53 protein-coding genes and 1 tRNA gene (1 of these 54 running past the window's edge) are annotated in these 55844 nt (G+C 74.5%); 26 read left to right on the forward strand and 28 right to left on the reverse strand.

The window, feature by feature from the left end; translation table 11 throughout:
- Positions 1-393: 393 nt before the first annotated feature.
- Positions 394-1851, forward strand: coding sequence for an NAD-dependent succinate-semialdehyde dehydrogenase (locus JT721_RS05235; RefSeq protein ID WP_205471875.1), 1458 nt, complete (start codon positions 394-396; stop codon positions 1849-1851).
- Positions 1852-1854: 3 nt separating this feature from the next.
- On the opposite strand, the gene JT721_RS05240 is transcribed toward JT721_RS05235, so the two are convergent.
- Positions 1855-3375: a flotillin family protein gene (locus tag JT721_RS05240; RefSeq protein ID WP_205471877.1), complete on the reverse strand. Its 1521-nt coding sequence runs from the start codon at positions 3373-3375 to the stop codon at positions 1855-1857.
- 20 nt (positions 3376-3395) lie between these two features.
- Positions 3396-3920, reverse strand: coding sequence for an NfeD family protein (locus JT721_RS05245; protein ID WP_205471879.1), 525 nt, complete (start codon positions 3918-3920; stop codon positions 3396-3398).
- Between the two features lie 261 nt (positions 3921-4181).
- Here JT721_RS05245 and JT721_RS05250 point away from each other — a divergent pair, with 261 nt between their 5' ends.
- Positions 4182-5162, forward strand: coding sequence for a zinc-binding dehydrogenase (locus JT721_RS05250; protein WP_205471881.1), 981 nt, complete (start codon positions 4182-4184; stop codon positions 5160-5162).
- A gap of 51 nt (positions 5163-5213) precedes the next feature.
- A complete protein-coding gene (locus JT721_RS05255; RefSeq protein ID WP_205471883.1) occupies positions 5214-6590 on the forward strand; it encodes an MFS transporter in 1377 nt (458 codons plus the stop codon).
- Positions 6591-6817: 227 nt separating this feature from the next.
- Here the strand turns inward: JT721_RS05255 and JT721_RS05260 are convergent, their stop codons facing one another.
- From JT721_RS05260 to JT721_RS05275, 4 genes are all read right to left on the reverse strand, one after another.
- Complete coding sequence (locus JT721_RS05260) at positions 6818-7594, reverse strand: MOSC domain-containing protein (RefSeq protein WP_205471885.1); 777 nt, start codon at positions 7592-7594, stop codon at positions 6818-6820.
- Positions 7591-8856, reverse strand: a complete 1266-nt coding sequence (locus JT721_RS05265) for a low temperature requirement protein A (RefSeq protein ID WP_240340201.1) — start codon at positions 8854-8856, stop codon at positions 7591-7593. Before JT721_RS05265 ends, JT721_RS05260 begins: the two co-directional genes overlap by 4 nt.
- A 41-nt stretch (positions 8857-8897) precedes the next feature.
- Positions 8898-9593: a VOC family protein gene (locus JT721_RS05270; protein ID WP_205471887.1), complete on the reverse strand. Its 696-nt coding sequence runs from the start codon at positions 9591-9593 to the stop codon at positions 8898-8900.
- A 478-nt stretch (positions 9594-10071) separates the two neighbouring features.
- Positions 10072-10641, reverse strand: coding sequence for a M15 family metallopeptidase (locus JT721_RS05275; protein ID WP_205471889.1), 570 nt, complete (start codon positions 10639-10641; stop codon positions 10072-10074).
- A 100-nt stretch (positions 10642-10741) separates the two neighbouring features.
- Here JT721_RS05275 and JT721_RS05280 point away from each other — a divergent pair, with 100 nt between their 5' ends.
- A complete protein-coding gene (locus JT721_RS05280) occupies positions 10742-11707 on the forward strand; it encodes a pseudouridine synthase (protein ID WP_307827897.1) in 966 nt (321 codons plus the stop codon).
- Here the strand turns inward: JT721_RS05280 and JT721_RS21280 are convergent.
- Positions 11663-12508, reverse strand: a complete 846-nt coding sequence (locus tag JT721_RS21280; RefSeq protein WP_205471891.1) for a LysR family transcriptional regulator — start codon at positions 12506-12508, stop codon at positions 11663-11665. The genes JT721_RS05280 and JT721_RS21280 overlap by 45 nt on opposite strands.
- A gap of 103 nt (positions 12509-12611) precedes the next feature.
- Between JT721_RS21280 and JT721_RS05290 the strand changes: the two genes are divergently transcribed.
- Positions 12612-13349, forward strand: a complete 738-nt coding sequence (locus JT721_RS05290; protein WP_205471893.1) for an SDR family NAD(P)-dependent oxidoreductase — start codon at positions 12612-12614, stop codon at positions 13347-13349.
- A 23-nt stretch (positions 13350-13372) separates the two neighbouring features.
- Here JT721_RS05290 and JT721_RS05295 read toward each other — a convergent pair whose 3' ends face one another.
- The 5 genes from JT721_RS05295 to JT721_RS05315 all read right to left on the reverse strand — a co-directional run bounded on the left by JT721_RS05295 (position 13373) and on the right by JT721_RS05315 (position 19016).
- Positions 13373-14314 carry a LuxR family transcriptional regulator gene (locus JT721_RS05295; RefSeq protein WP_205471895.1) on the reverse strand — a complete coding sequence of 314 codons (942 nt, stop codon included), beginning with the start codon at positions 14312-14314 and terminating at the stop codon, positions 13373-13375.
- A gap of 9 nt (positions 14315-14323) precedes the next feature.
- A complete protein-coding gene (locus JT721_RS05300) occupies positions 14324-14938 on the reverse strand; it encodes a TIGR03086 family metal-binding protein (RefSeq protein WP_205471896.1) in 615 nt (204 codons plus the stop codon).
- Complete coding sequence (locus tag JT721_RS05305) at positions 14938-15945, reverse strand: sigma-70 family RNA polymerase sigma factor (protein ID WP_205471898.1); 1008 nt, start codon at positions 15943-15945, stop codon at positions 14938-14940. The genes JT721_RS05300 and JT721_RS05305 overlap by 1 nt, the downstream gene beginning before the upstream one ends.
- A 945-nt stretch (positions 15946-16890) precedes the next feature.
- A complete protein-coding gene (locus JT721_RS05310; RefSeq protein WP_205471900.1) occupies positions 16891-18429 on the reverse strand; it encodes a glycerol-3-phosphate dehydrogenase/oxidase in 1539 nt (512 codons plus the stop codon).
- Entirely contained in the window at positions 18426-19016 is a 591-nt protein-coding gene (locus JT721_RS05315; RefSeq protein WP_205471902.1) for a TetR/AcrR family transcriptional regulator, read from the reverse strand. The genes JT721_RS05310 and JT721_RS05315 overlap by 4 nt, the downstream gene beginning before the upstream one ends.
- Positions 19017-19033: 17 nt before the next feature.
- On the opposite strand from JT721_RS05315, the gene JT721_RS05320 reads away from it, so the two are divergent.
- On the forward strand, positions 19034-20617 hold the full coding sequence (locus tag JT721_RS05320; RefSeq protein ID WP_240340203.1) for an FAD-binding oxidoreductase: 1584 nt from the start codon (positions 19034-19036) through the stop codon (positions 20615-20617).
- Entirely contained in the window at positions 20614-21522 is a 909-nt protein-coding gene (locus JT721_RS05325) for a diacylglycerol kinase family protein (protein ID WP_205471904.1), read from the forward strand. Before JT721_RS05320 ends, JT721_RS05325 begins: the two co-directional genes overlap by 4 nt.
- A 351-nt stretch (positions 21523-21873) precedes the next feature.
- Here the strand turns inward: JT721_RS05325 and JT721_RS05330 are convergent, their stop codons facing one another.
- The gene (locus tag JT721_RS05330; protein ID WP_240340204.1) at positions 21874-22662 is read right to left on the reverse strand and encodes a pirin family protein; all 789 of its coding nucleotides are present in this window, start codon (positions 22660-22662) and stop codon (positions 21874-21876) included.
- On the opposite strand from JT721_RS05330, the gene JT721_RS05335 reads away from it, so the two are divergent.
- On the forward strand, positions 22553-23911 hold the full coding sequence (locus JT721_RS05335; protein ID WP_205471908.1) for a GH1 family beta-glucosidase: 1359 nt from the start codon (positions 22553-22555) through the stop codon (positions 23909-23911). The two genes, JT721_RS05330 and JT721_RS05335, sit on opposite strands and share 110 nt — an antisense overlap.
- Positions 23912-23923: 12 nt before the next feature.
- Here JT721_RS05335 and JT721_RS05340 read toward each other — a convergent pair whose 3' ends face one another.
- Entirely contained in the window at positions 23924-24661 is a 738-nt protein-coding gene (locus tag JT721_RS05340; protein WP_205471910.1) for a sulfotransferase, read from the reverse strand.
- Positions 24662-24698: 37 nt separating this feature from the next.
- Between JT721_RS05340 and JT721_RS05345 the strand changes: the two genes are divergently transcribed.
- Genes JT721_RS05345 through JT721_RS05355 form a run of 3 tightly spaced genes read left to right on the forward strand, consistent with a single transcriptional unit; the run spans position 24699 to position 28337 of the window.
- Positions 24699-25775 (forward strand): sulfotransferase family protein, encoded by a 1077-nt coding sequence (locus JT721_RS05345; protein WP_205471913.1) that lies wholly within the window; start codon positions 24699-24701, stop codon positions 25773-25775.
- Positions 25772-26698: a hypothetical protein gene (locus JT721_RS05350; RefSeq protein ID WP_307827898.1), complete on the forward strand. Its 927-nt coding sequence runs from the start codon at positions 25772-25774 to the stop codon at positions 26696-26698. The genes JT721_RS05345 and JT721_RS05350 overlap by 4 nt, the downstream gene beginning before the upstream one ends.
- Before the next feature lies 1 nt (position 26699).
- The gene (locus JT721_RS05355) at positions 26700-28337 is read left to right on the forward strand and encodes a glycosyltransferase (RefSeq protein WP_205471915.1); all 1638 of its coding nucleotides are present in this window, start codon (positions 26700-26702) and stop codon (positions 28335-28337) included.
- Between the two features lie 33 nt (positions 28338-28370).
- Here JT721_RS05355 and JT721_RS05360 read toward each other — a convergent pair whose 3' ends face one another.
- Positions 28371-29519 (reverse strand): MalY/PatB family protein, encoded by a 1149-nt coding sequence (locus JT721_RS05360; protein WP_205471917.1) that lies wholly within the window; start codon positions 29517-29519, stop codon positions 28371-28373.
- A gap of 82 nt (positions 29520-29601) precedes the next feature.
- On the opposite strand from JT721_RS05360, the gene JT721_RS05365 reads away from it, so the two are divergent.
- Positions 29602-29847, forward strand: a complete 246-nt coding sequence (locus tag JT721_RS05365; RefSeq protein WP_205471919.1) for a hypothetical protein — start codon at positions 29602-29604, stop codon at positions 29845-29847.
- A gap of 154 nt (positions 29848-30001) precedes the next feature.
- Here JT721_RS05365 and JT721_RS05370 read toward each other — a convergent pair whose 3' ends face one another.
- Genes JT721_RS05370 through JT721_RS05395 form a run of 6 tightly spaced genes read right to left on the reverse strand, consistent with a single transcriptional unit; the run spans position 30002 to position 35729 of the window.
- Complete coding sequence (locus tag JT721_RS05370; protein WP_205471921.1) at positions 30002-30688, reverse strand: response regulator transcription factor; 687 nt, start codon at positions 30686-30688, stop codon at positions 30002-30004.
- Positions 30688-31974, reverse strand: coding sequence for a sensor histidine kinase (locus JT721_RS05375; RefSeq protein WP_205471922.1), 1287 nt, complete (start codon positions 31972-31974; stop codon positions 30688-30690). Before JT721_RS05375 ends, JT721_RS05370 begins: the two co-directional genes overlap by 1 nt.
- Complete coding sequence (locus tag JT721_RS05380) at positions 31971-33005, reverse strand: acyltransferase (protein ID WP_205471923.1); 1035 nt, start codon at positions 33003-33005, stop codon at positions 31971-31973. The genes JT721_RS05375 and JT721_RS05380 overlap by 4 nt, the downstream gene beginning before the upstream one ends.
- The gene (locus tag JT721_RS05385) at positions 33002-33982 is read right to left on the reverse strand and encodes a D-alanine--D-alanine ligase (RefSeq protein ID WP_307827899.1); all 981 of its coding nucleotides are present in this window, start codon (positions 33980-33982) and stop codon (positions 33002-33004) included. Before JT721_RS05385 ends, JT721_RS05380 begins: the two co-directional genes overlap by 4 nt.
- Positions 33979-35106 (reverse strand): alanine racemase, encoded by a 1128-nt coding sequence (gene alr / locus JT721_RS05390; protein ID WP_205471924.1) that lies wholly within the window; start codon positions 35104-35106, stop codon positions 33979-33981. Before alr ends, JT721_RS05385 begins: the two co-directional genes overlap by 4 nt.
- Positions 35103-35729 carry a M15 family metallopeptidase gene (locus tag JT721_RS05395; protein WP_205471925.1) on the reverse strand — a complete coding sequence of 209 codons (627 nt, stop codon included), beginning with the start codon at positions 35727-35729 and terminating at the stop codon, positions 35103-35105. The genes alr and JT721_RS05395 overlap by 4 nt, the downstream gene beginning before the upstream one ends.
- A gap of 268 nt (positions 35730-35997) precedes the next feature.
- Between JT721_RS05395 and JT721_RS05400 the strand changes: the two genes are divergently transcribed.
- From JT721_RS05400 to JT721_RS05425, 6 genes are read left to right on the forward strand one after another with little or no spacing between them, the layout of a single operon-like run.
- A complete protein-coding gene (locus JT721_RS05400) occupies positions 35998-38127 on the forward strand; it encodes a DNA polymerase III subunit gamma and tau (protein ID WP_205471926.1) in 2130 nt (709 codons plus the stop codon).
- Positions 38128-38167: 40 nt separating this feature from the next.
- A complete protein-coding gene (locus JT721_RS05405; protein WP_205471927.1) occupies positions 38168-38599 on the forward strand; it encodes a YbaB/EbfC family nucleoid-associated protein in 432 nt (143 codons plus the stop codon).
- Positions 38600-38612: 13 nt separating this feature from the next.
- Entirely contained in the window at positions 38613-39209 is a 597-nt protein-coding gene (recR, locus tag JT721_RS05410) for a recombination mediator RecR (RefSeq protein ID WP_205471928.1), read from the forward strand.
- Positions 39206-39787, forward strand: coding sequence for a DUF5063 domain-containing protein (locus JT721_RS05415; protein WP_205471929.1), 582 nt, complete (start codon positions 39206-39208; stop codon positions 39785-39787). Before recR ends, JT721_RS05415 begins: the two co-directional genes overlap by 4 nt.
- 5 nt (positions 39788-39792) lie before the next feature.
- Positions 39793-41127, forward strand: coding sequence for an aspartate kinase (locus JT721_RS05420; RefSeq protein ID WP_240340205.1), 1335 nt, complete (start codon positions 39793-39795; stop codon positions 41125-41127).
- The gene (locus JT721_RS05425) at positions 41124-42185 is read left to right on the forward strand and encodes an aspartate-semialdehyde dehydrogenase (protein ID WP_205471931.1); all 1062 of its coding nucleotides are present in this window, start codon (positions 41124-41126) and stop codon (positions 42183-42185) included. Before JT721_RS05420 ends, JT721_RS05425 begins: the two co-directional genes overlap by 4 nt.
- A 165-nt stretch (positions 42186-42350) precedes the next feature.
- On the opposite strand, the gene JT721_RS05430 is transcribed toward JT721_RS05425, so the two are convergent.
- The 3 genes from JT721_RS05430 to JT721_RS05440 form a co-directional block, all read right to left on the reverse strand.
- Positions 42351-43298 carry a hypothetical protein gene (locus JT721_RS05430; protein ID WP_205471932.1) on the reverse strand — a complete coding sequence of 316 codons (948 nt, stop codon included), beginning with the start codon at positions 43296-43298 and terminating at the stop codon, positions 42351-42353.
- A 91-nt stretch (positions 43299-43389) separates the two neighbouring features.
- Positions 43390-43466 (reverse strand) — tRNA-Pro (locus JT721_RS05435).
- Between the two features lie 125 nt (positions 43467-43591).
- Positions 43592-44515, reverse strand: coding sequence for a metallophosphoesterase (locus JT721_RS05440; RefSeq protein ID WP_205471933.1), 924 nt, complete (start codon positions 44513-44515; stop codon positions 43592-43594).
- 26 nt (positions 44516-44541) lie between these two features.
- Between JT721_RS05440 and JT721_RS05445 the strand changes: the two genes are divergently transcribed.
- A complete protein-coding gene (locus JT721_RS05445; RefSeq protein WP_205471934.1) occupies positions 44542-45000 on the forward strand; it encodes a GatB/YqeY domain-containing protein in 459 nt (152 codons plus the stop codon).
- Between the two features lie 126 nt (positions 45001-45126).
- Here the strand turns inward: JT721_RS05445 and JT721_RS05450 are convergent, their stop codons facing one another.
- Positions 45127-47346, reverse strand: a complete 2220-nt coding sequence (locus JT721_RS05450) for a transglycosylase domain-containing protein (RefSeq protein WP_205471935.1) — start codon at positions 47344-47346, stop codon at positions 45127-45129.
- Between the two features lie 193 nt (positions 47347-47539).
- Between JT721_RS05450 and JT721_RS05455 the strand changes: the two genes are divergently transcribed.
- Positions 47540-47824, forward strand: a complete 285-nt coding sequence (locus tag JT721_RS05455) for a WhiB family transcriptional regulator (protein WP_205471936.1) — start codon at positions 47540-47542, stop codon at positions 47822-47824.
- A 222-nt stretch (positions 47825-48046) separates the two neighbouring features.
- On the opposite strand, the gene JT721_RS05460 is transcribed toward JT721_RS05455, so the two are convergent.
- The 3 genes from JT721_RS05460 to JT721_RS05470 form a co-directional block, all read right to left on the reverse strand.
- Positions 48047-49222, reverse strand: a complete 1176-nt coding sequence (locus JT721_RS05460) for an ArsA family ATPase (RefSeq protein ID WP_205471937.1) — start codon at positions 49220-49222, stop codon at positions 48047-48049.
- Positions 49219-50223, reverse strand: coding sequence for an ArsA-related P-loop ATPase (locus JT721_RS05465; RefSeq protein ID WP_205471938.1), 1005 nt, complete (start codon positions 50221-50223; stop codon positions 49219-49221). Before JT721_RS05465 ends, JT721_RS05460 begins: the two co-directional genes overlap by 4 nt.
- A 115-nt stretch (positions 50224-50338) precedes the next feature.
- On the reverse strand, positions 50339-51100 hold the full coding sequence (locus JT721_RS05470) for an IclR family transcriptional regulator (protein ID WP_205471939.1): 762 nt from the start codon (positions 51098-51100) through the stop codon (positions 50339-50341).
- Between the two features lie 103 nt (positions 51101-51203).
- On the opposite strand from JT721_RS05470, the gene JT721_RS05475 reads away from it, so the two are divergent.
- The 6 genes in view from JT721_RS05475 to JT721_RS05500 are tightly spaced (at most 56 nt apart) and all read left to right on the forward strand, a layout consistent with a single transcriptional unit that may run on beyond the window.
- Positions 51204-51977, forward strand: coding sequence for a CoA transferase subunit A (locus JT721_RS05475; protein WP_205471940.1), 774 nt, complete (start codon positions 51204-51206; stop codon positions 51975-51977).
- A gap of 40 nt (positions 51978-52017) precedes the next feature.
- Complete coding sequence (locus JT721_RS05480) at positions 52018-52656, forward strand: CoA transferase subunit B (RefSeq protein ID WP_205471941.1); 639 nt, start codon at positions 52018-52020, stop codon at positions 52654-52656.
- A 21-nt stretch (positions 52657-52677) separates the two neighbouring features.
- A complete protein-coding gene (locus JT721_RS05485) occupies positions 52678-53427 on the forward strand; it encodes a class I SAM-dependent methyltransferase (RefSeq protein ID WP_205471942.1) in 750 nt (249 codons plus the stop codon).
- A 56-nt stretch (positions 53428-53483) separates the two neighbouring features.
- Positions 53484-54209: an SDR family oxidoreductase gene (locus JT721_RS05490; protein ID WP_307827900.1), complete on the forward strand. Its 726-nt coding sequence runs from the start codon at positions 53484-53486 to the stop codon at positions 54207-54209.
- On the forward strand, positions 54206-55066 hold the full coding sequence (gene sigJ / locus JT721_RS05495) for an RNA polymerase sigma factor SigJ (RefSeq protein ID WP_205471944.1): 861 nt from the start codon (positions 54206-54208) through the stop codon (positions 55064-55066). The genes JT721_RS05490 and sigJ overlap by 4 nt, the downstream gene beginning before the upstream one ends.
- A gap of 12 nt (positions 55067-55078) precedes the next feature.
- Positions 55079-55844: the 5' portion of a patatin-like phospholipase family protein gene (locus JT721_RS05500; RefSeq protein WP_205471945.1), read on the forward strand. The gene runs 80 nt beyond the window's last position; 766 of the gene's 846 nt are visible here — the first part of the coding sequence; the start codon lies at positions 55079-55081; its stop codon lies beyond the right edge, outside the window.

Here is a 55844-nt window from a genome sequence, read left to right on the forward strand (position 1 = left end):
CGCCGCCCACCCGCGCGACCCGGGCCGGCCACCCCCCGGTGGTCGAGCAGCGCCGCGCCCCCGCGAGGAGCGCCCGTCGAGACCCCGGACGGCCGAGGGTCCTGCGTCCTCACCGGAGGGCGTTCGTCGTACTGGGTCTCGACGACGCTCGCTGGCGCTCGCTGCTCGACCACCGCACGAGTACGGGGCCCGGCTCAGAACGAACCGGGCCCCGCAGCTCCCGTACGACGTCCCGGGCGAACCCGGGACGGACCGGAGCGGCCCGCTCGATGCATGGGGTCACCGAACGGGCCTAGTCGATTTCTGAGTGCTCCCTCCGAAGTCGACGACCAAATGCAAACACACTCCCGAGCCGTCTGTCACGTCATTGCGTGAAGTGACAGTCTTGACGACATGACTGGTCAAGACCTGCTCCCCGCCGACCACCTCCAGCTCTTCATCGGGGGCGCCTGGCGACCGGCCGAGGGGGGCGAGGAGCTGCAGGTCCACGACCCCGCCGACGGGTCGGTGCTGGCGACGGTGAGCGACGCCTCGGCGGGCGACGCGATGGACGCGCTGGAGGCCGCGGTGGCGGCGCAGGCCGCCTGGGCGGCGACGCCGCCGCGCGACCGTGGCGAGATCCTGCGGACGGCGTTCGAGCTGGTGCGCGAGCGCACCGACGAGCTCGCGCGGCTGATGAGCCTCGAGATGGGCAAGACCGTCGCGGAGGCCAGGGGGGAGGTGGCCTACGGCAACGAGTTCTTCCGCTGGTTCTCCGAGGAGGCGGTGCGCATCCACGGCCGCTGGATGCAGGCCCCGGCGGGCGGGTCGCGGCTGCTGACGATCAAGAAGCCGGTGGGGCCGTGCTTCTTCGTGACGCCGTGGAACTTCCCGCTGGCGATGGGCACCCGCAAGATCGGCCCCGCGGTCGCGGCCGGCTGCACGATGGTGGTCAAGCCCGCGCAGCAGACGCCGCTGACGATGCTGGCGCTCGCCGCGATCCTGGCCGAGGCGGGGCTGCCCGACGGCGTGCTGAACGTCGTGCCGTCCACCCGGCCCGGGGAGATCAGCGAGGCGCTGATGGCCGACGACCGGCTGCGCAAGGTGAGCTTCACCGGCTCCACCGGGGTCGGCCGCACCCTGGTGCGCCAGTCGGCCGACCAGCTGCAGCGGGTGAGCATGGAGCTGGGCGGCAACGCGCCGTTCCTGGTCTTCGAGGACGCCGACCTCGACGCCGCCGTCGACGGGGCGATGGTCGCCAAGATGCGCAACATGGGCGAGGCGTGCACCGCCGCCAACCGGTTCCTGGTGCACTCCTCGGTGGCCGAGAAGTTCGGCCGGCGGCTGGCCGAGCGGATGGGCGCGCTGCGCGTCGGCCGCGGCCAGGACGACGGCGTCGACGTCGGTCCGCTGATCGACGAGAAGGCGGTCGAGGGCGTCGCCCAGCTGGTCACCGACGCGGTGCACGACGGCGCCCGCGTGCTGGTCGGCGGCAGCCGTCCCGACGGCGACGGGTACTTCTACGAGCCGACCGTGCTCGTCGACGTGCCGCCGGAATCGGCGATCAACGTGGAGGAGATCTTCGGCCCGGTCGCGCCGATCACGACGTTCGAGACCGAGGACGAGGCGGTGCGGCAGGCCAACGACACCGAGTACGGCCTGTCGTCCTACGTCTACACCCGCGACCTGGCCCGCACGATCCGGGTCGCCGAGGCGCTCGACTTCGGCATGGTCGGCATCAACACCGGCCTGGTCTCCAACCCCGCGGCGCCGTTCGGCGGGGTCAAGCAGAGCGGGTTCGGGCGCGAGGGCGGTTTCGAGGGCATCGAGGAGTACCTCGAGACCACGTACGTCGCGCTGCCGGGCGGCTAGGCCTCAGGCGCCGGCGTCGCGCCGGGCGCCGTCCGAGGCCGACGCCTCGAGCCCCATGCCCTCGGCCGCCTTGCTGACCGAGCGGTGGATGAGCGCCTCCAGGTCGAGCCCGGTGGACGTCTTGAGCATGTTGAGGGTCTGCACCATGTTGTCGGTGACCTGCTTCGGCAGGGCGCCGGCGCCGTCGGTCGACACCACCGTGAGCTGGTCGATGGCCGCGATCGGCGAGGCCACCTCCTTCGCGATCTGGGGCAGCACCTCGATCAGCATCTGCAGCACCGCGGCGTCGTTGTAGTGGGCGAACGCCTCGGCCCGCTTGTCCATCGCCTCGGCCTCGGCCTGGCCGATCGCCAGGGTCGAGGCGGCCTGCGCCTCACCCTCGGAGCGGAGCGCGTCGGCCTCCGCCGTGCGGCGCGCCTTCTCGGCCTCACCGCGGCGGGCGCCCTCGATCGCCTCGGCCTCGGCCAGCGCGGTGCGCCGGGCCTTCTCGGCCTCACCGTTGAGCCGGGCCTCCTCGGCCTTGGCCTCGGCGGCGGCGATGGTGGCGACCTTGCGGGCCTCGGCGGCGGCGATCTCCGCCGACCGGTTGGCCTCGGCCTCCTGCTCCACCTTGTATCGGGCCGCGTCGGCCGGCTTGCGCACCTGGGTCTCGAGCTGGCGCTCGGTGAGCGCGGCCTGCCGGACGGCGACCTTCTCCTGCTCGGTGAGGATCGCCTGGTCGCGGTCGGCCTGCGCGAGCGGTCCGGCGGCGGCCGCCTGGGCCGCGGCGGCGTCGGTCTCCGCCTTAATCTCGGCCTGCTTCAGCGCCAGCGTGCGCTGGGCGACGGCGATCTCCTGCTCGGCCGCGATCTGCGCCTGCTCGGCGGCCTGCCGGGCGTTGGCCTCGGCGATCTTGGCCTGCTGGCTGAGGCGGGCGGCCTCGGGGCGGCCGAGGTCGGCGAGGTAGGTGCCGTCGTCGGTCACGTCCTGGATCTGGAAGGTGTCGAGGATCAGGCCCTGGCCGGTCAGCGAGTTCTCCGACTCGTCGGCCACCCGCTGGGCGAACGCCGCGCGGTCGCGGATGATCTGCTCGACGGTGAGCCCGCCGACGATCGAGCGGAGCGCACCGGCCAGCACCTCCTGGGTGAACGGCTCGATGTCGGCCTGCTGGGAGAGGAACCGCTGGGCGGCCAGCCGGATCTGGTCGGCGTTCCCGCCGACCTTGACGATGGCCACGCCCTCGACGTTCAGCTTGATGCCCTGGCCGGAGACCGCACCGCGGATCTGCACCGAGATCCGGCGCGAGGAGAGGTCCATGGTGGCGAGCTTCTGCACGAACGGGATGACGAACACGCCGCCGCCGAGCACGACCTTCTGCCCCGACAGGTCGGTGCTGAGCTGGCCGGTCTCGGGGTTGAGCACCGCCTTGCCCTTGCGGCCGGTGACAATGAAGGCCTGGTTGGGGCCGGCCACCTTGTAGCGGCTGGTGACCAGGAGCACCAGCAGGACCAGCAGGGCGGCGAGGCCGACGAGGGGGATCAACACGGTTGCTCCTTGGACGGGACTTACTCGGGGAGGAGTGCGGACGGCTGGCCGGGACGCCAGTCGGCCACCACGGAGACGGCGGTGGGGGAGAGGATGCCGGTGACCCGGACGGCGGTGCCGGGCTCGAGCACGATGTTGGCGCGGGCGTTGAGCTGCATGGTGTGGCCGCCGACGTTGACCCGGACGGTGCCGTAGCCGTCGGTGGGGACGACGCTGAGCACCCGCCCCTCGGCGCCGAGGGCGTCCTCGATGCTCGGGGTGGCGTCGCTGCCGCCGTCGCGGACCAGGCGGGTCAGCCACCAGGCGAACCAGCCGGCCAGCGCTCCTGCGGCCACGCCGACGGGCACCGAGACGACGCCGGGCGCGCCCACGCCGTCGAGCAGCGCGGCGCCGAACCCGAACGCGGCGATGAAGCCGCCCACCACGGCGCTGGAGAACGCGTCGCTGCCGAGCACGTCGAGCGCGCCGTCGAACAGGTCGCCCACGACCAGCGAGACGCCGAGCAGGACGAGGCCGACGATGCCGATCACGACGAACGTGGTCACGTGGCTCCCTCCCTGCCGGGACGCCGAGGATAGCCCGAACGGGTGGGGGCGCGGGGCGGGGTCGGGTGGATCGGCGGTCGGTTCGGGCGGGGGATCGGGCGGGCGGGGGATCGGGTGGGTGCACGAACCGCGCCTTTGCGCCGTTCGTGCGCCGGGAGTGGACCGACCGGGCGCACCAACCGCGCCTCTGCGCCGTTCGTGCGCCAGCCAGCACGCACCACCCCTTGACCTCAAGCAACCTTGAACTTGTCTGATGGCGCCATGAAGGCGATCAGGCTCCACGTGTTCGGTCCTCCCTCGCACCTCGTCCTCGACGAGCTGCCCGACCTCGCGCCCGCCGCGGGGCAGGTGCGCATCGAGGTGCACGCCAGCGGCGTGCACCTGCTCGACGTCTCGCTGCGGCGCGGCGAGGCGGGCGGCCCGCTGCCGCCGCCCGAGCTGCCGACGATCCCGGGCCGCGAGGTGGCCGGGGTGGTGGACGCGGTCGGGGAGGGGGTCGACGAGCGGTGGCTGGGCGAGCGCGTGGTGGCCCACCTCGGCATGGTGCCGGGCGGGTACGCCGAGCAGGCGGTCACCGCGGTCGCGAACCTGCTGCTGGTGCCCGACCACGTCACGTTCCCCGACGCGGTCGCCGCGGTCGGCACCGGGCGCACCGCCCTCGGCGTGGTGGAGCTCGAGCCGCCCGGCGCCACCGACACCGTGCTGGTGCCGAGCGCCGCGGGTGGGCTGGGCTGGCTGCTGGTGCAGTCGGCCCGGGCGGCCGGCGCCCGGGTGGTCGCGGCCGCCGGCGGGCCGGAGCGGGTCGAGGTCCTGGGCAAGCTGGGCGCCGACCTGGTGGTCGACTACTCCGCGCCCGACTGGGTCGACCGGGTGCGGGTCGAGGTGGGCGCGCTCTCGCTGGTCTACGACGGGGTGGGCGGCGCGGTCGGGCGCAGCGCGCTCGAGCTGCTCGGGCCGGGTGGCCGGCTGGTGATGTTCGGCTTCTCCGCCGGTGCGCCCACCGAGGTCACCACCGCCGACCTGGTCGGCCGCGGCATCACGGCCGGCTGGAGCCTGGGCCCGCGGATGCAGGCGCTGCCCGGCGGCATCCCCGGCCTCGCCGAGCGGGCGCTCGCCCGCGTAGCTGCGGGCGAGTGGGAGCCGCTCACGACGACGTACCCGTTGGCCGACGCCGCCCGCGCCCACGACGACCTCGAGGGGAGGCGGGCGCTCGGCAAGGTCGTGCTCCTGGCCGCCCGATGAATTCGGTCGAGACCGTCGGTCCTTCCGTGCAGACTGGTCGAGGAGGACCTGATGAGTGACACCACCACCCCCCGCCCGCTGCCCCGAGCCCTGACGCCGTTCCGCCACGCCGGCTACCGCAAGCTGGCCGTGGCGCTCGTGCTGTCGATGTTCGCCCAGGGCGTCTGGATCGTGGCGCTGGTGTGGGAGGTCATCCGGATCGGCGGCGGTCCGGGCCAGCTGTCGGTCGTCACCACCGCCAGCGCCGTCGGCGTGCTGCTGCCGGCCCTGGTCGGCGGCGTCGTGGCCGACCGGGTGCCGCAGAAGCTGATCCTGCTCACCGTCGCGGCCGTCGAGCTCGCCGGCATGGCGGTCGTCGCGCTGCTCTCGCTCGCCGACGCCACCCAGCTCTGGCACCTCGCCGCGGTCTCGTTCGTGGCCGGCATGGGGATGGCGTTCTACTACCCCGCCTACTCCGCCTGGCTCCCCGCGCTGGTCGCCGAGGCCGACCTGATGGCGGTGAACGGCTTCGAGGGCATGGTCCGTCCCGCCCTCCAGCAGGCGCTCGGCCCGGCGGTCGCCGGCGCGGTGGTCGGGTGGTTCTCGGCCGGCGCCGCGGTCTCGGTCGCGGCGGGTGCCAGCCTTCTCGGGCTGGTCGCGCTCACCGTCGTGCCGCTCACGCCCGTACGCCGCGAGTTCGACCCCGAGTCGACCGCCGGCCCGGTGGCCTCGGCGATCGCCGACATGCGCGAGGGCTTCGTCTACATGGTGCGCACCCCGTGGCTGCTGGCCACGCTGCTCTTCGCCTCGCTGATGATCCTGGTGATGATGGGCCCGCTCGAGGTGCTGGTGCCGTTCCTCGTCAAGGACCGCCTCGGCGGCGGGCCCGGCGACCACGCCGCCGTGCTGGTGGCGTTCGGCATCGGCGGCGCCGTCGGCTCGATGGTGATGGGGTCGCTGTCGATGCCGCGCCGCTACCTCACGCTGATGAACCTGATGTGGGGTGTCGGCTGCCTGCCCTTCGTGGTGATGGGGCTGGCCACCGCGGTGTGGCAGATCGTGGCGGCGGCGTTCGTGCTCGGCGTGCTGTTCTCCGCACCCATGGTCATCTGGGGCACGCTGCTCCAGCGGCGGGTGCCACCCGCGATGCTCGGCCGGGTCGCCTCGCTCGACTTCTTCGTCTCGATCAGCCTGATGCCGGTCTCGATGGCGCTGGCAGGGCCGGTCTCGGAGGCGATCGGCCTGCGCACCACCTTCTACATCGCGGGCATCGTCCCCGGCGTCGTCGCGATCGTCGCGATCCTCTGGGCTCGGCTGCCGCAGGACGAGCTGGCCCACCCGCTGCGCGACGAGCCCGCCGACCGCTCCGACGGGCCGGACACCTCTGGGGACGACGACGGCGGCCCCGGCCCGGCCGCCGAGGCGACCGCACCGGCCGGGGTGTCGTAGCGCCATCGCGACCTCCACGAGCCGCCGTGGGCGCCCAATCCGCCAGAACTCCGCGATTGACTAGTTGTGGGGGTTTCGCCGTCCGCCCAACCGACCAGAACTCCGCGATTGACTAGTTGTGGGGGTTTGGCCGGCCGTCTAATCGACCAGAACTCCGCGTTTGAGCGGTTGTGGTCGATTCACCCGCAGCCCCCGACCCCTCGCGATGTCCGCGAGTCGCGCCGACGTCAGACCTCGACACCCACCGACACCTCGTCGCCGACCGCCACGGTGCCGGGGATGCGCACGTCGGACCAGACGCCGAGGTGGCCGTGGTGGTGGCGGGCCAGGGTGCGGAACACCTCCACGTCGGCCTCGAGTCCCGGCTGGGGCCGGGTCACCATGGTGCAGCGCACGCACGGCTCGACCGGCGTCACCGCGGCCGTGCCGAGCCGTAGCGACCGGCCCACCCAGCCGTCCTCGACCCAGCCCTCGTCGTCGACGTCGACCAGCAGGTTGGCCCGGAACCGCCGCGGGTCCCAGGCCCCGGCGGGGTGGAGGGCGGCGCCGGAGCGCAGCGAAGCGGTGGTGAGCACCAGGACGGGGGCGGCGTCGACGTACCGGCCCTCCGGCATCGTCCACTCCACCGCCTCGCTGGTGTCGTCGGTCGGGTCGGTGAAGAACTCGGCGCGTCCCGCCGCGCCGCTGTCGGCCGCGACCAGGGAGACCGGGCTGCCGAGCCAGGTCGACAGCGCTTCGTCGGTCCGGGGGCCGGGCCCGACGACGGTGCGGCCGTCGGGCAGCGTGACCACCGGCTCGTCGTCGACGTACGACGCCGCGGCCGCGAGCAGCTCGGGGCGGCGGCGAGCGGTCAGGATGCGTCCGGTCTGCTGGTCGCGGATCCCCCAGCGGCGGTCGCCGGCCACGGCGTCGTCCTCCAGCTGCGCCGTCTCAAGCAGCTCGCCCTGAAGCGACTTGACCGGGTAGCGCCAGAGCGCCGTGAGTCGCCCGCCGGAGGTCGTCACGCCGACCGGTCCGATCCGGCGTCGGCCGCGCCGGCCAGGCTGCTCAGGACCTCCTCGTTGTGTCGGTGGCCGACCAGCTCGTAGCCGACCACCGTCACCCAGGGCACCAGGGCCAGCACCAGCAGGCACCAGACCAGCGGGACGCCGGCGGCTGCGAGGCCGACGCCGAGCGCGACCACGACCCCCGAGACCATCACCAGCACAACGTGGAACGGGTCGAGGCTGCGGGTGAGGGTGCCGTAGAGCACGTACATCAGCACGACGTACGCCGCGATCGGGACGGCGACGGTGAGCACGGTCCCGGTGGTGGAGAGGGTGGTGTGGTGCTCCAGCTCGTACGCCGCGGCGTGCAGGCCCGCGCCCACGGCGACGACTGCTCCGAACAGCGGGATGTGGCCGTAGCCCCAGCCGAAGGAGCGCTCCCGGCGCGCGTGCAGGACCGCGCCGTGGGGGATCACGAAGTAGGTCCACCACAGGCCGAAGGTGAGCGCGGTGCCCGCCAGACCGAGGAGGGCGACGTCGAGCGTCCAGCCGTCGCCGACGAGCACCGACAGGGCAGCCACGGTGCCGAGCAGGCCCTCGCCCAGGGCGATGATGACGAGCAGCCCGTAGCGCTCGGCGATGTGGTGGGGGTGCCACGGCGTGCCGCCGTCGATGCGCTCGGCCAGCACCGGCCCTGACACCTCGACCAGCCCCAGGACGACGACGCCGACGAACATGGGCACGACGTCGAGGTCCAGCCAGAGCAGCACCAGCCAGCCGACCTGAGCCGCGGCGACGCTGACGAACATGGTCCGGCAGACCCGGCTCCGGGCGGGGTCCTGACGACCGGCTCGCCACCACTGGAACAGCATCGGCACCCGCATCACGACGTAGCCGAGCACCATCTGGGAGTTGTCGACGTGGCCGCCGTGGGTGAGCGACTCGAACATGTGACGCAGCCCCAGTGCGAGGATCAGCACGCCGGCCATCTGCACCATCGTGGTGAGGCGGTAGACCCAGTCGTCGGTGTCGTAGGCCGAGGCGAACCAGGTGAAGTTGATCCACGCCCACGAGACGGCGAACGTCGCGAAGAGGAAGCCCACGATGCCCTCGACGACGTGGTCGTCGGTGACCAGGTGGGCCAGCTCGTCGGCGGCCGCCCCGAAGGCGATCACGAACGTGAGGTCGAAGAGCAGCTCGAGCGGCGTGGCCGCCCGGTGTGCCTCGTGCGGGTCGCGCCCGCTCATGGTCATCCGGCTGTGGTGCGTGCGCTCCGGCATGCGCCGGAGTCTAGGGCGGGGAATCGCCCGCAGGGGTGGGGTCAGCCGGCGCGCAGCGCGAACTCGTTGCCGTCGGGGTCGGCCAGCGCCAGAGCACCGTCGTCCCCGACCCCCAGCCGGGTCGCCCCCAGGGCGACCAGCCGGTCGGCCTCCGGTCCGGGGTCGGCGCTGACCAGGTCGAACCGCTGCCGGTTGCGCGCGGTGATCGGCGCCACCGGGGGCCCGCCCCAGGCGACCTTGGTGCCGCCGAGCGGCGACTGGACGGCGGTCTCCTGGTCCTGGTCCCAGACCAGCGGCCACCCGAGCGCCTCGCTCCAGAACAGCCCGACCTCCCGGGTGCCCTCGCAGGCGACCTCACCGAGCTGGCCGCACCCGGCGAGGAACGCGTTGCCGCGCGGGATCACGCAGAACTCGTCGCCCTCGGGGTCGGCCAGCACGACGTGCGGCTCGTCGGGCAGCTGCCCGACGTCGAGGTGGGTCGCACCGAGCCGCAGGGCCGCCGCCACCGTCGCCGGCTGGTCGTCCGAGCCGTCGCAGGTGACGTGCAGGTGCATCCGGTTGGCACCGGTCGCGGGCCGGCCGGCCACGAACCGCAACCCGACCTGGGTGTCGTTGCCGGGCACGAACTCGGCGCCGGCGTGGTCGACGACGTCGCGGCCCAGCAGCCCGGCCCAGAACGCCGCCGCCCGTGACGGGTCCGGCACCTCGAACGTCACCGCCAGCAGTCGGGAGGCCATTCCGGCACGGTAGGCGCGTCGCGGTGACGACGGCCACCTGATTCTCGACGGCCGACTCGCGCGGCCCGCCACGGGCAGCGGTGGGTGAGCCTCCATCTCGACTGGGTGAACGGTGGTCTGCTCACCGCCGCCCGGGGCGGCGCGCGGGCAGCGGTGGATGGGCCTCCATCTCGACTGGGGGAACGGTGGTCTGCTCACCGCCGCCCGGGTCGCCGCGTGGGCAGCGGTGGGTGGGCCTCGATCTCGACTGGGTGAACGGTGGCCTGCTCACCGCCGCCCGGCCCGCCGCGTGGGCAGCGGTGGGTGGGCCTCCATCTCGACTGGGTGAACGGTGGCCTGCTCACCGCCGCCCGGCCCGCCGCGTGGGCAGCGGTGGGTGGGCCTCCATCTCGACTGGGTGAACGGTGGTCTGCTCACCGCCACCCCACCAGCCACCCCGACCAGCCCCAGATTAGCCGCCCGCAGCCGGCAGCGACCCTCAGCCCCGGTAGCTCCCGTCGGGCAGCTGGGCCGGGCACTCGCCGTCCGGGGTCGGGTCGAGCTCGTAGTGCCAGAGCTCGTTGGCGAACACCTGGCAGAGCCCGTGCTCGGCGCCGTGACTGCTGAGCCAGTCGGCTGCGTCGGTGGGTCCGACGTCGATGGCGTCGCCGGTGACGTGGGCCGAGGTGTCGGGGGTGGCGACGTAGCGGCGAGCCTCCTCCTCGCTGCCGTACCTCTCCACCGCCTCGTCGTAGAGGCGGGCCTGGTGTGCCCGGCTGCGCCAGCCGCTGGTGACGACCATCCGGATCCCGTCGGCCTCGGCCGCACGGGACGCGGCGCGGAACGCGGCCAGGAGTGCCGGGTCGAGCCGGCGCAGCGACCCCCGCTCGGGGTCGCGGGGCGGGCGGTCGGGGGCGTCGTCGAGAGGGCGGACGTCGGGTCGCGCGTCCGGGGTCGGCTTCGCCGGGTCGGTCGCGTCGCAGCCCACGGTCAGGGCAGCCAGGGCGGCCAGGGTCGTGGCCAGGGTCGTGACGCGGGTCGAGGCGCGGGCGGGGAGAGGGAGGGTCACCCGGCCGATGCTCGTCGCCGGGGCGCTTGCCGCGCCTCCCTCGCAGGTGCCGGACCCGCCCACCCCGGGGCCAGCGCGTCTCGTCCGTAGGATCGCGGGCGTGCCACCCCGCTCCCCGCTGCCGCGGCGGCACGGGCTCAGCGCGGCCTGGGTGTGCACGCCGCACCGCGACCCCGGTCGGCCGGCACCCTGGACCACCATGGGTGCGTGGCTGCGCGACCACGTCGACGCCCGGGTCGACGTCGAGGCGCTGCTGCCCGCCGGCCAGTTCGTCTACGCCGACGCCCGCCCGGTCGCCGAGTCCGACCCTTACCGCCCGCATACGTTCGTCTGGTTCCACCGCGACCTGCGCGACGAGCCGGTCGTGCCCGGCCGGCTCACCGTCGTCCACCACGACGAGCGCGTGGTGGTGGTCGACAAGCCGGCGTTCCTCTCCACGGTGCCCCGCGGCCGGCACGTCGTGCAGAGCCTCGTCGTGCGGCTGCGCGACGAGCTCGGCCTGCCCGATCTGACCCCGATGCACCGGCTCGACCGGGTCACCTCCGGGCTGGTGCTCTGCGCCGTCGGCAAGGAGTGGCGCGGCGCCTACCAGGCCATGTTCGCGACGGGCACGGTGCGCAAGACCTACCGGGCGCTGGCGCCGTGGCGCGCCGGGCTCGAGACGCCGACCACCGTGCGCGACCACATCGCCGCGATCCCCGGCACCGGTCGCGCCGAGGTCGTGCCCGGCGCCCCGGTGAACGCCGAGACCCTGGTCGAGCTCGAGGAGCGCCGGGGCGACCTCGCGATCTATCGACTCACCCCGCGCACCGGACGCACCCACCAGCTCCGCCTCCACCTGCGCGACCTCGGCGCCCCGATCGTCGACGACCCGCTCTACCCCGACGACCTGGAGGTCGACGTCGACGACTTCGCCCGGCCCCTCCAGCTGCTGGCCAGCGAGCTGGCGTACGTCGACCCGGTCGACGGCACGCCGCGGCGGTTCGCCAGCCCGCGGCGGCTGCCGCTGGTGGGTGCCGGCTCAGAGCCGCCCGGCGGTGCGCACCAGGCCGGCCACGCCGGGTGAGGTGCTGTGGGGCGGCCACGCGATCACGGTCGTGACGCGAGGCGCGTCCGAGAGCGGTACGACGGCCAGTCCGTCGCGCAGGTTGGCCTGGGCCGTCTCGGGCAGCACGATCGCCGCGCGCCCCAGCCGCACCAGTTGCAGCACCTGGGTCAGGTCGCGCAGCTCGGGGCCGGGGCCCTCGGGGTAGCTACCGTCGAGGCGCGGCCAGCGCGGCAGCGGCAGGTCCGGGATCGAGCGGGCCTCGGCCAGGGTCATGGCGGCGCGGGTGCTGGCCGGGTGACCCGCGGGCAGGATCAGCACCTGCTCCTCGACGAGCAGCTCGTCGACGTCGAACCCGCTCGTGTCGTCGAACGGCCGGTGCAGGATCGCCACGTCGGCGCGCCCGTCGCGCAGCATCACCGCCTGGTGGCCGGGCGGGGTGAGCACCACGTCCACCTCGACGGCGTCCGGTTCGGCGGCGTAAGCGTCGAGCAGCTTGGCCATCAGCTCGCTCGACGCGCCCGCCTTGGCCGTGAGCACCACCGGGGCCCGGCCCGCCGCCTCGGCGACGCGGCGGGTACGACGCTCGGCGGCCTCGACGGCGGCGAGGGCCACCCGGGCCTCGCGCAGCAGGGTCTCGCCGGCGCTGGTCAGGGTCACGCCCCGAGGGGTCCGGGTGAACAGCGCCGCGCCGAGGCGTCGTTCGAGCTGGGCGATCGCGCGTGACAGCGGCGGCTGGGCGATGCCGAGTCGGGTCGCCGCGCGGCCGACGTGCGCCTCCTCGGCGACGGCCACGAAGTAGCGCAGCTCGCGGGTCTCCACACCGGCGATGCTACGCCGTTCACCTGCGCTCATACCGCTGCGGTATCGGACCCCACCTGATCGGTCTTGGTGCGCGAGGGGTGCCCGGAGCAACGATCGAGGCATGGCAGAGAACAGCACAGGAACCAAGAAGATCGCGCTGGTCACCGGCGCCAACAAGGGCATCGGCCTCGAGATCGCCGCCGGCCTGGCCCGCCGCGGGTTCCGCGTCGGCGTCGGCGCCCGCGACGCGGGCCGGCGCGACGACGCCGTGGCCAAGCTGCGCGCCGAGGGGCTCGACACGTTCGGCGTGCCCCTCGACGTCACCGACGACGGGAGCGTCGCGGCAGCGGCGGCCCTGCTCGAGGAGCAGGGCGGGCTCGACGTCCTCGTCAACAACGCCGCGATCACCGGCGGCCTGCCGCAGGAGCCGAGCCGGGTCAGCCCCGAGCAGGTGCTCGCGGTCGTCGACACAAACGTCGTGGGCGTGATCCGGGTGACCAACGCGATGCTGCCCCTGCTGCGTCGCGCCCCCTCGCCTCGGATCGTGAACGTCTCCAGCACCGTCGGCTCCCTCACCCTGCAGACCGCGCAGGCCGAGGCGGTCGGCCCGATCTCGGCGGCGTACTCGCCGTCGAAGTCGTTCCTCAACGCCGTCACCATCCAGTACGCCAAGGAACTCGCCGACACCGCGATCCTGGTCAACGCCGGCTGCCCCGGCTTCGTCGCCACCGACCTCAACGGCTTCCGGGGCCACCGCACCCCTGCCCAGGGCGCCGCGATCTTCCTCGAGCTCGCGACCCTCCCCGACGGCGGGCCGACCGGCACCTTCCGCGACGAGCAGGGCATCCAGCCCTGGTGACCGGCCGGAGGCGGGAGCGGCCGTCAGGCCGGGGCGCCGATGGTCTCGGCCAGGCGGGTGCGCGAGGAGATGCCGAGCTTGCGGTAGACGTGGGAGAGGTGCCACTCGACGGCCTTGATGGTCACCACCAGCTCGGTGGCGATCTGGCGGTTGGTGAGGCCTTCCGCGGCGAGGCGGGCGACCCGTTGCTCGGCGGCTGTCAACGCGGCCAGCGCCTCGCTCTCGACCCGGCGGGGCGACTCGCCCACCCGGTCGAGCAGGCGGCGTACCCGCCCCTGCAGCGGCCAGAGCTCCTGGCGCCCCGCGTGGTCCTCGGCGGCGCGCAGCAGGGCGAGCGCCTCGGCGGCGCCGTCGACCGGGGAGAGCACCAGCAGCAGCCCGGCCAGGTCGGTGTCGACCTGGGCGGCGAGCCGGTCGGCGTCGCCGGGGCCGAGCAGGGCGCGTGCCTCGCGGAGCACGGCCACCCGGTCGATGCCGGCGTCGACGGTGGCCAGCGTGCGCAGGGCCAGGGCGACGCCGTACGCCGAGCCCTCGGCCCGGGCGCGCTCGGCCTGCTCGCGGGCCAGCACCGCGCCCTCGCGGGCCGAACCGGTGCGGAGCATCGCCAGGGCCGCACCCGAGCGCCACGGCAGGTCGGCCACCGGAGCCTCGGGGTCGAGGCGGCCGGCGGCCCGGTAGTGGTCGAGCGCCGGCTCGGGGTCGCCGAGGGCGGCCGCGAGCTCGCCCCTCGCGTGGTGGGCCAGGGCACCGACGTCGCCCGGGTCGTCGAGGTGGGCGGTCAGCTCGTCCGCCAGGCCCATCGCCTCGGCGAGGTCGCCCCGGGCCAGCCGGCAGTCGACGAGCAGCGCGAGCGTCGCGACCCGGTCGGGGCCGGTCAGGTCGGGGTCTCCGAGGAGGAGGCCGAGCGCGGTCATCCCCTCGCGGATCCGGCCGGTGCGAACCAGGGCCCGCACCTCGTGCAGCATGGGCGCAGCCTAGGAAGCCAGCCCCCGCACGTCGCCCGTTGCGGGCGGAAATGCCCCAGGTGGACCAGTCAGGTCCCGCCCGAGATGGCCCAGGAGGTGGGTGGCGGAGGACGCATCTTGGTGCGCCCGCCGGGCGACGCCGAACCGCGTCGGCCGGTCCTCGGGCCCCACCGCCCACGCGGCCACCGGCAGCAGCCCGGCGGCCAGCGGCTCCGGGATCGGCCCGCCGAGCCCTGTCGCGCGGCCGACGTCCCAACCGTGCACGGCCATCTCCAGCGCACCGGTCAGCACGACCACGGTCGCCTCGACCGAGCGGTCGCCGACCAGCACCCGGTCGGGGTCGTCGCGGTGCTCCACCCACGCGCCGACCAGGGCACACGCCTTCTCGCGCAGGCCCGGCAGCCCGGGCGGCACCGGTGCGGTCGGGCGGACGCCGACGTAGCCACCGGCCGCCTCGGTGAACGCGTCGAGCCCGTCGTCCATGTGGGCCAGCAGCTGGGCGAGGGTCCACTCCGCGCACGGCGTCGGCCGGCCGAGGTGGTGGGGTCGCACGGCGGAGAGGGTGCCGCGCGTGTAGGCCAGCGACCGCTCCAGCAGCTCGACCGCGTGGTCGAGCGCGGACATCAGACCGGTTCCGGCTGCCAGCCGGCGGGCAGCCGCGCGGGCAGCCCGAACCTCTCGAAGATGCCGTCGGCGAAGAACGCGCCGACGTGGGTCACCTTGTCGCCGTCGAGGGTCAGCACCTGCAGGTGGAACGGCACGAAGTCCCCGTTGCTGGTGCGCATGTAGAGGCCGAACGCCGGCTGCCCGTTCGCGGTGGTGGGCACCATCGGCATGTCGTACTCGCCGCCCGGGCACTGGGTCGCGATCAGGTCGCCGATGTTGGTGTTGCCCTTGTACCAACCGGTGAACGGCGGCATCTCCCACACCGCCTCGGCGGTCAGCATCGACACGATGGTGTCGATGTCCTTGCGCCAGAACGCGTCGACGTACTTCTCCAGCAGCTCCTGCTGCCCCTGGGTGAGTCGCTCCTCGACCGACTCCTCGGTGAGGTCGAGCCCGTCGAACTGCGCGTGGGCCCGCTGCAGCGCGGAGTTGACGGCGGCGCTGGTGGTGTCGAGGGCCTCCGCGACCTCAGCCGCCGACCACCGCAGCACGTCGCGCAGGATCAGCACCGCGCGCTGCCGGGCCGGGAGGTGTTGCAGCGCCGCCACGAACGCCAGCCGGATCGAGTCGCGCTCCTCGACCAGCACCGCGGCGTCGGGGACGGGCTCGAGCCAGGCGATCTCGTGGTTCTGCTCCAGCGCGTCGCCGGCCATCTGGTCGGCGGTGCCGAGCCCGGTCGGCAGCGGCCGCCGCGGCTTCCCCTCGAGGTTGGTGAGGCACACGTTGGTGGCGATCCGGTAGAGCCAGGTGCGCACCGAAGAACGCCCCTGGAAGTCCGCCGACGCCTTCCAGGCGCGCAGGAACGTCTCCTGGACGAGGTCCTCCGCCTCGTGCACCGACCCGCTCATCCGGTAGCAGTGGGCCAGCAGCTCGCGCTGGTAGCGGTCGGTGAGCGTCTGGAAGTCGTCGAGCTCGCTGGTGGTCTGCTCCGTGCTCGTCATCGCCCGCTCCTGCACCATGGTCATCCGGTCCGCTCCTCGCTCCGACAGTCTGCTGCACCCACAGACCGGGGTCGAGGCCGAAACTCATCGGCCTGCGGGGGCCAATCCGCGTGCCCACCGGAGGGTGTTCGGGTGCGCGGGTTTCGAGGCTCGCTCCGCCTCGCATTTCAACGAGCGCTTGGCGCTGGTCGAGGTGCGAAGGCCGCTAGGCCTGAGCCTCGAGAACCGGTGAGACGGAAGCCCTTCCTGTAGCGGGCGACTCCGGGGACGGGGCTCGGGCAGGTGGTGACTGCGGCTGGTGTGATCCGGCGGGCGGGTGGCCGTGGTTGGGATGTGGGTGCGGGGTGCCGCGCGTGGGTGGGGCACTGCGGCTGCTGCGCGCCGGACGTCGTTCGGCACTCGTTGCCGTGTCGCCGGACGCTGCTGGCTTGTTCCCCAGGTCCGCTGCGGCGCCACGCCGCCGTCGACGTGCCGAACGCCGCCCGTCGCTCCGCCGCCTCCGCGCCGCGCGGCGCGGCACGCCGGCGTGCGGGTCGGGGGGTACCGGTGGTCGAGCAGCGAGCGCCAGCGAGCGTCGTCGAGACCCCGTGAGCCGGAAACCCTCCGGTGGGGACGGGAGGGCGTTCGGCCGTCTGGGGTTTCGAGACAGTCGCTAGCGCGACTTCCTCAACCACCGGTGGGTGGCGCTGGTCGAGGTGCGAAGGCCGCCAGGCCCGAGCCTCGAGACCCGGTGAGCCGAGGGCTCTCCCGTTGCCACCGAGGGCGTTCGGCCGTCTGGGGTTTCGAGACAGTCGCTAGCGCGACTTCCTCAACCACCGGTGGGTGGCGGTGGTCGAGGTGCGAAGGCCGCTAGGCCTGAGCCTCGAGACCCGGTGAGACGGAAGCCCTCCCGTTCCCACCGGAGGGGTCCGGCCGTCTGGGGTTCCGAGACAGTCGCTAGCGCGACTTCCTCAACCAGCGCCGGCGCGGTCAGCCGGGGACGTGGCCGTGGACCAGGGTGAGGGCGCGCTCGGCGAGGGGGACGGCGAGCGCCCGGTCGGCGGGGACCAGGCCGACGCGGGTGCGGCGGTCGAGGAGGTCGGAGACGTCGTGGGCGCCCTCGTGGGTGACGGCGAACGCCAGCTCGGCGAGCGTGACCGGGACGGTCGGGGAGACCGGGGCGAGGAGCTCGTCGTCGGAGACGCCGGTCGACTCGCGGGCCGCGGCCAGGACGAGTGCGGCGTCGGTGCCGAACCGGCGGACCAGTCGCTCGGGCTCCTCGAGCCGGCCGAGGGTGTCGCGGTCAGCGGCGCCGAGCAGCGGGGTCTGCGCGGTGACGCACGGTCCGGCGTCGATGCGGGCGGAGGCGAGGGCCGCGTCGAGCGCGTCCTCCGCCATTCGGCGGTACGTCGTGAGCTTGCCGCCCACGATCGTCACCAGCCCGGTGGGGCCGACGAGGGTGGCGTGCCGGCGGGACAGGTCGGCGGTGGAGTCGATGCCCGGGGCCGAGTCGAGCAGCGGGCGCAGGCCGGCGAAGGCACCGACCACGTCGTCGCGGTGCAGCGGCCGGCTGAACGCCGCGGAGACCACGTCGAGCAGGAACCCGATCTCCGGCTCGGTCGGCAGCGGGACGTCGGGCACCGGCCCCTCGACCGGCTCGTCGGTGAGGCCGACGTAGACGGTGCCGTCGGGTTGGGGGAGCACCAGCACGAACCGGTTGGTCGCCCCCGGCACCGGTGCGAACACCGCGACCTTGAGCCCCGGCACCGACTCCTCGCGCAGCACGACGTGGGTGCCGCGGCTCGGCCGCAGCCGCACCTCGCCGGCGAGGTCGCCGGCCCAGACGCCGGTGGCGTTGACGACGGTGCGGGCGGTGACGGTGCGGGCGGCGCCGGTGAGCTCGTCGCGCAGCCGCACCTCGGTGCCGGTGGCGTGCACGACGCGGGCCCGGGTGCGCACGTGGGCGCCGGCGGCCGCGGCGGTGCGGGCGATCGTGGTGACCAGGCGGGCGTCGTCCTCGAGCTGGCCGTCCCAGCCCATCATCGCGCCGCGCAGCCCCGGCCGTCGCAGCGACGGGGCGACCTGCGCGGCCTCGGTGGCGGAGAGGTAGCGCGGGCGCGGCAGCGTGTCGGCGCTGGTGCGTGCGCCCCGGCGCAGCGCGTCGCCGGCGAGCATCCCGCCGCGGGTCAGCGCACGCTGGAACGGCGAGGTGGAGCTCGTGATCGGGACGATCGTGGGCATCGGCCGGCTGAGGTGGGGCGCGGTGGTCTCCATCAGGATCCCGCGCTCGACCGCGCTCTCGTGGGCGACGCCGACCTGTCCCTGGGCCAGGTAGCGCAGGCCGCCGTGCACGAGCTTCGACGACCAGCGCGAGGTGCCGAACGCCAGGTCGTGGGCGTCGACGGCGAGCACGCTGAGACCGCGGGTCGCAGCGTCGAGGGCGACGCCGGCGCCGGTGACGCCGAGCCCGACGACCACGACGTCGACGGAGGTCGGCACGCCGGCGAGGCCGGCGGTGATCCGGGTCATGGCTGCAGGGTCCGGGTGATGAGGGTGGCGAGCTCGGCGTCGAGCTCCTCGGCCGTGACCCGGTCGTCGACCATCGTGTGCACCGACAGCACGAAGCCGTGGACGGCGAGCAGCAGCGCCCGGGCGATGGCGACCGGGTTGCCGCGCCGGATCGCGCCGGCCCGCTGGCCCTGCTCGACCGCCTCGGCGGTCAGGCCCAGGATGAGGTCCTGCGAGCGGCCGCGCCGGGAGAAGAGGTAGGGGAGGATCAGCTCGGGGTCGAGCTCGACGATCCGCACGAACAGCTCGTTGCGCCGCAGCGCCGCGGTGGTGCCGACGATGCCGGAGACGATCCGCCCGACCGGGTCGGCGTCGGCGCCCGCGGCCACCTCGGCGGTCACCACGCCGGCCCACTCGCGGGTCATCAGGTCGCCGAGCAGGGTCGGCATGTCGGGCCAGGTGCGGTAGATCGTCATCCGCGACACCCCGGCCCGGCGGGCCACCTCGGTGAGCGTCGTGCGCCGCCAGCCGACGTCGAGGATGCACTCGCGGGCGGCGTCGAGGTAGCCGTCGCGGGCGGTGTCCGGCTTGTGACGAAGTGACGTCATGTGTCACAGTGTAACACATGAGCCAGACGCCGACCCAGGTCGAGATGCACCCCGAGCGCTGGGGCGACCCCGCCAAGGCCGCTCCCCTCCCCGAGAACGTGCGCGGCCTGATCGGCCTCGTCTTCGAGACCACCGACACCCCCGCCACCCCGGCCGCGACGCTGCCGCCGCCGGCGATCGACGCCGCCCTGCTCGACGAGCTGGGCGAGGCGGTCGGCGTCGAGCACGTGCTCACCGACGACGAGACCCGGCGCCGGCGTACGCGCGGCAAGTCGACGCCCGACCTGCTTCGTGCCCGCGCCGGCGACCTCGCGGACGCCCCCGACGCGGTGGTGCGCCCCGGCAGCCACGAGGAGGTCGCGGCGGTGCTGGCATGGGCGGTGCAGCACCACGTCGCCGTCGTTCCGTTCGGCGGCGGCACCTGCGTCACCGGTGGGCTCGCCGCCCGTCGCGACGGGTACGCCGGCCTGGTCAGCCTCGACCTCGTGCGGATGAAGCGGCTGCTGGCCGTCGACCACCACTCGATGACCGCCGTGCTCGAGCCCGGCCTGCGCGGACCCGAGGCCGAGGCGCTGCTCGCCGCCGAGGGGCTGACCCTGGGCCACTACCCCCAGTCGTGGGAGTTCGCCTCGATCGGCGGCTTCGCCGCCACCCGCTCCAGCGGCCAGAGCAGCGCGGGCTACGGCCGCTTCGACGCGCTCGTCGTGGGCCTGCGGGTCGCCACCCCGCGCGGCGAGGTCGCCCTCGGCAGCGCCCCGGCCAACGCCGCCGGCCCCGACCTGCGCCAGCTGTTCCTCGGCTCCGAGGGGGCCTTCGGCGTGATCACCGCCGTCACCGTGCGGGTGCGCGCACTGCCCGAGCGCAAGACCTACGACGGGTGGCGCTGGCCGTCGTTCGAGGCCGGCGCCGAGGCGATGCGCATCCTCGCCCAGGCGGGGCTGCTGCCGACCGTGCTGCGACTCTCCGACGAGGCCGAGACCGGCATCAACCTGGCCCGCCCCGACGAGATCGGCGGCGAGGGCTCCGGGGGCTGCCTGATGATCGCCGGCTACGAGGGCACCCCCGAGGCCGTCGAGGCCAAGCGGTCCGCAGTCGGCGCGGTGCTCGCCGGGCTCGGCGGCACCGACCTCGGCGAGGAGCCGGGCCGGTCGTGGGCCCACGGCCGGTTCGAGGCGCCGTACCTGCGCGACTCGCTGCTCGACGCCGGCGTGCTCGTCGAAACCCTCGAGACCGCGACGTTCTGGGCCAACCGCGACCGCCTCTACACGGGGGTCAAGGAGGCGCTCGAGCAGTCGTTGGGAGAGGGTGCGATGGTGCTGTGCCACATCTCCCACGTCTACGAGACCGGCTGCTCGCTCTACTTCACCGTCGCCCAGCAGGCCGCCGCCGACCCGCTGGCGCAGTGGCTGCCGGCCAAGGCTGCGGCCAACGACGCGATCGTCGCCGCCGGCGCGACCATCACCCACCACCACGCGGTCGGCACCGACCACCAGCCGTGGCTCGTGCACGAGATCGGCGTGCTGGGCGCTTCGGTGCTGCGCGCGGTCAAGCGCGACCTCGACCCCACCGACATCCTCAACCCGGGGGTGCTGGTGCCGTGAGCCGCTCGTTCACGTTCCTGGTCAACCCGTCCTCGGGCGGCGGCGCGGCGCCGGAGGCCGTGGTGCCGGTGGCCCGGCTGCTGCGCGAGGCCGACGCCCGCGTCGACGTGACCTACTCGCCCGGTCCGGTCGCGATGGCCGGGCTGGTCGCCGAGGCGGTCGCCCGCGGCGACGTGGTCGTCTCGGTCGGCGGCGACGGGATGCTCTCCTCGTTGGCCGGGCTGGTCGCCGATGCCGGCGGCACCCTCGCGGTGGTGCCGGCCGGGCGGGGCAACGACTTCGCCCGGATGCTCGGCCTGCCGTCGGAGCCCGCCGACCTGGGCCGACTGCTGCTCGAGGGCGAGGTGCGCCCCGTCGACCTGGTGGCCTGGACGCCGCCCGGCGGGCCGACCCGCTCGGTGGCCGGCTCGGTCTACGCCGGTGTCGACGCCCGCGCGGCGGCCTACGTGCACCGGATGCGGCGGGTGCCCAAGCAGCTGCAGTACCCCCTCGGCGCGCTCCGCGCCCTGGCGACGTACCAGCCGGCCCGCTACCGGGTCTCGGTCGACGGCGACGTGCGCGAGCACGACGCCGCCACCGTGGTGGTCGCCAACTCCGGCTACTACGGCAAGGGCATGCACGTCGCCCCGCCCGCCACCGTCGACGACGGCCTGCTCGACGTGATCGTGGTCGAGGCCGCCTCCCGGATCGCGCTGATGCGGGCACTCCCGACCATCTACGACGGCAGTCACGTGCACCGCGACGAGGTGCACGTGCTCCGCGGCGCGCGGGTCGAGATCGCCGCCACCGGCCGCACCCCGGTCGAGGTCGGCGGCGACGGCGAGCCCCTCGGCGTCCTGCCCGACCTCTCCGGCGCCCCGGCCGTCGCCGAGGTCCGTCCGGCGGTGCTGTCGGTCATCCGCTGACTCGCGCGCACCGCTGGTTGGGGAAGGACGAAGTCCTGTCTCGAAACCTGGCGCGACGACAGCCCTCCCGTCCCGCGGCGAGGGGCGTTCGGGTGCAGGGGTTTCGAGGCTCGCTTCGCTCGCACCTCAACCAGCGCCGGTGGTCGAGGTGCGAAGGCCGCCAGGCCTGAGCCTCGAGACCCGGTGAAACGAACGCCCTCCCGCAACCACCGCGGCCGGGTCAGGTGTCGCCGAGCCGTCGTCAGTTGACGCCGGGTCGGCGCACTGCGACGACAACAAGCGCCGGGTCGGCGATACCCCGGCCAGCACCTCGACCACCGGCGACGGAGGGCGTTCGGCCGGCGGGCGCGGTCAGGCGAAGGTCCAGAGCAGCAGCTCGGAGGGGACGGCGGCGGTGACCTCGAACGGCGGCTCGCCGGGCTCGGCGGTGAAGCGGAAGGCGTCGCCCTCGGCGAGGGGCTCGGCCAGCGAGGAGCGGGTGAGGGCGCCGCGGGCGAGGTAGAGGTGGCGCAGCGGGGCCTCGGGCAGGGTGAGGGACTCGCCGGCCTCGAGACGGGCCACCGAGAAGGTCGCCCCCTCGTGGGTCAGCACCTCGGTGAGTCCGGTGCCCAGGGCCACCGGCCACGCGTCGTACGACGGCTGCTCGGCGGGGTCGTCGGTGCGCAGCCAGACCTGCACGAAGCGGGTCTGCGGGGCGGCGGCGACCTCGGCGTGGTCGACCCCGGGGCCAGCGTTGAGCACGGCCACCGACCCGGCCGGCACGTCGACGGACCCGTCGGGGCCGGTGTGGCGCAGCACTCCCGACACCACCCAGCTGACGATCACCAGGCCGCTGTGCCGGTGGGTCTCGAACCCCTGGCCCGAGCCGAGCAGGTGGTCGTCGTGACACGTCATCGGGCCGAAGCCGAGGTTCTCGGGGTCGTGGCTCGCCCCGAACGAGAAGGAGTGTCGGGACAGACGTCCGGCTGCCTTTTCGGTGAATCGCTCGGTTCCCCGGCGGATCTCGGTGCTCACGGGCACGATTGTCGCAATGCCTGACCACACCCTGCCCCAGCTGCCCCCCGGCTTCCGTTTCGGCACCAGCACCGCGGCGTTCCAGATCGAGGGCGCGACCACCGCCGACGGCCGCGGCCCGAGCATCTGGGACACCTTCGCGGCCCGTCCCGGTGCGGTGGTCGACGGCGCCACCGGCGACCCGGCGTGCGACCACTACCACCGGCACGCCGAGGACGTAGCGCTGATGAAGCGGCTCGGCACCACCGGCTACCGGTTCTCGGTCGCCTGGCCGCGGATCCAGCCAACCGGCTCCGGGCCGGTCGACCCGCGCGGCCTGGCCTTCTACGACCGGCTCGTCGACGACCTGCTGGCGGCGGGCATCGACCCCATGGTCACGCTCTACCACTGGGACCTGCCCCAGGGCCTCGAGGACGACGGCGGCTGGCTCAACCGGGCCACGGTCAAGCGGTTCGCCGACTACGCCGCCATCCTGGGCGAGACGCTCGGCGACCGGGTCACCCACTGGGTGCCGGTCAACGAGCCCAACGTCGCCTCGCTGATGGGCTACGGCATCGGGGTGCACGCGCCCGGCAAGGCGCTGATGTTCGACTCGCTGCCGGCCGCCCACCACCTGCTGCTCGCCCACGGCCGGGCGGTGGTCGCGCTGCGCGCGGCCGGCGCCGTCGGCGAGGTCGGCTGCGCCAACAACCACGCCCCGATGTGGCCGGCCAGCGACGACGAGGCCGACGTCGGCGCCACCAAGCTCTTCGACGCGATCTGGAACGGCATGATCCTCGAGCCGATGCTGCTGGGTCGCTACCCGTTCGACCTCGGCCCGCTGCTCGAGGACGTCGTCCAGGAGGGGGACCTGGCGACGATCCGCCAGCCCCTCGACTTCTACGGCGTCAACTACTACAACCCGATGCGGATCGGCGCGGCCCCGGAGGACTCGCCGATGCCGTTCGAGTTCCGCGAGCTGGTGGGCTACCCCACCACCGACTTCGGCTGGCCGGTCGTGCCCGACGCCCTGCGCGAGTGGCTGGTCATGCTGCGCGCCCGGTTCCGCGCCGCGCTGCCGCCGATCATGATCACCGAGTCGGGAGCGGCCTACGGCACCGGACCCGACGAGCACGGCGTCGTCGACGACCAGGCCCGCATCGACTACCTCGCCTCCCACCTGCGCGCGGTCGAGGAGGCCTGCCGGCGCGGCGTCGACGTGCGCGGCTACTACTGCTGGTCGCTGCTCGACAACTTCGAGTGGGCCGAGGGCTACACCCAGCGCTTCGGGCTGGTGCACGTCGACTACGAGACCCAGGTGCGCACCCCGAAGCGGTCCTTCGAGTGGTACGCCGGACTGATCGCCGCCCAGCACGCCAAGGACTCCCTCGGCTGACCCGGCCCGGGCTCAGTGGGTGAGCCGCACGCTCATCGTGGCGCGCAGCGCGTCCTCGTCGAACGGCTCGCCCAGCCAGTCGAAGAGCGGGCGGAGCGCGGTGGGGTCGGCGGCGTAGTCGTCGTAGTGCACGTGGTGGGCGGCGTCGCCGAGGTCGGCGGCGACGGCCAGCAGGTCGCGCTCGATCTCGGCCAGCCGGTCGGCCATGCCCGGCCCCTGCTCGGCCCACCACCCGCTGCGCAGCACGTCGGCGTGGTTGCGGGTGTTGACGACGAACCGGGCGCCCGGGAAGACCTCCCTCAGCCAGCCGACGTGGTCGGCGAGGTCGTCGTGGTACCAGCGGATCTCCTTGAACCCCGTCACCCGGGTGCCCGGCTCCGGGCGCAGCACGGTCTGCAGCGCCAGCGCGCGCAGCGCCTCCAGGGCCCGCCGCTCGGGGTAGCCCGCGATGCCGTACCACGGGTGTCCGGGGGTCCGGGTGGCCGCGCCGCGGCGCCGCTTCTCGGCCAGCATCGTGGCGTGGAACTGGTGGAGGTGGCGCAGGGCAGCGCGGTTCTCGCCGCGGATCGTGTAGCCCGGGACGGTGTTGAGCACCGAGTTGAGCACCGTCGACCCCGACCGGCCGTAGGTCATCACGAACAGGTAGCCCAGGTCGGGACGGCCCTCGAGGCGGGCGAGCCGGTCGCGGAGGGCGGCGTTCTCCGCCTCGAGCCGGGCCAGCGCGGCCCGACGACCGACCAGCCCTCGCATGCGGGCCAGCCTAGTGCTCCCCACTAGGCTGCTGGCCATGTCCGACCTGCCCGCGCCGCCCGAGCTGCTGCCCGCGGCACCGGTGAAGCGACGGGTCGTGTTCGTGGTCGGCTCCGGGCGCAGCGGCACCAGCACGATGGCCGGCGCGCTGCAGACCCTCGGCATGCACGTGCCCCAGCCCGAGGTCAGCGCCGACGAGACCAACCCCAAGGGGTTCGGCGAGCCGCAGTGGGTGGTCGACTTCCACGACGAGCTGCTCCGGCGCTGCAACGTGCAGGTCTCCGACGCCCGCCCCGCGGCCTGGTTCGAGGCCGGCAAGCTCAACAACCTCGAGCCGCTGCGCACCCGCCTGCACGAGTGGCTCGAGGGTCAGTTCACCGAGGGCGGCCCCGAGCTGGTCGTCAAGGACCCCCGACTGGCCTGGTTCCAGGGGCTGTGGCGCTCGGCCTCGATGCGGTGCGACGCGACGCCGGCGTACGTCACGATGCTGCGCCCGGTCACCGAGGTCGTGGGCAGCAAGCAGAAGTACTACGCGTCGCGCTTCGGCGAGGTCAACCGCACCGCCGCGTGGGTCAACATGATGCTCCACACCGAGCGCTCCACCCGCGGCTCCCAGCGGGCCTTCGTGCGCTACGGCGACCTGCTGACCGACTGGACCGTGCCGCTGTTCGCGATCGGCCGCGACTTCGACCTCGAGTCGGTCAAGGTCGCCACCGCCAACGACATCCGGCGGGTGCACGAGTTCATCGACCCCGGGCTGCGCCGGGTGCAGCTCACCTGGGACGACGTCGAGGTGCCCGCCCGGTTGCGCGACCTGGCCGAGGAGAGCTGGCAGGCGCTGAACAAGTTGGCCGACGACGGCGGCGACACCCCCGAGGTGCACGAGCACCTCGACCAGCTGCGTGCGGCGTACGCCGACCTCTACGAGGAGTCGGAGGCGGTGGCCCAGTCGACCGCGCTCGCCGCCCGGCGGGAGGCCGCCGCGGAGGCCGAGGCCCGGCTCGCGTCGTCGGGGCCGCGCCGGGCCGCCGACCGGCTGCCCCACGGGGTGCGGGCGATGGTGCCGCGCCCGGTGCGCGCCGCGCTGCGCCGGGTGGCCGGCCGGGCGCGGTGAGCCCGCTGCGCACGGCGCCCCCGGACATCGCCAGCGCCGAGGGCCACGAGGGCTACGACGTCGTGTGGCCCTGGCGCTCCGGGCCGCTGCGCCCGGGGCTGACCTGCGTGTTCCGGGTCAAGAACGAGGCCCGCAACCTGCCGCGGGTGCTGCCGCCGATGTTCGAGGCCGTGCAGCACGTCGTGCTGGTCGACAACGACTCCGACGACGGCACCGCCGAGGTGGCCCGCGAGGTGGTGGCCGCGCTGGGTGCCGAGCACCGGTTCACCCTGGCGTCGTACCCCTTCCGGGTCGCCCGCGCCGGCGCCGAGCACCTGCACACCGCGCCCCACTCCGTGCACTCGCTGACCCACTTCTACAACTGGTCGTTCGCCCACGTGCGCACGGCGTACTCGATGAAGTGGGACGGCGACATGGTGCTCACCCGCGAGGGCGTCGACCACCTGCGCGACCTCTCCTGGCAGCTGGAGAGCTCGAACGCCGTCGTGGCGATCCCGCGGCACCCGCTGTCGGTCGAGAGCGACTCGGTGGCCTGGCTCGACCTCGGCTTCCGGTTCCTCGAGCCGTGGATCTACCCCATGGGCCCGGAGTTCACCTTCGTCAAGGCGTTCGAGTGGGAGGTGCGGGAGTTCCCGGCGACCTCCGAGCGGGTGGTGGCGCCCGAGGGGCTCTGCGTGGAGCTGAAGTGGCTCGACCAGGACGAGTTCGCCCACTGGAGCAGCACCGAGGAGTTCGACGCGTTCCGCACCCCGCGCAAGCGGCGCGAGATGGAGGTCTACCAGGCCATCGTCGAGGGCCGTGGCGAGGAGGTCTGGGGGCTGCACCGCATCGAGGCGCCGCCCGGCACCCACGTGGTCGAGCACGTCACGCAGACCTGGCTGGCCCGCGCCCGGCGGCCGCTGGTGCACCGGATCGAGCCCTGAGGTGGCGGCCGAGCCGACCGCGCTGGCGGCGTTCCTCGCGGAGGCGCCCGACTCCCGGCTGGTGCTGCGCCCCGGCGACCCGGCCCCCGAGGCCGGACGGCGCGAGCGGGTGGCCGTGGTGGTGCCCGACCGCGCCGCGCTGCGCTCGCTCGTGGTGCCGCCCGGGGTGCGCTCGGCCGCGATCGCGGTGTGGCTCGACGACGCCACCGCCGCCCTGACCCTGGTCGCACGGCCGGAGTGGCCGGCGCTGGTGCTGCTGCGCGCCCGGGCCGTCGACGGCGGGTGGCTGACGGTGCTGCGGTTCGCCGCGCCCGCGCCGGTGGACGCGGTGGTGGCCGAGCTGGGCCGCACGTCGGTGTGGCCCGACCGGACCGGCCACCGCGGGCTGGTGGTCGGCCGGCCGCGCAGCGACAAGGTGCCGCCCGACGTGCTGCTGGGCGCGGCGGAGGCCGGGTCGTCGGAGGCCTCCGGCGTCACCGGCCGGTCGCCGCTGGTGGTCACCGACCCCGACGGTCCGCTGGCGCTGGGCCCGCTCGACGAACGGGTGCTCAACCCCATCGGCTTCGACCCCGCGCCCACCGCGCCCACCGCGACCGTCGAGCGGCTGGTCGGGCCCGTCGAGGCCACCGAGGCGCTGGTCCGGCGGCTGCGGACGGCCGCCGGGGTCGCGCTCGACCTGTCCGACGGCCGCGACGACCGGCCGGTCGCGCTCGCGCGAGGCGTCGCCGGGCTGGCGATGGCCGGGGTGCCGCTGGTGGCCGACGCGGTGCCCCCCTCCGTGGCCCACCTCCTCGGCGAGCCGGTCGCCGGCCTGCTCGGCGCGGCCCCCGACCTGGCCGACCCGGTCGCCCGCGAGGAGCACTCGGTGCGCCTGCGCCGGGCCGCGCTGTCGTCGTACTCCTCGCTGGCGTGGCGGCGTCGGCTCGGCGAGCTGTCGGGGGTGCGGGTCGCCTGGCAGCCGGCGGTCTCGGTGGTGCTCGCGACCCGGCGGCCAGAGCTGCTCGAGCACGCGCTGGCCCAGGCCGCGCGGCAGCGCGGCGTCGACTCGCTCGAGCTGGTCCTGGCGCCGCACGGCTTCGACGTCGACCCCGCGAGGGTGGCCGAGCTGGTGCCCGGGCGCCCGGTCGCCGTGGTGCCCCAGCCCGCCCGGGCGGTCTTCGGTGACGTGCTCCAGGCCGCCGCGCGCCGGGCGTCGGGCGACGTGGTGGTGAAGATGGACGACGACGACTGGTACGGGCCCGACCTGGTCGCCGACCTGCTGCTCGCCCGCGCCTACAGCGGCGCGGAGCTGGTCGGCACCGGCGCGGAGTGGTACTACCTCGAGCCGCTCGACACCACGATGCGCCAGCCGTCGCCGGCCGAGGTCTACCGGGGGTTCGTGGCCGGCGGCACGATGCTGGTCGAGCGCACCCTGCTCCACGAGGCCGGCGGCTTCCGGGCGGTGCGCAAGCACGTCGACGCCCAGCTGCTGTGGTCGGTGCGGGTCGCGGGCGGCACGGTCTTCCGCACCCACGGCTTCGGCTACGTGCTGCGCCGCGGCACCGGCGACCACACCTCCGCCGAGGATCTCGACGTGCTGCGCGAGCGGGCGGTGCTCACCCGGCCGGGGCGATCGTTCAGCCCGCTGATGGAGGCCTGACCCCGCTCAGCCCGCCGCTCCGGCCAGCACCGTTCACACCAGCGCCGCGCCCAGGCGCCGTACGCCCTCGGCGAGGCGGTCGGGCGAGGTGGCGAGGTTGAGCCGCACGTGCCCGGTCAGGCCGGGGTGGTAGGCGTGGCCGGGCGCGACCTTGACCCGCCCGGTGGCCAGCGCCACGGCGGCGGGGTCGTCGTGGCCGAGCGCGCGCAGGTCGAGCCAGGCCAGGTACGTCGCCTCGAGCCGGCGCACCCGGGCGCCGGGCAGGTGGGTGGGCAGCAGCTCGTCGAGGAGCGCGCGCTGGGCGTCGAGCCGCTCGACCAGCTCGGCGAGCCAGGGGTCGCCGTCGTCGTACGCCGCGACGGCCGCGACCAGCCCCAGCGGCGACCACGACTCGTTGTGGGCCATCGGCACCGCAGCCAACCGCTCGTGGGTGGGCCGGTGGTCGGTGACGATCTGCCCGCAGCGCAGCCCGGGGGTGTTGAACGCCTTGGAGGTCGCGACCACGGCGACCGCGTGGTCGGCGGTGCCGTCGAGGCTGAGGTAGGGGACGAACTCGTGGCCCGGCAGCGCCAGCGGCCCGTGGATCTCGTCGCTCACCACCCGGGCGCCGTGCCGCACGACGACGTCGCGCACGCCCTCGAGCTCGGCGCGGGTCCAGCAGCGGCCGGTGGGGTTGTGGGGGTTGGTGAGCAGGAGCGTGCGGGCGCCGTCGGCGAAGAGGCGGTCGAGCGCGTCGAGGTCGATGGTGCTGCGGTCGGCGTCGGGGTCGAGCGGCAGGTCCCAGCGCTCGTGACCGGTGACCTCCATCAGCCGCAGCTGGGGGTCGTACGCCGGCAGCGGCAGCACCACCGGCCCGGGCTCGCTCAGCACCTCCAGGGCCAGCCGCACCCCCGCGGTCACGTCGACGACCGGCATCACCTGCTCGGGGTCGACCGCCTGGCCGTAGTGGCGCTCGGCGAACCCGGCGTGCGCCCGTCCGAGCTCGCCGCCGCCGCGCACGAACGGCGGGTAGCCGGTCATCCCGGCCGCCACCGCCCGCTGCAGCGCGTCGGCGACCGGCGGTGCGAGCGCGTAGTCCATCTCGGCCACCCACAGGGGCAGCACGTCCTCCGGCACCGTGCCCCACTTCAGCGGCAGCGCGGCGCGGGCCTCGTCGTCGGTCAGGTCGCGCAGCAGGCTCATGCCGTCGACGCTAGCGAGCGGCCGGTGGGCTGAGTACGCGATCCGTTCCCCGTCGTGCTCCCGGGCGGGCACGCTGGGGCCCGTGCGCCGCGCCTTCCTGCTCCTCCGCGTGCTCGTCTACGTCGTCGCCCTGGCCCTGTTCGCCTGGGTGCTGCACGACCTCGTGCCCTATCCCGACCCGCAGCCCCCACCGGGCGAGGACGAAGGCGACGGCCAGATCGGCGCGGCCCACGACGCCCTCCTCCTCGTCGTGGTCGTCGTCGGCGGCATCCTCACCCTGGCCGTCGCCCTCGGGGAGCGGGCCGCCTGGCGCCGCCGTTCGCGGTAGTCCCGGACGTTGTGGTCGGGTCCAGCGGGCCCGGGGCGGCCATTTCGTCCGGGACTACCCGGGTGCCGCCGCTGCGGTAGTCCCTGACGTTGTGGTCGGGTCGGGGCGGCCCAGGGGGCCACTTCGTCCGGGACTATCCCCGACCGGGGCCGGCTCAGTCCACCAGCCCGTGCTCGTGGGCGAAGACGACGATCTGCACCCGGTCGCGCAGGCCCAGCTTGCGGAGGATGGCGCCCACGTGGGTCTTCACCGTCGACTCGCTGGCGAAGACCTGACTCGCGATCTCGGTGTTCGACAGCCCCCGGGCCACCGCGCCGAAGACCTCGCGCTCCTTGTCGGTGAGGGCGAGGTACGCCGCCGGGGTCGGTGTCGGGGCGCGGAACTGGTGGTCGAGCAGGGTGGACAGGTCGGCGGGGGCGAGCACCGCGTTGCCGGCGTGCACCGTGCGGATCGCGTCGCGCAGCTGCACCGGGGTGGTGTCCTTGAGCAGGAAGCCCGAGGCGCCGTGCCGGATCGCGGTCGCCGCCCGGTCGTCGAGGTTGAACGTCGTGAGCACCACCACCCGCACCGGCCGCGACCGGCGCGCCACCCGCTCGGGGGCGAACACCTGCCGGGTCGCCTCCACCCCGTCCATCTCCGGCATCCGGATGTCCATCAGCACCACGTCGGGCTCGAGCTCCTCGACCAGCCGCACCGCCTCGAGCCCGTCGCCGGCGGTGCCGACCACCCGCATCCCGGGCTGCGCGTCGACGATCACCCGCACCCCCTCGCGAAACAGGTCCTGGTCGTCGACCAGCAGCACCTCGATGTCGCGCTCGGCGGTCGCCCCGGCGTCGGTCATCACCCTCCTGCCCGCACCGGCACCCACGCGGTGGCGGTGAACGTCGTCGCGTCCGGCTCCTCGCGCCGGCGTACGTCGATCCTGCCGCCCACCGACTCCAGCCGTCGACGCATCCCGTCGAGCCCCTGGCCGCCGCCCTCGGTGGGGGCGCTGATCGGTTGGGTCACGTCGGCGGGGTCGGTGGAGTTGCGGACCTCGATCCGCAGGTCGTCCTGGAACCCGCCGTCGGGCCAGTGCCGCTCGACGTGCACGGGTCGGTCGCGGCGACCGTGCCGGATCGCGTTGGTCAGCATCTCCTGGAGCACCCGGTAGGCCACCACCTCGAGCTCCGGCGGCAGCGGCTGAGGCTGGCCCACCTCGGCGGTGAGCACCTCGTGGCCGCTGGCCCGCACCCCCTCGATCAGCTCGTCGAGCCCGCCGCGGCGGGCCTGCTCGTGCGGCGTCGCCTGCAGCACGGCCCGGACGTCCTGCAGCGAGGTGCGCGCCGAGGTGGCGACGGTGGCCAGGGTCTCCTTGAGGCGCTCCGGCTCGTCGAGGTACTGCGCCGACTCGGCCTGCGCCAGGATCACCGCCAGCGAGTGGCCGACGACGTCGTGGACGTCGCGCGCCATCCGGGCCTGCTCCTCGCGGAGCCGGGCGATCTCGCGGGCCTGCTCCGACTCGCGCTGCGCGATCGCGGCCTGCTCCTCGGCGCGCACCTGGCCGACCTCGGAGCGCTGGGCGCGCGCGGTGGCGCGCAGCGCGAGGCCGAGCAGCCACGGCAGCGCGAGCGTCAGCGTGCCGACGATCGCCGCGCCGACCAGCAGGGTGTCGCTGAACCGGTAGGCGCTGTCGATGAGCTCGCGGAAGACCACGATGCCGCGGAAGAAGCCGTACGACCCCTGCTGCACGGTCACCACGCCGATGACGGCGGCGGCCGGGATCGACAGGCCGCTCAGCACCACCGTGGGTGCCCGCCCCCACCGCGCGCACCCGAACGCGACGATCGCCACCGAGAACTGCACGGTGAGCACCGACGTCCCGTTCAGCACCTGCAACCCGCACGAGACCCAGACCAGGGTCAGCGCCGCCGCCGGTGCGCGCCGGCTCAGCCCGGACGCCGCCGCGAACGCCAGCACCAGCAGCACCTCGGGCAGCCCGGCCGGGCCGCCGACGCCGTAGACGTCGGTCGACCGGTCGGAGAGCAGCAGCTCGGCGACGCCGAAGAGCAGCACCGCCGCGCCGACCGCGGCGTCGGGGGCCCACTCCTCCCACGAGCGGGTGGCTGCCGGACGCGCGTCGGTCATGCCGTCGCCACCACGGGGGTGGTGCGGCGCGCCTCGAACGGCCGCTCCACCCAGCGCCGGCTCGCCGCCGCGGCCGCCAGTGTCAGCCCGACGGCGAGCACGCCGGCGACCGCCTCGGGCAGGTGCGGGCGCAGCCACAGCGTGAGGGGGTAGTTCCACAGGTAGCCGCCGTAGGAGACCGTGCCGAGCCAGACCAGCGCCCGCAGCGCCGGCCCGGTGACCTCGGTCCAGGTGTGCCACGACAGCAGCAGCACCGCGGTGAGCGACGCGATCGCGGGGCCTCCTGCCAGGTAGGTGAGCGCGTGACCACGCAATGGAACCACGCTCAGCACGGCCAGCCCGGCGACGGCGACGGCCGGCGTCCAGGCCGGGAGCGCAAGCCCGGCGAGCCGGTCGCGGTGCACCCGGGCGGCGCCGCCGATGACGAAGCAGAGCGCCCAGCTGGTCGGCAGCGAGTACGCCACGTCGGGTGTGCCGCGCGACCACACCACGGTGGCGACGAGCGCGAGCGTCGTGGCGGCCGCCGCCACCGCCAGCCCGCGGCGCGGGCCGAGCAGGAGCAGCAGTGCCGGCCAGACGAGGTAGAACTGCTCCTCGGTGGCCAGCGTCCACAGGTGGAACGTCGCGTCGCTGGCGTGGCCGAACGGCAGGTTGCCGGTCCAGGTGAGGGCGAAGAGCACCGTGCGCCCGAGCTCGCCGCGGTCGCCCAGGGGGTCGAGCAGCAGCGTCACCACGACCACCCCGGCCACCAGCGCGACCAGCGCCGGCACCAGCCGCCGGGCCCGGCGGGCGTAGAACCGCCGCAGGTCGATCCGGCCGGTGCGGACCCGTTCCTCGACCAGCAGCCCGGTGATCAGCCAGCCGCTGAGGGCGAAGAACATCACCACCCCGACCACCCCCGCCCCCGCGAACGGCGCGGGCAGGGCGTGGCGCAGCAGGACCAGCCCGATCGCCAAGCCCCGCAGGAGGTCCAGCCCGTCGACCCGGCCGGTGGAACGTGGCTCGGTGCGGCCCTCGGTGCGCTCCGTCATGCCGCGAGCGCGTCGCGCACCAGCAGGTCGACCAGCTCCTCGTACGACGTGCCGGCGGCCGCGAACATCCGCGGCACCTGGGACTGCTCGGTGAACCCGGGCGTGGTGTTGACCTCGTTGAGCACCGGTCCGTCGGCGGTGAGGAAGAAGTCGACGCGGGCAACGCCCCGGCAGCCGAGCGCGTCGTAGACGGCGACCGCGGCGTCCTCGAGCGCCTTGCGGTCGACGTCGGCGAGCTCGGCCGGCACCCGGAAGTCGGCCGAGCCGTCGTACTTGGTCTCGGCGTCGAACAGACCGTCGGCCACGACCTCCAGCAGCGGCGCGACCACCCGGCTCCCGTCGGGGCGGCCGAGCACCGCGACGTCGACCTCGCGGCCGACCACGACCTCCTCCACCAGCACCCGGGCGTCGAGCTCGAGCGCGGCCGCCAGGGCGGCGGGCAGCTCGTCGGGGGTGCGCACCAGCGAGACGCCGTGACTCGAGCCGGCGGCGACCGGCTTGACCACGACCGGCCCGGCGCAGGTGTACGACGCCGCGTCGGCCGCGGTGAGCAGCCGGCCCGGGGCGGTGGCGACGCCGAGCGCCCCCGCGACCAGCTTGGTGGCCCACTTGTCCATCGCCAGGGCGCCGGCCCCGACCCCCGCTCCGACGTACGGGACCCCGGCCAGCTCGCAGAGCGCCGCCAGGGTGCCGTCCTCGCCGCCCGGTCCGTGGAGCATCGGCACGACCACCGCACAGCTCCGCAGCACGTCGACCGCGCCGGCCAGCCCCAGCGGCCGGCGGCCCGCGTCGAGCCAGGTGCCGTCGCGGTGGATGGTCAGCCTCACCACGTCGTGGCCGCGGCGGGCCGCGGCCGCGGCGACGCCGGCCGCGGAGGCCAGCGAGACGTCGTGCTCGCTGCTCCGGCCGCCGCCGACGACGGCGACGCGCAGGGGGTTCGAGGGGGCGGACGCGGCGGTGGGGATGGTGGTGCTCACGCGAGGCTCCTCAGCGGGGTCGCGACGGTGGTGCGGTGCAGGCGGGAGCCGAGCCCGGTGGCGACCTCGTGCTCGATCGTGTCGGCCCAGTCGGCCCACTCGCGGACCGTCGGCTCCCCGGCGTCGCCGGGGCCGAAGACGGTCACCGGGTCGCCGGGGCGGGCCGGGGTGTCGCCGAGGTCGACGACGGCCATGTCCATCGAGATCCGCCCGACCAGGGGGCGGCGGCGCCCCGAGACCCACACCTCGCCGCGGCCGGAGGCCAGGCGGGGCAGGCCGTCGGCGTACCCGACCGGCAGCAGCCCGAGCGTGGTGCGCCGGTCGGCGACCCAGGTGTGGCCGTAGCCGACGGGGGTGCCGGGCCGGACCTCGCGGAGGGTGACCAGCGGGGCGGTGAGGGTGAGCGCCGGACGCAGCGCGGTGGTGCGCGACGGGTCGATGCCGACCAGCCCCGCACCCACCCGGCTCAGGGTGTGGTGGGTGCGCGGGTCGGTGAGCGTCGCCGAGGTGGCCGCCAGGTGGCGCACCCGGGGCCGCAGCCCGGCGGCGCGGGCGGTCTCGAGTCCCCACGCGAACCGGGTGCGGGCCGTGGCGTTGGCCGGGTGGTCGGGCTCGTCGGCGCAGCCGAGGTGGCCCATCAGCCCGACGACCTCCAGGGCCCCGGCCCGCTCCAGCCGCCGGGCCGCGCCGCACAGGGCCAGCCACTCCGCGGGGGCGGCGCCGTCGCGCGCCATGTCGACGTCGAGGTGGAGGTGCACGCGGGCGCCGGGCGGCTGGGCGAGCAGGTGCTCCAGCGACGGGACGGCGACCTCGACCCCGGCCCCGGCCGCACCTTCCCAGTCGGCGTCGACCGGGTTCAGCCAGCTCAGCACCGGCGCGTCGATGCCGTGGTCGCGCAGGGCGAACGCCTCGTCGATGCTGGTCACCCCCAGCCCGGTGGCGCCGTGCGCGAGGGCCGTGCGGGCGACGTCCGCGGCGCCGTGCCCGAACCCGTCGGCCTTGACCACCGCGAGCAGCGGGTTCAGGGCGGCGAAGGTTCGCACGTTGGCGGCCACCGCGCCGAGGTCGACGGCGAGCGTGGGCCTGCTGGGGGCGACGGCGGGCAGCACCGCGAGCGCGCTCACGCCGCCGCCTCCTGCCCGGCGACCGGTCCGTACGGCGCCGCGGCGGCACCGGTGACCAGGGCCCAGTAGCGGTCGCCGTAGGACCAGTGCCACCACTCGGTGGGGTAGTTGACCAGGCCGACGGCGCCGAGCACCCGGGCCAGCAGGTCGCGGTGGGCGCGGGCGTCGGGGGAGATGTCGGTGGCGGCGGTGTAGCAGCGGCCGCCCGACTGCTCGGGGGTCGCGTCGATCGCCGTGCCGAGGTCGAGCTCGTCGCCGCACGCGTCGACCAGGGTCAGGTCGACCGCGGCGCCGGCCACGTGCGGCGCCACCTCGACCGGCGCCACGAACCGGCTGGTCAGCACGGCGAGCTCGGTCGCCGAGACGCCGGGCCGCGCCGCGCACACCTGGGCGGAGTAGCGGGCGATGATCGCGCGCTGGTCGGCCACGCTGCGGTGCCCCTCGACCACCCGGAGCAGAACGCCGCGCGGCAGCAGGTCGCGGGCCGCGTCGAGGCGGTCGGCCAGCCCACGTCGTACCAGCGCGCGGGCGGGGCCGAACCCCTCGTCGAGCCCGACCAGGGGCTCCCCGGACTCGTGCACCGGCACCGCGGCGACCCGGGGGTCGAACAGCAGGATCGTCATGACCACCACGCTGCCGCCCCCGACCGGCCACCCGCCTCCACCTGAGGTGCCGGGTGGCTGTCCTCGAGGACGAGGTTCGTGGACTCGCGGCCCCTTGTAACGCGCGTTTACCCGAACTGGCGCGCCCTTGTAACGGCGCACCAGTTCGGATAACTGCGCGTTACATGCGCGCACCCGCCGCCGGCCCAGCCGCCCCGCCCGACCCAGCAGCCCCGCGGGCCGCCGACCGGCCTGTCCGCTGTCGGTGCGGCTGGTTAGGCTCGCCGCAATGGAGAACCACCTCGCGCTCTACCGGCGCTACCGTCCCGAGACCTTCGCCGAGGTCATCGGTCAGGAGCACGTGACCGAGCCGCTGCGCGCCGCGCTGGCCGGCAACCGGGTCAACCACGCCTACCTGTTCTCCGGCCCCCGCGGCTGCGGCAAGACCACCTCGGCGCGCATCCTGGCCCGGGCGCTCAACTGCGAGCGCGCCCCGGTCGCCGACCCGTGCGGCGAGTGCGAGAGCTGCCGCGACCTCGGCCGCGGAGGCCCCGGCTCGATCGACGTCATCGAGATCGACGCCGCCAGCCACGGCGGCGTGGACGACGCCCGCGATCTGCGCGAGAAGGCGTTCTTCGCCCCGGTGCGGAGCCGCTACAAGGTCTACATCATCGACGAGGCCCACATGGTCTCCACCCAGGGCTTCAACGCGCTGCTCAAGCTGGTGGAGGAGCCGCCGGAGCACCTGCGCTTCATCTTCGCCACCACCGAGCCCGACAAGGTGATCGCGACGATCCGCTCGCGCACCCACCACTACCCGTTCCGGCTGATCCCGCCGCGGTCGCTGTCGACGTACCTCTCCGAGCTCTGCGCCGCCGAGAACGTCGCCATCGAGCCCGCCGCGCTGCCGCTCGTGGTGCGCGCCGGCGCCGGCTCGGCCCGCGACACCCTCAGCGTGCTCGACCAGCTGATCGGCGGCGCCGGCCCCGAGGGCGTCACCTACCAGCTCGCGACCGGCCTGCTCGGCTACACCCCCGACAGCCTGCTCGACGACGTCGTCGACGCGTTCGCAGCCGGCGACGGCGCCGCGGTCTTCGGCGTGGTCGACAAGGTGATCGAAACCGGGCAGGACCCGCGCCGGTTCACCGAGGACCTGCTGCGCCGGCTGCGCGACCTGGTGATCATCGCCGCGGTGCCCGAGGCCACCGCCACCGGACTCATCGACGTCGCCCAGGACCAGGGCGAGCGGCTGGTCGCCCAGGCCGCCCGCTTCGGCGCCCACGACCTGAGCCGGGCCGCCGACATCCTCGCCACCGGCCTCACCGAGATGCGCGGCGCCACCGCGCCCCGGCTGCTGCTCGAGCTGCTCTGCGCCCGGGTGCTGCTGCCCGGCGCCGACCACGGCGTCGAGGGCCTGGCGGCCCGCCTCGACCGGCTCGAGCGCCGGATCGGGGTCACCGGCGTCCCGGCCGCCCCGGCACCTGCGGCGGCGCCCGCCGCCCCGGCCGCACCGGTGATCGAGCCGCGGGTCGTGATGCCCGAGCCCGCCCCGGCTCCCGGGCAGCCCAGCCCCGGGCAGCCCGCCGCCGAGCAGCCCGCCGCCGAGCAGCCCGCCGCCCAGGAGCCCGCCGCCGAGCAGCCCGCCGCCGAGCAGCCCCCCTCGGAGCCGGCGCGGGAGCCCGAACCCCAGCAGCCCGCCGCCGAGCCCGGCCCCGCCCAGCCACCGGCGTCCCCCGAGCCGGTGGTCGCCCCGGCCGCGCCCTCGGCCGGCGGACTGACGCTGGTCGACGTACGCCGGCTGTGGCCCGACGTGGTCGAGGCCACCAAGGCGCGCCGCCGGATCGCCTGGATCCACCTCAGCCAGAACTGTCAGGTCGTCGGCCTCGAGGGCAACGTGCTCACCCTCGGCTTCGCCAACGCCGGCGCGCGCGACTCGTTCGTGAGCAGCGGCTGCGACGACGTCGTGGTGCAGGCCGCCATCGACGTCGTCGGCGCCTCGTGGCGGATCGAGACGATCGTCGACCCGGGTGCCCAGCCCGCCGCCGTCCCCGCGGCGGCGGCCGCTCCCGCCGGTGCTCCGCCCGCCGCCGCCCCCGAGCCGCCCGAGGCGCCGGCCCCGGAGGCCGCGCCCGCCCAGGAGTCGCCTCCCGCCTGGGTCGACGCACCCCCCGCCGACGCCGGCGCGCCCGCGGCCCCGGCGATCAGGCCGGCCGCCCCCGACACCATCGCGGCAGCTCGCGAGGCGGTGCGGCAGACCCGCGAGCCCGGTGCCGACCAGCCGCGCGACGCCGACCTGGCCGCGGCCGACGCCGACGCCCACCCCGACGACCCCGCCGTCGACAACGACCCCGTCGGCGCCGCGGAGCTGCTCGCCCGCGAGCTCGGCGCCCGCCCCATCGAGGAGATCCCGAACCCATGACCCCGCGGCAGTCCCGCACCGCCCGAGAGGCAGGTACCCCGTGACCGACAACCCCTTCGACGCCCTCGGCAACGCCGGCGGCTTCGACCTGGGCGGCCTGCTCCAGCAGGCCCAGCAGATGCAGGAGCGGCTGGCCGAGGCCCAGCAGCGGCTCGCCGAGACCACCGTCGACGGCACCGTCGCCGGCGGGGCCGTGACCGTGCAGGTCAACGGCATCGGCGACCTGGTCAAGGTCGACATCAAGCCCGGCGGCTTCGACGGCGACGACGCCGACGACCTGGCCGACCTCGGCGACATGGTCGTCGCCGCCTACCGCGACGCCAAGGCCCAGGCTGACGCCCTCGCCGGCGAGGCCCTCGGCCCGCTCGCGGGCGGGCTGGGCGGTGGGCTCCCCGGGGGGCTGCCCGGTGGTCCTGGCGGCCCGGGCGGCGAGCTGCCCGGCGGGGGAGCCCCGGGCCGGCTCGGCTTCTAGGGACAATCACCCCATGTACGAAGGCGTGGTCCAGGACCTCATCGACGAGCTCGGCCGGCTGCCGGGCGTCGGTCCCAAGAGCGCCCAGCGGATCGCCTTCCACCTGCTCCAGGCCGAGCCCACCGACGTACGCCGGCTCGCCGACGTGCTGGTCGAGGTCAAGGCCAAGGCCCGGTTCTGCTCGATCTGCTTCAACATCTCCGAGGACGAGCAGTGCCGGATCTGCCGCGACCCGCGGCGCGACGCGACCCAGCTGTGCGTCGTCGAGGAGTACAAGGACGTCGTCGCGATCGAGCGCACCAAGGAGTTCCGCGGCCGCTACCACGTGCTCGGCGGCGCGATCTCGCCGATCGAGGGCATCGGTCCCGACCAGCTGCGGATCCGCGAGCTGATGATGCGGCTCTCCGACCCCGGCATCACCGAGGTCATCCTCGCCACCGACCCCAACCTCGAGGGCGAGGCGACGGCGACGTACATCACCCGGATGCTCCACGACCTGCCGGTCAAGGTCAGCCGACTGGCCAGCGGCCTGCCGGTGGGCGGCGACCTGGAGTACGCCGACGAGGTCACCCTGGGACGCGCATTCGCAGGAAGGTTGAGCGCGCAGTGAACGACAGCGACAACGAGGACTTCGCCCAGCAGATCGCCGACTCGGTCGCGAGCTTCCTGCTCGCGCTCCGTGAGATCGCCGCCGAGGGCGACCCGGGCCGGGCGATCTCCCTGCTCCTGCTCGAGATCAGCCAGATCTCACTCGCCGGGGCCCGGCTGGGCGCCCACGTCGACTTCGAGCCCCGCGAGGAGTACCAGCCCGACGTCGGCCCCGAGAGCGACCTCGACCAGCTCCGGCTGCGGCTGGCCACGATGCTCGACAACCTCGACACCTACAGCTTCGTCTTCGACCCCTACGTGCCCGAGCTGGTCGAGAGCAACCTCTCCGACGACCTCACCTCCATCGCCTCCGACCTCGAGACCGGCCTGCGCCACTACCGCTCCGGCGACGTCGAAGAGGCGCTGTGGTGGTGGCAGTTCTCCTACGTGTCCTCGTGGGGCAACCTGGCCGGCGTCGCCCTCAACGCGCTTCTCTCGATCGTGTCCCACGACCGGCTCGACACCGAGTTCACGGGCGAGGCCGAGGACGTCGCCGCCGCCGGTGAGATGCTCGGATCCGGGGAGTCCACGCCCCGGTAGAATCGATGGTCGGTCCGGGGGTTCCGGGCCGATCAACCAACCAGAGGTCGATTCCCGTGGGCATTGTCGTGCAGAAGTACGGCGGTTCGTCGGTCGCTGACGCTGCGGCCATCAAGCGCGTCGCCCAGCGGATCGTCGACACCAAGCGCGCCGGGCACGACGTCGTCGTCGCGGTCTCCGCGATGGGCGACACCACCGACGACCTGCTCGACCTCGCCGAGCAGGTCAGCCCGCTGCCCCCGCCGCGCGAGCTCGACATGCTGCTGACCGCGGGCGAGCGGATCTCGATGGCCCTGGTCGCGATGGCGATCTCCGACCTCGGATTCACAGCGCGCTCGTTCACCGGCTCCCAGGCGGGCGTGATCACCGACTCGGTGCACGGCAAGGCGAAGATCATCGACGTCACCCCGGGACGGATCTCCGCGGCCATCGACGAGGGGCACATCGTCATCGTCGCCGGCTTCCAGGGCGTCAGCCAGGACACCAAGGAGATCACCACCCTCGGCCGCGGCGGCACCGACACCACCGCCGTCGCATTGGCCGCCGCGCTGCGCGCCGACGTCTGCGAGATCTACACCGACGTCGACGGCGTCTTCACCGCCGACCCCCGGATCGTGCCGACCGCCCGCAAGCTCGACCGCGTCACCTACGAGGAGATGCTCGAGATGGCGGCGTGCGGGGCGAAGGTCCTCCACCTGCGGTGCGTCGAGTACGCCCGCCGCTACGACATCCCCATCCACGTGCGCTCCTCGTTCAGCAAGCTCGAGGGCACCACCGTGGAGGGCAGCATCAACGACGAGGCCCACCAGGAGGCCACCATGGAAGCAGCGATCATCGCCGGCGTCGCCCACGACCGGAGCGAGGCCAAGATCACCGTGGTCGGCGTGCCCGACAAGGTGGGCGTCGCCGCCCGGGTCTTCGACGCCCTCGCCGCCGCGCAGATCAACCTCGACATGATCGTCCAGAACGTGTCGGCCGCGGCCACCAACCTCACCGACATCTCCTTCACGCTGCCGCGCACCGACGGCCCGACCGCGATGAAGGCGCTGACCGTGCTCCAGGACGAGGTCGGCTTCGAGAAGCTGCTCTACGACGACCAGGTCGGCAAGGTCTCCCTGATCGGGGCCGGCATGCGCTCCCACCCGGGCGTCACCGCGCGGTTCTTCTCGGCGATCGCCGAGGCCGGGGTCAACATCGAGATGATCTCCACCTCCGAGATCCGGATCTCGGTCGTGGTCGACGAGGGCGACGTCGACGCCGCGGTCGCCGCGGCGCACACGGCGTTCGACCTCGACTCCTCCGAGGTGGAGGCCGTCGTCTACGGAGGTACCGGCCGATGAACCCCACCGCCGTCAACCTCGGCGTCGTCGGCGCCACCGGTCAGGTCGGCGTCGCCATGCGGCAGATCCTCGAGGAGCGTGGCTTCCCGGTGGGTCAGGTGCGCTTCTTCGCCTCGGCCCGCTCGGCGGGGACGGTGCTGCCGTTCGCCGGTGGCGAGGTCACCGTCGAGGACGCCGCGACCGCCGACCCCTCCGGCCTCGACATCGCGCTGTTCTCCGCGGGCGCGACCACCTCGCGGGCCCTGGCCCAGAAGTTCGTCGACGCCGGCGTGATCGTCGTCGACAACTCCTCGGCGTTCCGCAAGGACCCCGACATCCCGCTCGTCGTCTCCGAGGTCAACCCCGGTGCGGCCGCGGGCGTGATCGAGGCGGGGCGCGGCATCATCGCCAACCCCAACTGCACGACGATGGCCGCGATGCCGGTGCTCAAGGCGCTGCACGACGAGGCCGGGCTGGTGCGGCTGATCGCCTCGACCTACCAGGCCGTCTCCGGCTCCGGGGTCGCCGGCGTCGAGGAGCTGGCCGGCCAGGTCGCCGCCGCCGGCGACAAGGCGACCGAGCTGGCCTACGACGGCGAGGCCGTCGCCTTCCCGGAGCCGGTCAAGTACGTCCGGCCGATCGCCTACAACGTGCTGCCGATGGCCGGCTCGATCGTCGACGACGGGCTCGACGAGACCGACGAGGAGCAGAAGCTGCGCAACGAGTCGCGCAAGATCCTCGACCTGCCCGACCTCAAGGTCTCCGGCATCTGCGTGCGGGTCCCGGTCTTCACCGGTCACTCGCTGGCGGTGAACGCGGAGTTCGAGCGCCCGATCACCCCCGCCCGGGCCCGCGAGATCCTCGCCGACGCGCCCGGGGTCGAGCTCACCGACGTCCCGACCCCGCTTCAAGCCGCGGGCAAGGACCCGTCGTACGTCGGCCGGATCCGCCAGGACCCCGGCGTCGACGGCGACCGCGGCCTCGCGCTGTTCATCTCGGGTGACAACCTGCGCAAGGGCGCCGCCCTCAACACCGTGCAGATCGCCGAGCTGGTCGTCGCCGCCTCCGCCGCCGGCTGAGGCTGCCTGGGGCCCGTCGGGGGCTACCGGGGGCGGGTGAATCGACCGGAACTCCTCGATCGAGGGGTTGTGGTCGGTCGCGCGGGTGCTCAAGGTGCCGTAACTCCGCGATTGCGTGGTTCTGGTCGATTCGCCCGCCGACCCCACGAACCGCCGCGCCGGCGGTCAGTCGTCGTCGGCGCCTTCGATGAACGTGGTCGTCACCCAGTGCGACAGGGCGTAGGTCGCGACCGCGATCAGCGGGATGACGATCACCATCCACCACCGGTCGAGCTGCTCCACCAGGAACAGCAGGGCCAGCACCGCGAGCAGGCCCACAGCCAGGAAGCTGGTGCTTCCCGCGTCGGGCACCTGGGCCGCCCGCAGCATCGCGGCACCCAGCAGGATGCCGCCGATCAGGATCGCGACCAGCAGCGGGAAGCCGGTGCCGCCGCAGGTCGAGGTGCCCTTGACCGCCTCGCAGCCGCGGAGGGCTCCGGCGGTGAGGGCGACGATCACCAGGCCGACGACCGCACCGGTGACCAGGGCGGCGAGTCGTCCGGTCAGCCACGGGTCGCGGGGCTCGTCGTCCACGCCCTCGTCCGCGCCGTCGTCCCGGGGGTCGGGCGAGACCCGGGTGGCGGACGTCGGCTCGGGGGTCACGGCGCGGCGGCGGGTGGCGGCGGGGGTGGTCCGGGTGGGTGCCTCGTCGGCGAACAGCGGCGCACCCGCGGCGCGAGCCGCCGGCGCCGCGTCGGCGTCGAGGATCGTCGTGGGGTCGTCCGTCGGCCCACTGGGAGCCGGTCGGGTCGCCGCCGGCGGCGGGACGTCGCGGACGGCCGGTCGCTCCGCGGTGTCGCTCATCGACGCCGCGGGCTGCCGCGGTGGCGCAGTCGGTGGGACCGGGGCGGGGGGCGGGACGGGAGCAGGCGCGGCCGTCGGGGCGGGCGTCGGAGCGGGAGCGGTGGGCGGGGTGGCGGCAGGGGTGCTCGGCGGCGCGACCGGCGGTGCGCCCTGCTGCTCGGGGGCCGGTGCCGGAGCGGGGTCGGCGCCCTGCTCCTTCTTCCGCTTCTTGCGCCCGAACCCGAAGGACGGCGGCGCGATCGACGGGCCGTCGTTGCCGTTCTCAGCCATGCCGGTCAGTCTGTCACGCCGGGCGCGGGCTGGGAGCGAGGGCGGCACGAGAACGACGACGGCCGGACCCCGTGGGGTCCGGCCGTCGTGGTGGTCGGGCTGACAGGATTTGAACCTGCGGCCTCTTCGTCCCGAACGAAGCGCGCTACCAAGCTGCGCCACAGCCCGATCGTGGGCCTGCCCCGAGGAGGTCGGCCCACAAGCAGTGGAGCATACCGGAGCACCCGGGCCGCTCCCCAATCGAGCCCCCGGGGCGGACGGCGGGCTGGAGGCGGGGAGGACGACGGTCCGGGTCAGCCCCGCGGGACCAGGGCCAGCAGCGTCGCCTCGGGCCGGCAGGCGATCCGGAACCGGGTGGTCGGCGACGTCCCGAGCCCGGCCGAGACGTGCAGCCAGGCCGAGCCGGGGTCGCCGTCACGGGAGGTCGCCGGGTGCCGGTGCAGACCCTTCGCGCGCGCCGGCTCGAGGTCGCAGTTGGTGGTCAGCGCACCCCATCCCGGCACGCACACCTGGCCGCCGTGCGTGTGCCCGGCGATGACGGCGTCGTACCCGTCGGCGGCGAACTGGTCGAGCACCCGGAGGTACGGCGCGTGGCTGACCCCGAGCCGGACGTCGGCCTCCGGGTCGGCCGGCCCGGCGACCTGGTCGAGCCGGTCGTAGCGCAGGTGGGGGTCGTCGACGCCGGCGAAGGCCAGGGCGAGGCCGCCCACCTCGAGCGAGGCGGTGGTGTTGGTCAGGTCGAGCCAGCCGCGCGAGGTGAACCGGTGCTTGAGCTCGGGCCACGGCAGCTGGGGGGTGCGGGTGTGGCGCTGCCCGTCGTCGGGCAGCAGGTAGCGCACCGGGTTGCGCAGCGACGGCTCGAAGTAGTCGTTGGAGCCGAGCACGAAGACGCCGGGCACGTCGAGCAGCGACCCGAGCGCGTCCGTGACGACCGGGACGGCCTCGCGGTGGGACAGGTTGTCGCCGGTGTTGATGACGAGGTCGGGCTCGAGCCCGGCGAGGTGGGCGAGCCACTCCTGCTTCTTGCGCTGCCCCGGCGTCATGTGGATGTCGCTGACGTGGAGCACCCGCAGCGGCCGGGCCCCGGCGGGCAGCAGCGGCACCTCGACCCGGCGCAACGTGTACTGCCGCGCCTCGACGTGGGCGTAGGCGACGACCCCGGCCCCCACCACCGCACCCGCCCGGGCGACCCGGGTCAGGAGGCGGGAGAGCGGCACCACCCAACCCTGCCACAATGGCCGGCATGAGTGCCCTCAAGGACCGGCTCCGCTCCGACCTCACCGCCGCGATCAAGGCGCGCGACGAGGTGCGCTCCTCCACGCTGCGGATGGTGCTCACCGCGATCACCAACGCCGAGGTCGCCGGCAAGGAACAGCGCGAGCTCAGCGACGACGACGTCGTCGGCGTGCTGTCCAGCGAGGCCAAGAAGCGCCGTGAGGCCGCCACCGCCTTCGACGACGGTGGCCGGCCGGAGATGGCGGAGAAGGAGCGCGCCGAGGCCGCCGTCCTGGCCGACTACCTCCCCGAGCAGCTCTCGGCCGACGACATCGCCGCGATCGTCACCGCCGCCGTCGAGCAGACCGGTGCCGCCGGCGAGGGGATGCGGGCGATGGGCAAGGTGATGGGCGCCGTGCAGCCCCAGGTCAAGGGTCGCGCCGACGGCGCCGCGGTCGCCGCGGAGGTACGCCGCCAGCTCGGCTGACCCGGGCGGGTGGTTTCCCCGGTTCACCGGGGAAACCCCCACTTGTCGGCCGAAGTTCTGGCCGAGAAGTCGGAGTTCCGGCCGAGAGGTCCGGCCGCAACGCCGGGGGAGCTCCGGGCGGGTGCCTCAGCGACCGCCGCCGCCCCCGCCGTTGCCGCCGCCGTTGCCCCCGCCGTTGCCGCCGCCGTTCCCACCGCCGCCGCCGTTACCGGGACGACCACCGGGACGCCCGCCCGGCCGCGGGGGCTTGGGCTGGGGCACCGAGGTGACGCCGGCACCGGACACCCCCGAGGGGTAGACGAAGTTCTCGTAGTCGAGCTGGTCGTCGATCACCTTCATCGCGTCACCCCAGATCGGGGCGGCGAAGCCGGAGCCGGACGCGGAGTAGATGTAGTTGCCGCCGATGGTGTTGCCGGGCAGGTAGCCCGGGGTGCCGTCGGGGTTGACCGCGGCGATCATCGCGGCCGCGGCGATCTGCGGCGTGTAGCCGGCGAACCACACCGACGACTGGCCCTGCGTGGTGCCGGTCTTGCCGGCCGCGGGCTGGTCGAGCGCCTGCGCCGAGGCGAAGCCGCCCTCGATCACGCCGCGGAGCACGTCGCTCACCGCGTCGGCGGTCTCCTGCTCCATGACCTGCTGGCACTTCTTGTCGTAGGACTTCACCACGTTGCCGCGGGCGTCGAGGATCTGCGTGACCGGGCGGGAGTCGCAGTGGAGGCCGCGGGCCGCGAACGTCGCGTACGCCTCGGCCATCTCCAGCGGGCTGACGCCGGCGACGCCGAGGGTGAAGTTCGGCACCAGCTCCGCACCGTTGCCGTTGCGGTCACCGCGGGGGTTCGTGAGCCGGATCCCCATCTTCTTGGCCAGCCGGAACGGGGCGCAGACGCCGGTCTCGCGCTCCAGCTGGAGGTAGAAGGTGTTCACCGACAGCCGGGTGCCGGAGTAGAGGTTCATCATCCCGCTGCTGGTGGAGTTGTCGATGTTGAACGTCCCGCCGAACGGCGGCGAGCCGGGGCAGGTCGCGAAGTCGGAGGCGTTGAAGTCCATCGACGGCGGCGAGTTGTAGGCCTGCGAGAGCGGGATGCCCGACTCGATCGCGGCGGCCAGCGTGAACACCTTGAACGTCGACCCGGCCTGGAACCCGGCCGCGTCGCCGAGCTCCTGCGGGACGGCGTAGTTGAGGAACGTCTGGCCCTCGCGCTTGTTGCGTCCCATCGGCCGGGACTGGGCGATGCCCTTGACCAGGCCGGTGCCGGCCTCGACGACCGCGAGGCCGCCGATGGCGTTGTCGGTGGGGTAGACGTGGTTGCGGACGGCGTTGTCGGCCGCCTCCTGCGCGCGCAGGTCGAGGCTGGTCTTGATCGTCAGCCCGCCGCGCTGGATCAGCGCCCGGCGCTCCTCGACGGTCTTGCCGAGCGCGGGGTCCTGGAGCAGGTAGCGGACGGCGTAGTCGCAGAAGAACGGCGCGCGGGTGTCGAGGCAGCCGTTCTGCTTCGGCTGGATCCGCAGGCCGAGGTCGCGCTCCTTGAGCTGGTCGGCCTTGGCCTCGGTGATCACGCCGAGCTGGGCCATCCGGTCGAGCACGACGTTGCGTCGCTCGATGGTCTTGTCGGGGTAGTTCGTGGGGTCGTAGCCGGTGGGGTTCTTCACCAGTCCGGCGAGCATCGACGACTGCTGGGCGTTGAGGTTCTTGGCGTTGACGTTGAAGTAGTGGCGGGCGGCGGCCTGGATGCCGTAGACGCCGTCGCCGAAGTAGGAGGTGTTGAGGTAGCGCTCGAGGATCCAGTCCTTGCTGTGGTTCTGCTCCAGCGCGATGGCGTAGCGCAGCTCGCGGATCTTGCGCGCGTAGGACTCCTCGGTCGCGGCCTGCCGCTCCTCGTCGGTGTCGGCTGCGTTGATGAGCGTCAGCTTCACGAGCTGCTGGGTGATCGAGGAGCCGCCCTGCACAACGCCGCTGTTGGCCTGGTTGGTGATCAGCGCGCGCAGCGTGCCCTTCAGGTCGAGCGCGCCGTGCTGGTAGAAGCGGTAGTCCTCGATCGCGACGATCGACTTCACCATCATCCGGCTGATCTGCCGCAGCGGCACGACCACCCGGTTCTCGTCGTAGATCGAGGCGATCTTGTCGCCGCGGGCGTCGAGGATGGTCGTCGTCTGGGGCAGCGACTCGGTCTCGAGCTCGGCGGGGAGCGCGTCGATGCTGTCGGCCACGTTGCGCGCGCCGACGCCGAGGACGCCGGCGAACGGGATGGCGAGCCCGGCGGTCACGACCCCGAGCACGGCGGCCACGGCGGCCATGACCAGGAGGCTGGAGAGCACGCGACGCTTGGGCTCGCGGGTCGTGGGCATGACCGCAAGGGTACGGGAGCCCGGGAGCCCCCAGCCATCGGCGACCGCGTGGAACTAGTCATTTGTGACTATGCAGGTCCGGTCGAACGAGGCTGTCTGCTGTGACATCGGTTTTCATACGCTCTCTCGTGTCGGGGGAACCCGGGTAGGCGTCATGGGGCGCAGGCATATCTCGGAGAACGTGGGGACTGACATGTGGATCGAAGACTGGGCGCCGATCGCCGCGTGCCGTGAGTCTCAGCCGGACCAGCTGTTCGTGCGTGGTGCCGAGCAGAACAAGGCCAAGCAGGTCTGCAGCGGCTGCCCCGTGCGCACCGAGTGCCTCGCCGAGGCCCTCGACAACCAGATCGAGTGGGGCGTCTGGGGCGGGATGACCGAGCGGGAGCGCCGCGCGCTGCTCCGCCGCAACCCGAACGCCCACTGGCGGATGGTCCTCGAGCAGGCCCGCACCCGGGCGACCGAGACCGCGGACGCCTGACCCCACCCCGCCGGGCCACGGCCCGGGTGCCGCGCGCAGCGCCTCGCGCTGCCCACGATCTCGCGGCCGGCTGACGCCACCTCGGTGGCCTTCGGCCGGCCGCCAGGCACATTTCGGAGGGTTTCGGCGGCCGCACCGACGGCGTCTTTGCGCGGTTGGTGCGCCCCGGACCCGCCGTCCCGCCGCCCGGACGGCGCCTTTGCGCGGTTCGTGCGCCCGACCTCAGCCCGGCAGCGCCCCGTCGGAGAGCAGCTGCCCGACCCGGCGCAGACCGGTGAGGTCGTGCACGTCGCCGGCGAGCGCCGGGACGACGGCGGTGGCCACTCCGGGGTGGGCGGCCGTGAACCGCTGCCGCAGCCGCCGTTCGCGCTCCACCATCCGGGCCCGGTCGGCGTGCAGGCGCAGCAGCCCCGCAGTGGGAGCGGCCGACGGATCGTCGCGCAGCCGGGTCGCCACCGCCATCGCCTCGTCGGCCCCGAGGTCACCGTGCGGGGGCCGGGTGGCGCGGTTGACGACCAGCCCGGCCAGCGGCATCCGGTCCTCGCTCAGCCGCTCCACGAAGTACTCCGCCTCCCGGAGGGCGTCCGGCTCGGGGGCGGCGACGACGAGGAACGCCGTGCCGCGGGCCTGGAGCAGCGCGTAGGTCTGCTGGGCCCGCTGGCGGAACCCGCCGAAGACCGTGTCGAGTGCGGCCACGAACGTCTGCAGGTCGCGCAGCACCTGGGCGCCGAGGATCTTGGTGAGCGCACCGGTGATCAGCCCCAGGCCGGCGCTCATCAGCCGGGCCGGGCCGCGGGCGGGGGCGAGCATCAGCCGGATGAACCGGCCGTCGAGGAAGCTCGAGAGCCGCTCGGGGGCGTCGAGGAAGTCCAGCGCCGAGCGCGACGGCGGGGTGTCGACCACGATCAGGTCGTAGTCGGCGTCGCGGTGGATCTGGCCGAGCTTCTCCATCGCCATGTACTCCTGGGTGCCCGCGAACGACGACGACAGCGCGACGTAGAACGGGTTCGCCAGGATCTGCTGCGCCTTCTCGGGCGTGGCCTGGCTGAGCACCACCTCGTCGAAGGTGCGCTTCATGTCGAGCATCATCGCGTCGAGGCTGCCGCCCGCGGCGTCGTCGATCCCCAGCACCGGCCGCGGGGTGTTGTCGAGCGCCTCGATGCCCATCGACTGCGCCAGCCGCCGGGCCGGGTCGATCGTGAGCACGACGACCCGCCGGCCCCGCTCGGCGGCACGCAGGGCGAGCGCCGCCGAGGTGGTGGTCTTGCCGACCCCGCCGGAGCCGCAGCAGACGACGATCCGGGTGTGGGGGTCGTCGAGCAGCGCGTCGACGTCGAGGGCGGGTGCGGTGCCGGCGGCGGCCGCCAGCGGTCCGACCCGGGTGCGCGACTTGGTCATGCCAGCCCCTGCCCCCGCAGCGACGCCGCGAGCTCGTAGAGCCCGCCCAGGTCGACGCCCTGGGCCAGCCGGTCGAGCTCGTACGACGGCACGTCCATCCGCTCCACCAGCGCCCGCTGGGCGTCCTCGAGCGCGCGCCGCTCGGCGTGGTCGCGGGCCTCGAGCAGGAGTCCGTCGACGAGGGCGGCGTCGGGGTCGACGCCGCCGCGGCGCAGGTCGGCCTCGACGGCGGCGCGGTCGAGGGTGCCGGCGCGGGCGGCGGCGAGGTCGGTCTCGGTGAGGTCGCGCGGGCGCACCAGGTTGACCACGACGCCGCCGACCGGGAGCCCGGCGGCCCGCAGGTCGGCGATCCCGTCGGCGGTCTCCTGCACCGGCATCTCCTCGAGCACGGTGACCAGGTGCACCGCGGTCTCGCGCGAGCGGAACAGCGTCATCATCGTGTCGGCCTGGTTCTTGACCGGGCCCACCTTCGCGAGCCCGGCCAGCTCGTCGCTGACGTTGAGGAACTGGTTGATCCGGCCGGTGGGCGGGGCGTCGAGCACCACGGCGTCGTAGTCGATCGCGCCCTTGTTGCGGCTGTTGCGCCGCACCGCCTCGAACACCTTGCCGGTGAGCAGCACGTCGCGGACGCCGGGAGCGATCGTGGTCGCGAACTCGATCACGCCGAAGCGGTCGAGGGCCCGGCCCGCACGACCGAGCTTGTAGTACATGGAGAGGTACTCCAGCAGCGCGGCCTCGGGGTCGATGTGCAGCGCGTGCACGGTGCCCGGCGCCCGGTCGTCGGTGGCCAGCCCGGTGGCGATCCGACGCTCCTCGTAGGGCAACGGGTCGACGTCGAACATCCGCGCGATCCCCTGGCGGCCCTCGACCTCGCACAGCAGCACGTGCTTGCCGTGGGAGGCCAGCGCGAGCGCGAGCGCGGCCGCCACCGTCGACTTGCCGGTGCCGCCCTTGCCCGTCACGACGTGCAGGCGCACGTGCGGCCAGTCCGACGTCGTCACGCACCGAGCCTAGGCCGTGGCCGCGGCCGCCCGGGTGTGACCTTCGACGCCGGGCTCACCGCCGGGCTCACCGGCGGGCTCACCGGCGGGCTCACCGGCGGGCTCACCGGCGGGCTCACCGGCGGGCCAGGGCCCGGGTCAGCTCGTGGGCCTCGTGCAGCAGCAGCGCGCCCAGCTCGGGCTGCCGCGCGGGGCCGAAGCGCTGCTCGATGCCGGTCAGGCTCAGCGCCCACGCCGGCCGGCCGTCGCCGTCGAAGACCGCCGCCCCCATCCCCCAGCTGCCCTCGACGAGCAGGCCCGGGTTCACGGCCCAGCCGGTCTCGCGGGTGGCGCGCACCCGGGCCCGCAGCGCGTCGGGGGCGTGCGCGGCGCCGTACGCCGCGGTGAGGTCGTGCCGGTCGAGGAACGCCTCGACCTCGGCGTCGGTCAGGTGGGCGAGCACCACCAGCCCCGCCGAGGCCACCCCGAGGGGGAACCGGATGCCCTCGTGGAGCACGTGGGAGCGGATCGGGAAGCTGCCGTCCTCGCGCACCAGGCAGACCGTCTCGTCGCCGCGGCGCGCGGAGAGGAACGCGCTCTCCCCGGTGGTCAGCGAGAGCCGGCGCACGTGCGGCTGGGCGAGCGCCGTGACGTCGTAGCGCCGCTGCGCGGCCGCGCCCAGCAGGTAGAGCTCGGGCCCGAGCAGCCAGCGCCCGGTCGCGCCGTCGCGGTCGACCATCCCCTCGACCAGCAGCGAGCTCAGCAGGCGGTGCACGGTGGGTCGGGCGAGGCCGGTGCCGCGGGCCAGCCCGCTCGTGGTGGCTCCGTCGGGCTCGGCGGCTGCCAGCGCCCGGAGCACGCTGCCGACCCGGCCCACGACGTCGGAGGGAGTGTCCACTGTGCGGACGTTACCGACTACGGCGGTCCACTGTGCGACTGATCCGCGTCAGCTGGGTGGGCGGGCGTTGACGCCGCGGGCGCGGTCCGGATTGGATCGCCGCATGGACAAGGTGGTGGAGTCGGCCGCGGCGGCGGTCGCCGACGTCGCCGACGGCGCGACGCTGGCGGTCGGCGGCTTCGGCCTGTGCGGCATCCCGTCGGTGCTGATCGAGGCGCTGCTGGCGCAGGGCACCCGCGACCTCGAGGCGGTCTCCAACAACGCCGGGGTCGACGACTGGGGACTGGGCCGGCTGCTGGCCGCCGGCCGGCTGCGGCGGATGGTGTCGTCGTACGTCGGCGAGAACAAGGAGTTCGCGCGCCAGTACCTCGCCGGCGAGCTCGAGGTGGAGCTCACCCCGCAGGGGACGCTCGCCGAGCGGATGCGTGCCGGCGGCTCCGGCATCCCGGCGTTCTTCACCGCGACCGGCGGCGGCACCCAGGTGGCCGAGGGCGGGCTGCCGTGGCGCTACGACAGCGAGGGCAACGTCGTCGTGGCCTCGCCACCCAAGGAGACGCGGACCTTCGGCGAGGGCGACGGCGCGCGCGAGTACGTGCTGGAGCACGCGATCGTGGCGGACTTCGGGCTGGTGCGGGCCTGGCGGGGCGACCGCCACGGCAACCTCGTCTACCGCGACTCCGCGCGCAACTTCAACCCGCTCGCCGCCATGTGCGGCCGGCTGACGATCGCCGAGGTCGAGGAGCTGGTCGAGCCCGGCGAGATCGACCCCAACCACGTGCACACACCCGGCGTGTACGTGCAGCGGGTGGTGGCACTCACCCCGGAGCAGGCCGCGGACAAGCGGATCGAGAAGCGCACGGTGAGGGAGCGGACGTGACCGACGCACCGCGCCCCGCCCCGACGGAGGAGGGCCACTGATGGGCTGGACCCGCGAGGAGATGGCGGCGCGGGCCGCCAGCGAGCTCACCGACGGCTCCTACGTCAACCTCGGCATCGGCCTGCCGACCCTGGTGCCCAACTACGTCGCCGACGACGTGGAGCTGGTGCTGCAGTCCGAGAACGGCATCCTCGGCGTCGGCGCCTACCCGTGGGCGGGTGAGGAGGACCCCGACCTGATCAACGCCGGCAAGGAGACCGTGACGCTGCGGCGCGGTGCGTCGTTCTTCGACTCCGCGACCTCCTTCGGCATGATCCGCGGCGGCAAGATCGACGCCGCCATCCTGGGCGCGATGCAGGTCTCCCGGGCCGGCGACATCGCGAACTGGATGATCCCCGGGAAGATGGTCAAGGGCATGGGCGGCGCGATGGACCTGGTCCACGGCGCCAAGCGGGTGATCGTGCTGATGGAGCACGTCGCCAAGGACGGCACCCACAAGATCGTGGAGGAGTGCTCGCTGCCCTACACCGGTCGCGGCGTCGTGCAGCGGATCATCACCGACCTGTGCGTGATCGACGTGGTGCCGGCCTCCGAGGGTGGCGGGCTGCGGCTGGTCGAGCTCGCCCCCGGCGTCACCGAGGACGAGGTGCGCGAGAAGACCGAGCCGACGCTGCGCTGAGGCTCCACTAGGTTGACCGGCATGGTCGACGGAGCCGACGCCGACGTCTGGTCGCAGGTGGCCGACGGCTGGGCCGACCTGTGGGGTGGCTTCGCGGATCCCGTGCGCGAGGTGCTGGTGCGCGAGGCGGAGGTCGGGCCCGGCACCCGGGTGCTCGACGCCGGCACCGGCTCCGGCGAGCTGCTGCCGGTGCTGGCCGCCACCGGCGCCGAGGTCACCGGTGCCGACCCCGCGGCCGGGATGGTCGCGCTGGCCCGACGACGGCACCCCGTCGTCGTGCGGGCCGGGCTGGAGCGGCTGCCGTTCGCCGACGCGTCGTTCGACGTCGTCACCATGGTCAACGCCCTCCAGCTCGCCGGCGACACCGGGTCCGCGCTGGCCGAGGTGGCCCGGGTGCTCGCGCCCGGCGGGCGGGTGGCGGTGAGCGGGTGGGCCGAGGCCGAGCGCAACGACGTCGACGCGATCGAGGCCGCCCTCGCGGCCGACGACGGCGAGCGGCCGGCCGACGGCGGCCCCCTGCGCCGGCCCGGCGGACTCGAGGAGGCGCTGGCTGCTGCCGGGTTCGGGGTGCTGGCGGCGGGAATGGTCGACGCGCCGTGGCACGCGTCCGACGACGAGACGTTGGTGCGCGGCGTCCTGCTCGGCGAGGACGCCGCCGGGCTCCTCGAGCGGGGGCCGGTGGTGGTGGCCGCGGCGGCGCCGTACGCCGACGGCGCGGGCGGCTACCTGCTGCGCAACGCGCTCCGCTGGGCGGTCGGGGTCCGCGGCTGATGTCACATCCCGCGGTGCCGGCTCGTCCACCGGGCATGACAACGAGGAACATCGCCGTGGCAGGAGGCACCGGCGTCGTCGGTGTCCACGTGGTCGCCGTCGCGCGCGAGCGCGGACACCGGGTCGAGGTGCTGGCCCGCAGCACCGGGGCGGACCTGACGACCGGGGCCGGCCTGGCCGAGCGACTCGCCGGGGTCGACGCCGTGCTCGACACCACCAGCACCCGGGCCCAGAAGCGGTCGGAGGCCGAGGCCTTCTTCGGCGCGGTCACCGAGCACCTGCTGGCCGCCGAGGCCGAGGCCGGGGTGGGCCACCACCTGGCGCTCTCCATCGTCGGGATCGACGACGTGCCCTCCGGCTACTACCACGGCAAGCGCCACCAGGAACGACTCGTGACCGAGGGCGGGGTGCCGTGGACCATCCTCCGCGCCACCCAGTTCCACGAGTTCGCCGAGCAGGCGCTCGACTTCGTGCGCCTCGGACGGTTCTCGGTGGTCCCCCGGATGCTGAGCCAGCCGGTCGCGGCCCGCGAGGTCGCCGAGGCGCTGGTCGACCTGGTCGAGGCCGGGCCGTCGGGCCGGGTGCCCGACCTCGCCGGCCCCGAGCGCCACGACATGGTCGACCTGGCACGCCGGGTCTCCCGGGCCCGGGGGCTGGGCCGGCGGGTGGTGCCGGTGCGGGTGCCGGGCGCGTGGGGTCGCGGATTCCGCTCGGGGGCGCTGTGCCCCACCACCGACGGCCCGCGCGGGCGCACCACGTTCGAGCAGTGGCTGGTCGGTTGAGCGACCAACAGCGCCTCGCCGAGGCCTACGACGCCGCCAGGCCCCGGCTCGTCCGGGTCGCCTACTCGATCCTCGGCACCCGCGCGGAGTCCGAGGACGTCGTCGCCGACTGCTGGCTGCGGCTGGTCGAGGCCGACCGCCGAGAGCCGGTGCGCGACGTGCTGGGCTGGGGCACGGTCGCCGTGGCCCGGGCGGCGCTCGACGTGCTCCGCTCGGCCCGGGTGCGCCGCGAGGCGTACGTCGGGCCCTGGCTGCCGGAGCCGGTGGTCACCGAGCCCGACCCGGCGGACCGGGTCACCCTCGACGACTCGGTGCGCTACGCGCTGCTCGTGGTGCTCGAGCAGCTCACACCGGCCGAGCGCACGGCGTGGGTGCTGCACGACCTGTTCGCGATGCCGTTCGCCGAGGTCGCCGCCGCCGTGGGCCGCACCCCCGAGGCGGTGCGCCAGCTGGCCTCGCGGGCCCGCCGCCACGTGTCGGCCGGCACGCCGCGGGTCGACGTCGACCGCGACACCCACCACCGGGTGCTGGAGGCGTTCCTGGTCGCGGCGGCCGGCGGCGACCTCACCGGGCTGGTGCGCGTGCTCGACCCCGACGTCGTGCTCACCAGCGACGGCGGTGGCGCGGTCTCGGCCGCACGCCGACCGGTGCTGGGTGCCGACCGGGTGGCCCGGTTCCTGCTCGGCGTCGTCCGCAAGGGTGCTGACCGCACGGTCGCGGTCGTCGACGTCAACGGCGCACCCGGCCTGGTGCTGCTCGAGCGCGACGGCACCCGCTCGGCGGTCGTGTCGCTGACCGTCGACGGCGACCGGGTGGTCCGGGTCGACCTGGTCGTGGCCCCGGCCAAGCTGGCCTGACACACTCCCCGCATGGTGCGCGGACTGGTGCTCGGCGGCGGCGGCATCACCGGCATCGCCTGGGAGACCGGCCTGCTCCACGGCCTCGCCGAGGCGGGCGTCGACCTGACCGGGGCCGACCGGGTGGTCGGCACGTCGGCCGGCTCGATCGTCGGCGCCCAGGTCACCAGTGGCGCCGCGACCCTGGCCGAGCTCTACGACCGTCAGCTGCTCCCACCCGACCTGTCGGTGCCGCTGGCCCGGATCGGCGGCAGGGTGCTGGTGGAGTTCGCGGTCGCGATGCTGCGTGCGCGGGGCGACGTGGAAGCGTTCGGCCGGCTGCTGGGTGCGCGCGCGGTGCGCGCGGCGGCGCGGGGCCGCACCCCGACCCTGGCCGAGCGCTACGAGCAGGTGCGCCAGCGGCTGGTGAGCACCGAGTGGCCCGACCGCGAGCTGTTGGTGACCGCGGTCGACGTCGCGAGCGGGGAGCGGGTGGTGCACGCGCCGGGTGGGGCGACCGGGCTGGAGGACGCCGTCAACGCCAGCTGCGCGGTGCCCTGCGTCTACCCACCGATCCCGATCGGGGGCCGCACCTACATCGACGGCGGCGTGCACTCAGGTGCGAACGCCGACCTCGCCGACGGCTGCTCGGTGGTCGTGGCGATCTGCCCGCAGGACCGGGCGATCGGGCCGATGCGCAGCGCCACCCAGCAGCTCGAGCGGCTCGGCGTCCCGCACGTGGTGATCACGCCGGACGCCGCCGCTCGCGAGGCGATCGGCAGGAACGTGCTCGACCCCA

The sequence above is a fragment of the Nocardioides sp. SYSU D00038 genome (genome assembly GCF_016924665.1).
In the GTDB taxonomy this organism is placed as follows: domain Bacteria; phylum Actinomycetota; class Actinomycetes; order Propionibacteriales; family Nocardioidaceae; genus Nocardioides.

Coding starts and splice junctions, on each gene's coding strand:
- JT721_RS05235 (WP_205471875.1), top strand. CDS start 394: ATGACTGGTCAAGACCTGCTCCCCGCCGACCACCTCCAGCTCTTCATC.
- JT721_RS05250 (WP_205471881.1), top strand. CDS start 4,182: ATGAAGGCGATCAGGCTCCACGTGTTCGGTCCTCCCTCGCACCTCGTC.
- JT721_RS05255 (WP_205471883.1), top strand. CDS start 5,214: ATGAGTGACACCACCACCCCCCGCCCGCTGCCCCGAGCCCTGACGCCG.
- JT721_RS05265 (WP_240340201.1), bottom strand. CDS start 8,856: ATGCCGGAGCGCACGCACCACAGCCGGATGACCATGAGCGGGCGCGAC.
- JT721_RS05270 (WP_205471887.1), bottom strand. CDS start 9,593: ATGGCCTCCCGACTGCTGGCGGTGACGTTCGAGGTGCCGGACCCGTCA.
- JT721_RS05290 (WP_205471893.1), top strand. CDS start 12,612: ATGGCAGAGAACAGCACAGGAACCAAGAAGATCGCGCTGGTCACCGGC.
- JT721_RS05295 (WP_205471895.1), bottom strand. CDS start 14,314: ATGCTGCACGAGGTGCGGGCCCTGGTTCGCACCGGCCGGATCCGCGAG.
- JT721_RS05300 (WP_205471896.1), bottom strand. CDS start 14,938: ATGTCCGCGCTCGACCACGCGGTCGAGCTGCTGGAGCGGTCGCTGGCC.
- JT721_RS05305 (WP_205471898.1), bottom strand. CDS start 15,945: ATGACCATGGTGCAGGAGCGGGCGATGACGAGCACGGAGCAGACCACC.
- JT721_RS05310 (WP_205471900.1), bottom strand. CDS start 18,429: ATGACCCGGATCACCGCCGGCCTCGCCGGCGTGCCGACCTCCGTCGAC.
- JT721_RS05315 (WP_205471902.1), bottom strand. CDS start 19,016: ATGACGTCACTTCGTCACAAGCCGGACACCGCCCGCGACGGCTACCTC.
- JT721_RS05320 (WP_240340203.1), top strand. CDS start 19,034: ATGAGCCAGACGCCGACCCAGGTCGAGATGCACCCCGAGCGCTGGGGC.
- JT721_RS05335 (WP_205471908.1), top strand. CDS start 22,553: ATGCCTGACCACACCCTGCCCCAGCTGCCCCCCGGCTTCCGTTTCGGC.
- JT721_RS05330 (WP_240340204.1), bottom strand. CDS start 22,662: ATGCTCGGGCCGCGGCCGTCGGCGGTGGTCGCGCCCTCGATCTGGAAC.
- JT721_RS05340 (WP_205471910.1), bottom strand. CDS start 24,661: ATGCGAGGGCTGGTCGGTCGTCGGGCCGCGCTGGCCCGGCTCGAGGCG.
- JT721_RS05345 (WP_205471913.1), top strand. CDS start 24,699: ATGTCCGACCTGCCCGCGCCGCCCGAGCTGCTGCCCGCGGCACCGGTG.
- JT721_RS05360 (WP_205471917.1), bottom strand. CDS start 29,519: ATGAGCCTGCTGCGCGACCTGACCGACGACGAGGCCCGCGCCGCGCTG.
- JT721_RS05370 (WP_205471921.1), bottom strand. CDS start 30,688: ATGACCGACGCCGGGGCGACCGCCGAGCGCGACATCGAGGTGCTGCTG.
- JT721_RS05375 (WP_205471922.1), bottom strand. CDS start 31,974: ATGACCGACGCGCGTCCGGCAGCCACCCGCTCGTGGGAGGAGTGGGCC.
- JT721_RS05380 (WP_205471923.1), bottom strand. CDS start 33,005: ATGACGGAGCGCACCGAGGGCCGCACCGAGCCACGTTCCACCGGCCGG.
- JT721_RS05395 (WP_205471925.1), bottom strand. CDS start 35,729: ATGACGATCCTGCTGTTCGACCCCCGGGTCGCCGCGGTGCCGGTGCAC.
- JT721_RS05400 (WP_205471926.1), top strand. CDS start 35,998: ATGGAGAACCACCTCGCGCTCTACCGGCGCTACCGTCCCGAGACCTTC.
- recR (WP_205471928.1), top strand. CDS start 38,613: ATGTACGAAGGCGTGGTCCAGGACCTCATCGACGAGCTCGGCCGGCTG.
- JT721_RS05420 (WP_240340205.1), top strand. CDS start 39,793: ATGGTCGGTCCGGGGGTTCCGGGCCGATCAACCAACCAGAGGTCGATT.
- JT721_RS05425 (WP_205471931.1), top strand. CDS start 41,124: ATGAACCCCACCGCCGTCAACCTCGGCGTCGTCGGCGCCACCGGTCAG.
- JT721_RS05430 (WP_205471932.1), bottom strand. CDS start 43,298: ATGGCTGAGAACGGCAACGACGGCCCGTCGATCGCGCCGCCGTCCTTC.
- JT721_RS05445 (WP_205471934.1), top strand. CDS start 44,542: ATGAGTGCCCTCAAGGACCGGCTCCGCTCCGACCTCACCGCCGCGATC.
- JT721_RS05450 (WP_205471935.1), bottom strand. CDS start 47,346: ATGCCCACGACCCGCGAGCCCAAGCGTCGCGTGCTCTCCAGCCTCCTG.
- JT721_RS05455 (WP_205471936.1), top strand. CDS start 47,540: ATGTGGATCGAAGACTGGGCGCCGATCGCCGCGTGCCGTGAGTCTCAG.
- JT721_RS05460 (WP_205471937.1), bottom strand. CDS start 49,222: ATGACCAAGTCGCGCACCCGGGTCGGACCGCTGGCGGCCGCCGCCGGC.
- JT721_RS05475 (WP_205471940.1), top strand. CDS start 51,204: ATGGACAAGGTGGTGGAGTCGGCCGCGGCGGCGGTCGCCGACGTCGCC.
- JT721_RS05480 (WP_205471941.1), top strand. CDS start 52,018: ATGGGCTGGACCCGCGAGGAGATGGCGGCGCGGGCCGCCAGCGAGCTC.
- JT721_RS05485 (WP_205471942.1), top strand. CDS start 52,678: ATGGTCGACGGAGCCGACGCCGACGTCTGGTCGCAGGTGGCCGACGGC.